General features: G+C 61.5%; 46 protein-coding genes, 2 tRNA genes, 1 pseudogene and 1 riboswitch (1 of these 50 running past the window's edge). Of the genes and pseudogenes, 21 read left to right on the top strand and 28 right to left on the bottom strand.

Annotation, left to right across the window (positions count from 1 at the left end):
* Together D0550_RS29030 and D0550_RS29025 are read right to left on the bottom strand one after the other, a co-directional pair.
* Positions 1-1,033, bottom strand: partial view of a serine/threonine-protein kinase gene (locus tag D0550_RS29030; RefSeq protein WP_116812689.1) — the 5' end (the start) only. The gene continues 1,466 nt to the left of window position 1, outside the view; 1,033 of the gene's 2,499 nt are visible here — the first part of the coding sequence; the start codon lies at positions 1,031-1,033; its stop codon lies beyond the left edge, outside the window.
* Between the two features lie 188 nt (positions 1,034-1,221).
* Positions 1,222-1,704 (bottom strand): EF-hand domain-containing protein, encoded by a 483-nt coding sequence (locus D0550_RS29025; protein WP_116812688.1) that lies wholly within the window; start codon positions 1,702-1,704, stop codon positions 1,222-1,224.
* A gap of 149 nt (positions 1,705-1,853) precedes the next feature.
* On the opposite strand from D0550_RS29025, the gene D0550_RS29020 reads away from it, so the two are divergent.
* The 6 genes and pseudogenes from D0550_RS29020 to D0550_RS28995 all read left to right on the top strand — a co-directional run bounded on the left by D0550_RS29020 (position 1,854) and on the right by D0550_RS28995 (position 9,394).
* A complete protein-coding gene (locus D0550_RS29020) occupies positions 1,854-2,294 on the top strand; it encodes a CopL family metal-binding regulatory protein (protein ID WP_116812687.1) in 441 nt (146 codons plus the stop codon).
* 86 nt (positions 2,295-2,380) lie between these two features.
* Positions 2,381-4,215: pseudogene (locus D0550_RS29015) on the top strand (copper resistance system multicopper oxidase).
* Positions 4,212-5,048 (top strand): copper resistance protein B, encoded by an 837-nt coding sequence (locus tag D0550_RS29010; RefSeq protein ID WP_116812686.1) that lies wholly within the window; start codon positions 4,212-4,214, stop codon positions 5,046-5,048. The pseudogene D0550_RS29015 and the gene D0550_RS29010 overlap by 4 nt, the downstream one beginning before the upstream one ends.
* Before the next feature lie 187 nt (positions 5,049-5,235).
* Entirely contained in the window at positions 5,236-6,180 is a 945-nt protein-coding gene (locus tag D0550_RS29005) for an EF-hand domain-containing protein (RefSeq protein ID WP_116812685.1), read from the top strand.
* Between the two features lie 84 nt (positions 6,181-6,264).
* Complete coding sequence (locus tag D0550_RS29000) at positions 6,265-8,586, top strand: TonB-dependent hemoglobin/transferrin/lactoferrin family receptor (protein WP_116812684.1); 2,322 nt, start codon at positions 6,265-6,267, stop codon at positions 8,584-8,586.
* A gap of 25 nt (positions 8,587-8,611) precedes the next feature.
* Complete coding sequence (locus tag D0550_RS28995; protein WP_116812702.1) at positions 8,612-9,394, top strand: DUF4198 domain-containing protein; 783 nt, start codon at positions 8,612-8,614, stop codon at positions 9,392-9,394.
* 60 nt (positions 9,395-9,454) lie between these two features.
* On the opposite strand, the gene hisIE is transcribed toward D0550_RS28995, so the two are convergent.
* The 9 genes from hisIE to D0550_RS28950 all read right to left on the bottom strand — a co-directional run bounded on the left by hisIE (position 9,455) and on the right by D0550_RS28950 (position 16,977).
* Positions 9,455-10,084, bottom strand: a complete 630-nt coding sequence (gene hisIE, locus D0550_RS28990; RefSeq protein ID WP_116812683.1) for a bifunctional phosphoribosyl-AMP cyclohydrolase/phosphoribosyl-ATP diphosphatase HisIE — start codon at positions 10,082-10,084, stop codon at positions 9,455-9,457.
* A complete protein-coding gene (gene hisF / locus D0550_RS28985) occupies positions 10,081-10,848 on the bottom strand; it encodes an imidazole glycerol phosphate synthase subunit HisF (protein ID WP_116812682.1) in 768 nt (255 codons plus the stop codon). Before hisF ends, hisIE begins: the two co-directional genes overlap by 4 nt.
* Positions 10,812-11,570: a 1-(5-phosphoribosyl)-5-[(5-phosphoribosylamino)methylideneamino]imidazole-4-carboxamide isomerase gene (gene hisA / locus D0550_RS28980; RefSeq protein WP_116812681.1), complete on the bottom strand. Its 759-nt coding sequence runs from the start codon at positions 11,568-11,570 to the stop codon at positions 10,812-10,814. Before hisA ends, hisF begins: the two co-directional genes overlap by 37 nt.
* 7 nt (positions 11,571-11,577) lie before the next feature.
* Positions 11,578-12,183: an imidazole glycerol phosphate synthase subunit HisH gene (hisH, locus tag D0550_RS28975; RefSeq protein WP_116812680.1), complete on the bottom strand. Its 606-nt coding sequence runs from the start codon at positions 12,181-12,183 to the stop codon at positions 11,578-11,580.
* Positions 12,183-13,259 (bottom strand): bifunctional histidinol-phosphatase/imidazoleglycerol-phosphate dehydratase HisB, encoded by a 1,077-nt coding sequence (gene hisB / locus D0550_RS28970; protein ID WP_116812679.1) that lies wholly within the window; start codon positions 13,257-13,259, stop codon positions 12,183-12,185. The genes hisH and hisB overlap by 1 nt, the downstream gene beginning before the upstream one ends.
* Complete coding sequence (gene hisC / locus D0550_RS28965; protein WP_116812678.1) at positions 13,256-14,332, bottom strand: histidinol-phosphate transaminase; 1,077 nt, start codon at positions 14,330-14,332, stop codon at positions 13,256-13,258. The genes hisB and hisC overlap by 4 nt, the downstream gene beginning before the upstream one ends.
* Positions 14,329-15,636 (bottom strand): histidinol dehydrogenase, encoded by a 1,308-nt coding sequence (gene hisD, locus D0550_RS28960; RefSeq protein ID WP_116812701.1) that lies wholly within the window; start codon positions 15,634-15,636, stop codon positions 14,329-14,331. The genes hisC and hisD overlap by 4 nt, the downstream gene beginning before the upstream one ends.
* 94 nt (positions 15,637-15,730) lie before the next feature.
* Positions 15,731-16,630, bottom strand: coding sequence for an ATP phosphoribosyltransferase (hisG, locus tag D0550_RS28955; protein ID WP_116812677.1), 900 nt, complete (start codon positions 16,628-16,630; stop codon positions 15,731-15,733).
* Positions 16,630-16,977 (bottom strand): YerC/YecD family TrpR-related protein, encoded by a 348-nt coding sequence (locus D0550_RS28950; RefSeq protein WP_116812676.1) that lies wholly within the window; start codon positions 16,975-16,977, stop codon positions 16,630-16,632. The genes hisG and D0550_RS28950 overlap by 1 nt, the downstream gene beginning before the upstream one ends.
* Positions 16,978-17,182: 205 nt before the next feature.
* A riboswitch (SAM riboswitch) is annotated at positions 17,183-17,307 on the top strand.
* Positions 17,308-17,453: 146 nt separating this feature from the next.
* Here D0550_RS28950 and metX point away from each other — a divergent pair.
* The 3 genes from metX to D0550_RS28935 all read left to right on the top strand — a co-directional run bounded on the left by metX (position 17,454) and on the right by D0550_RS28935 (position 20,665).
* Positions 17,454-18,470, top strand: a complete 1,017-nt coding sequence (gene metX, locus D0550_RS28945) for a homoserine O-succinyltransferase MetX (RefSeq protein WP_116812675.1) — start codon at positions 17,454-17,456, stop codon at positions 18,468-18,470.
* Positions 18,467-19,633, top strand: a complete 1,167-nt coding sequence (gene metB, locus D0550_RS28940) for a cystathionine gamma-synthase (RefSeq protein WP_116812674.1) — start codon at positions 18,467-18,469, stop codon at positions 19,631-19,633. The genes metX and metB overlap by 4 nt, the downstream gene beginning before the upstream one ends.
* 63 nt (positions 19,634-19,696) lie before the next feature.
* Entirely contained in the window at positions 19,697-20,665 is a 969-nt protein-coding gene (locus D0550_RS28935) for an NAD(P)H-dependent flavin oxidoreductase (RefSeq protein WP_116812673.1), read from the top strand.
* Between the two features lie 495 nt (positions 20,666-21,160).
* Here D0550_RS28935 and leuB read toward each other — a convergent pair whose 3' ends face one another.
* The 5 genes from leuB to ilvC form a co-directional block, all read right to left on the bottom strand.
* The gene (gene leuB, locus D0550_RS28930) at positions 21,161-22,225 is read right to left on the bottom strand and encodes a 3-isopropylmalate dehydrogenase (RefSeq protein WP_116812672.1); all 1,065 of its coding nucleotides are present in this window, start codon (positions 22,223-22,225) and stop codon (positions 21,161-21,163) included.
* A gap of 19 nt (positions 22,226-22,244) precedes the next feature.
* On the bottom strand, positions 22,245-22,823 hold the full coding sequence (gene leuD / locus D0550_RS28925) for a 3-isopropylmalate dehydratase small subunit (protein WP_116812671.1): 579 nt from the start codon (positions 22,821-22,823) through the stop codon (positions 22,245-22,247).
* Between the two features lie 10 nt (positions 22,824-22,833).
* Positions 22,834-24,240 carry a 3-isopropylmalate dehydratase large subunit gene (gene leuC, locus D0550_RS28920; RefSeq protein WP_116812670.1) on the bottom strand — a complete coding sequence of 469 codons (1,407 nt, stop codon included), beginning with the start codon at positions 24,238-24,240 and terminating at the stop codon, positions 22,834-22,836.
* A 136-nt stretch (positions 24,241-24,376) separates the two neighbouring features.
* Complete coding sequence (locus D0550_RS28915) at positions 24,377-25,339, bottom strand: branched-chain amino acid transaminase (protein ID WP_414717352.1); 963 nt, start codon at positions 25,337-25,339, stop codon at positions 24,377-24,379.
* Between the two features lie 72 nt (positions 25,340-25,411).
* Positions 25,412-26,410: a ketol-acid reductoisomerase gene (gene ilvC, locus D0550_RS28910; protein WP_116812668.1), complete on the bottom strand. Its 999-nt coding sequence runs from the start codon at positions 26,408-26,410 to the stop codon at positions 25,412-25,414.
* A 433-nt stretch (positions 26,411-26,843) separates the two neighbouring features.
* Between ilvC and D0550_RS28905 the strand changes: the two genes are divergently transcribed.
* The gene (locus tag D0550_RS28905) at positions 26,844-28,217 is read left to right on the top strand and encodes a leucyl aminopeptidase family protein (protein ID WP_116812667.1); all 1,374 of its coding nucleotides are present in this window, start codon (positions 26,844-26,846) and stop codon (positions 28,215-28,217) included.
* A 3-nt stretch (positions 28,218-28,220) separates the two neighbouring features.
* The gene (locus D0550_RS28900; protein WP_116812666.1) at positions 28,221-29,132 is read left to right on the top strand and encodes a DMT family transporter; all 912 of its coding nucleotides are present in this window, start codon (positions 28,221-28,223) and stop codon (positions 29,130-29,132) included.
* Between the two features lie 5 nt (positions 29,133-29,137).
* Here D0550_RS28900 and D0550_RS28895 read toward each other — a convergent pair whose 3' ends face one another.
* Entirely contained in the window at positions 29,138-29,752 is a 615-nt protein-coding gene (locus D0550_RS28895) for a pseudouridine synthase (RefSeq protein ID WP_116812665.1), read from the bottom strand.
* Positions 29,753-29,772: 20 nt separating this feature from the next.
* Entirely contained in the window at positions 29,773-30,687 is a 915-nt protein-coding gene (locus D0550_RS28890) for a LysR family transcriptional regulator (RefSeq protein ID WP_116812664.1), read from the bottom strand.
* A gap of 100 nt (positions 30,688-30,787) precedes the next feature.
* Here D0550_RS28890 and aceB point away from each other — a divergent pair, with 100 nt between their 5' ends.
* The 8 genes from aceB (at position 30,788) to D0550_RS28850 (ending at position 38,322) form a co-directional block, all read left to right on the top strand.
* Positions 30,788-32,395, top strand: a complete 1,608-nt coding sequence (gene aceB / locus D0550_RS28885) for a malate synthase A (RefSeq protein ID WP_116812663.1) — start codon at positions 30,788-30,790, stop codon at positions 32,393-32,395.
* Positions 32,396-32,419: 24 nt separating this feature from the next.
* Positions 32,420-33,706, top strand: a complete 1,287-nt coding sequence (gene aceA / locus D0550_RS28880) for an isocitrate lyase (protein ID WP_116812662.1) — start codon at positions 32,420-32,422, stop codon at positions 33,704-33,706.
* Positions 33,707-33,899: 193 nt separating this feature from the next.
* On the top strand, positions 33,900-34,655 hold the full coding sequence (locus D0550_RS28875; RefSeq protein WP_116812661.1) for a PEP-CTERM sorting domain-containing protein: 756 nt from the start codon (positions 33,900-33,902) through the stop codon (positions 34,653-34,655).
* A 186-nt stretch (positions 34,656-34,841) separates the two neighbouring features.
* On the top strand, positions 34,842-35,504 hold the full coding sequence (locus D0550_RS28870) for a uracil-DNA glycosylase (RefSeq protein WP_414717351.1): 663 nt from the start codon (positions 34,842-34,844) through the stop codon (positions 35,502-35,504).
* A 36-nt stretch (positions 35,505-35,540) separates the two neighbouring features.
* A complete protein-coding gene (gene uvrC / locus D0550_RS28865) occupies positions 35,541-37,373 on the top strand; it encodes an excinuclease ABC subunit UvrC (RefSeq protein ID WP_116812659.1) in 1,833 nt (610 codons plus the stop codon).
* Positions 37,374-37,395: 22 nt separating this feature from the next.
* Positions 37,396-37,992, top strand: coding sequence for a CDP-diacylglycerol--glycerol-3-phosphate 3-phosphatidyltransferase (gene pgsA / locus D0550_RS28860; RefSeq protein WP_275129297.1), 597 nt, complete (start codon positions 37,396-37,398; stop codon positions 37,990-37,992).
* A gap of 89 nt (positions 37,993-38,081) precedes the next feature.
* Positions 38,082-38,157, top strand: a tRNA-Gly gene (locus tag D0550_RS28855).
* A 91-nt stretch (positions 38,158-38,248) separates the two neighbouring features.
* Positions 38,249-38,322 (top strand) — tRNA-Cys (locus D0550_RS28850).
* A 33-nt stretch (positions 38,323-38,355) separates the two neighbouring features.
* Here the strand turns inward: D0550_RS28850 and D0550_RS35055 are convergent.
* The 8 genes from D0550_RS35055 to D0550_RS28815 form a co-directional block, all read right to left on the bottom strand.
* On the bottom strand, positions 38,356-38,511 hold the full coding sequence (locus D0550_RS35055) for a hypothetical protein (RefSeq protein ID WP_161966118.1): 156 nt from the start codon (positions 38,509-38,511) through the stop codon (positions 38,356-38,358).
* Between the two features lie 13 nt (positions 38,512-38,524).
* Positions 38,525-39,571, bottom strand: coding sequence for an acyltransferase family protein (locus D0550_RS28845; RefSeq protein WP_116812657.1), 1,047 nt, complete (start codon positions 39,569-39,571; stop codon positions 38,525-38,527).
* 182 nt (positions 39,572-39,753) lie between these two features.
* Complete coding sequence (locus D0550_RS28840; RefSeq protein ID WP_116812656.1) at positions 39,754-43,122, bottom strand: CHAT domain-containing protein; 3,369 nt, start codon at positions 43,120-43,122, stop codon at positions 39,754-39,756.
* Between the two features lie 258 nt (positions 43,123-43,380).
* Positions 43,381-44,919, bottom strand: a complete 1,539-nt coding sequence (locus tag D0550_RS28835; RefSeq protein WP_116812655.1) for an MFS transporter — start codon at positions 44,917-44,919, stop codon at positions 43,381-43,383.
* Between the two features lie 5 nt (positions 44,920-44,924).
* Positions 44,925-46,031, bottom strand: coding sequence for a beta-galactosidase BglB (gene bglB / locus D0550_RS28830; protein WP_116812654.1), 1,107 nt, complete (start codon positions 46,029-46,031; stop codon positions 44,925-44,927).
* Positions 46,032-46,041: 10 nt separating this feature from the next.
* Positions 46,042-46,335, bottom strand: a complete 294-nt coding sequence (locus tag D0550_RS28825; protein ID WP_116812700.1) for an L-rhamnose mutarotase — start codon at positions 46,333-46,335, stop codon at positions 46,042-46,044.
* A 33-nt stretch (positions 46,336-46,368) separates the two neighbouring features.
* Positions 46,369-47,919, bottom strand: a complete 1,551-nt coding sequence (locus tag D0550_RS28820; RefSeq protein WP_116812653.1) for an alpha-N-arabinofuranosidase — start codon at positions 47,917-47,919, stop codon at positions 46,369-46,371.
* 95 nt (positions 47,920-48,014) lie between these two features.
* Positions 48,015-50,897, bottom strand: a complete 2,883-nt coding sequence (locus D0550_RS28815) for a TonB-dependent receptor (protein ID WP_161966117.1) — start codon at positions 50,895-50,897, stop codon at positions 48,015-48,017.
* A 162-nt stretch (positions 50,898-51,059) separates the two neighbouring features.
* On the opposite strand from D0550_RS28815, the gene D0550_RS28810 reads away from it, so the two are divergent.
* A complete protein-coding gene (locus tag D0550_RS28810) occupies positions 51,060-53,807 on the top strand; it encodes an exo-rhamnogalacturonan lyase family protein (protein WP_116812651.1) in 2,748 nt (915 codons plus the stop codon).
* 57 nt (positions 53,808-53,864) lie between these two features.
* Here D0550_RS28810 and D0550_RS28805 read toward each other — a convergent pair whose 3' ends face one another.
* Positions 53,865-55,145 carry a PQQ-dependent sugar dehydrogenase gene (locus tag D0550_RS28805; RefSeq protein WP_116812650.1) on the bottom strand — a complete coding sequence of 427 codons (1,281 nt, stop codon included), beginning with the start codon at positions 55,143-55,145 and terminating at the stop codon, positions 53,865-53,867.
* Between the two features lie 74 nt (positions 55,146-55,219).
* Between D0550_RS28805 and D0550_RS28800 the strand changes: the two genes are divergently transcribed.
* Positions 55,220-57,340, top strand: coding sequence for a spermidine synthase (locus D0550_RS28800; protein WP_153067406.1), 2,121 nt, complete (start codon positions 55,220-55,222; stop codon positions 57,338-57,340).
* Here D0550_RS28800 and D0550_RS28795 read toward each other — a convergent pair.
* Positions 57,333-57,659, bottom strand: coding sequence for an ATP-grasp domain-containing protein (locus tag D0550_RS28795; RefSeq protein WP_422664265.1), 327 nt, complete (start codon positions 57,657-57,659; stop codon positions 57,333-57,335). The genes D0550_RS28800 and D0550_RS28795 overlap by 8 nt on opposite strands.
* Between the last annotated feature and the right edge of the window lie 12 nt (positions 57,660-57,671).

Here is a 57,671-nt window from a genome sequence, read left to right as displayed (position 1 = left end):
GCTCTTTCGCGAGCGCCTTTATGATGATGGCATCGAGATCGCCGCGCAGCTGTCGGGCGGTGCGCCGATAGGATGCAACCTTTCCTTCCGCGGCAGCGACGCTGGGCAGGCGCGGAGGGCGATCGCCGAGCGCCGCGGCTGCTTCCCAACCGAACAACTCGGCAGGCACTTCAAACGGTAAGGCGCCTGCGAGCAACTTGTAGACCAGCACGCCAAGCGAGTAGACATCGCTCGCCGTGGTGATCGATTCACCCCGTATTTGTTCAGGACTGGCGTACGCCGGCGTCAGCGCCACGACCTGATTGATCATGCTTTGCGAGGCGTCGCTGGCGGTGTTGAGCAGTTTGGCGATACCGAAATCCAGCAGCTTCACCACGCCATCGTTGGTCACAAGGATGTTGCCGCCCTTGAGATCGCCATGAACCATCAGGTGCTGGTGTACGTAGTGAACCGCGCCACACAAGGACCGCACCAGGTTGATGCGGGCGTCGATGCTCAACTCGCGCTGTTCGCAATACACATCGATGGGCTCGCCTTCGATGTACTCCATGACCAGATAGGGCGCACCGGTCTCGGTGACGCCGCCATCGAGCAATTGCGCGATGTTCGGGTGACTCAGCTCGGCGAGGATCTGGCGCTCGTCGCGCAATCGTTGCAACAAACTGTGCGTATCCAGGCCGGGACGCAGCAGCTTGATCGCCACCTCTTTGTAGTATTGATCGTCGTCGCGGACCGCCTTGTAGACGTGGCTCATGCCACCGCGGCCGAGCTCGCTGACGATGCGATAGTTGCCCAGACGGCGGCCATGCCAATCGAACGGCTCGAACGCTTGCGCCAGGCCAGCGCGCTCCGCGGCCGGGCGCTCGATGAAACCCAGACTGCTTTCGTGGGCATCCAGCAGCGAACGGACCTGGGCTATCAGCTCGATATCCGCGCCGCAGACCTGATCCAGAAATGCCGAGCGATCGGCGGCAGTGCGTTCCAGTGCCGCGGAAAAGAGGTCCTTGATCTGGTGCCAGCGTTCGAGTTGCAAGGGCGCGCCCGCAGACGGGTCCGTGTGATTCAGGGCAGGGGGAGGCGGGGACAACCGATTGGTGTTGGTCCTGCATTGTAACCACCCTGGCACGAGCGAATGTGGGAAAGGCTCACAGACTGGCGGAGCGAGCCTGCCCAAGGGCCAACTGAATGCGGCCCCGGCGCCCAGTATTTTCCTACAGCGAGCTATTCGTCGCTCGCCATCATGGCGCGCTCGCCCGCACGCAGTTCCTGCGCCGTCAATGTGCCGTCACCGTCAGTGTCCATCTGGGCGAAGCGCTGCTTGGCGGCGGCGGCCCACTCGGTGGCGTTCACCTTGCCGTCGTCGTCGGTGTCCATCTTCCTGATCTGTTCGACCGAGGACATCGCCTGCGGCTTGGACTTGCCCGTGCCACTGTGACCATGGGCGCTCATCCGCGACTGATGGTAGGCCTCCAATTCCTGCACGGTGATGTAACCGTCCTCGTTGGTGTCGATCTTGTCGAACAGCTCCTTCTCGGCCTGCATGTACTCAGCCGCGGTAATTTTGCCGTCGCCGTGCTTGTCCAGCATTTGTTCCATCGTTTGCAGCTGGTCGTCCATGGGCACGCCGTCTTTGCCGGCCAGCGCGACCCCACACAGGATGCTCGCGACGGCGACGGGAATGAGTCTGGAAGAGAAGGAATTCATGAGACGCTCCGTAGCCTCGAGTGCCAGTTCAACGTGGTGAGGTAGGCCAAGTTCCAGCGCCGTTACGATCGATGGCGGCCGCGACAGTAGCGACTTTCAGCGAGTTCCGACGTGCTGTCAGAGCAGCCTTCGCTCATGACTCGGACTCAATGCCCCACCTCGTTGCACGCCGCGACGCCGGCCTGTACTCTCGCGCAGTGCGTAATTCCTGCTGGCAACGCTGGACCCTGATTTTCTTGCTGATGGCTCGCCTGGTCGTCGGCGAGCTGGGACATGCGATGCCGGTTGCAGCGATGAGCCCGCTTCAGGAAGCGACGCATGAGATGGCTGGCGAGCCGTCTTGTCCTGAGCATGAAGCGAGCGCGCAGATGCCTGGCGCACATCCCTCCGACGACGCGGCCGATCACTCTGCCAACGAGCACGATTGCTGCAAATCTGGCGACTGCGAGTGCCCATGCTTGCACGTGCCTTGTGTGACGCTCGATGCCGCCGTCATGAATCCTGTCGCGCTCACTGTGTTGCGCATTCCTTACGGCGCGGACACCGTCCCGGCGCAGCGCCCGTCGCGATTATTCAGACCTCCCGCCTGATTCTCTTGATCGATGCTTGCTTGAGCGCCTGCTGATGGCTCCCGCCGTCGGTGCGCGTACGTCGACGCTTTGTTCAAGAGAGTTTCATGTCATCGATGATGCATTCACCGCGAGCGCGCATGCCGCAGCTCTCGCGCAGGAGTTTCTTACAGGCGGCAGGTGCAGGGCTGTTCGTACTCGGAACGAACCGTGGCAACGATGCCTGGGCTCAGCGACAGACCCAGACGGTGCTGAGCGGCAGCCACTTCGATCTGCAGATCGGCGAGGCGCCCTTCAACTTCACCGGCAAGCAACGCGTCGGCACCGTCGTGAACGGCCAGATTCCCGGGCCGCTATTGCGCTGGCGCGAGGGCGACACGGTCACGTTGCGCGTGTCGAATCGGCTCGCCGCACGTAGCTCCATTCATTGGCACGGCATGATCGTGCCGGCCGACATGGATGGCGTGCCCGGCCTGAGCTTTGCCGGTATCCCGAGCGGCGGCGAATATTTGTACCGCTTCAAGGTGAATCAGTCCGGCACGTATTGGTATCACGCCCAATTTCGCGCTTTCAGGAACAAACCGGACTGTACGGGCCCATCGTGATCGAGCGCCGTGGCGGCGAGCGGTTTCCCACCGAGCGGGACTATGTGGTGATGCTGTCCGACTGGACCGACCTCGATCCGGAGCGCATTTTCTCGGTGCTCAAGAAGCACAGCGATTACTACAACTTCGGCCGCCGCACGGCCGGCAGGTTCTTCGCGGACGTGCGCAAGAACGGGTTGAGCCAGACGCTCGCCGATCGTCGCATGTGGGGCGAGATGCGCATGAATCCCACCGATATCCTCGATGTCTCCGGCTACGCGTACACGTATCTGATGAACGGCGTGGCGCCGACCGGCAACTGGACCGGTCTGTTCTCGCGCGGTGAAAAAGTGCGGTTGCGCTTTATCAATGGCTCATCGATGTCGTTCTTCGATGTGCGCATTCCGGGACTGAAGCTCACGGTCGTTGCGACCGATGGCGTGGATGTCGAGCCGGTCTCGGTGGATGAATTCCGCATCGGCGCGGCGGAAACCTACGATGTGATTGTCGAGCCGAAGGACGATCGTGCTTACACGATCTTCGCTCAGGCCATGGATCGGTCGGGTTATGCGCGCGGCACGTTGGCGCCGAGTCTGGGTATGGAGGCGGAGATCCCGCCGCTCGATCCGCGGCCCTTGCTGACGATGAGTGACATGGGTCATGGCGGCCACGGCTCCAGCGCTGCGGGGCAGATGGATCACAGCCAGATGGACCATAGTCAGATGGATCACAGCCAGATGAATCATGCGCCGGTGGATCCGCACGCTGGACATGGGTCGTCCGGGCCGTCGTCGACGGTCGTTCATCCGCCGACTGAACGCAGCCCGCTGGTCGACATGCGGGCCGATCAGCCGAACGTTGGCCTCGACGATCCCGGTGTTGGCTTGAGGAACAACGGGCGTCGAGTGCTGACCTACGCGGATTTGCGCACGATCGGTGGTCCCATCGATCGCCGTCAGCCGGGGCGTGAGATCCAGCTGCATCTCACCGGTCACATGGAAAGGTTTGTCTGGTCGTTCAACGGCCAGAAGTTCTCCGAAGCACAGCCCCTGAAGTTCCAGTTCGGCGAACGGCTGCGGATCACGCTGGTGAACGATTCCATGATGACTCACCCCATCCATCTGCACGGGATGTGGAGCGAGCTCGAAGATGCATCGGGCAACTTCCAGGTGCGCAAGCACACCGTGAATGTGCACCCTGCGCAGAAGCTGAGTTATGCAGTCACGGCGGATGCGCTCGGTCGTTGGGCTTACCACTGCCATCTGCTGTATCACATGGAAGCCGGCATGTTTCGGGAGGTGCATGTCGAGCAGGGCGAGGGCGGGGCGCAGTACGGAGATCATGGAGATCACTCATGAGCGCGCTGATCAAACTCCATGTCGCGCTCGCGCTGGTTGCGGCGGTCGTCTCGACTGCTGCCGCTCAGGACGCGCATCAGCACCATGCGCATCATTCCGATGAGCGAACGGAGAGTGAACGTGCACACGTTCCGCCGGATCCGCCGCAACATGAAATGGGCGACATGTCCGAAGCGCAGATGGCGGAGATGATGAACATGGACGACACCGCGCTGTTCGGCATGGTGGCGTTCGACCAGCTCGAATGGCGTGACACCAGCAAGGGCAACGCGCTCGCATGGGATGGTCGTGCCTGGTTCGGTAACGACTATGACAAGGCGTGGTTCAAGACTGAAGGCGAGCGTTTCGACGGCGACTACGAGGGATCGGCCGAGTTGCTCTGGGATCGCGTGTTCTCGCGTTGGTGGAGTCTGCAGGGCGGTGTGGCACACGATTTTGGCGAAGGTCCGTCGCGAACCTGGGCGACCTTCGGAGTGCAGGGACTCGCGCCGTACTGGTTCGAGGTCGAAGCGTTGGCCTATGTGGGCGAGCAGGGCCGAACTTCGGCGCGCGTCTCTGCGGAATATGAAATGTTTCTAACGCAGCGGCTGATCTTGCAACCCAAGCTGGAATTCAAGCTTTACGGCAAGGACGATCCAGCCAACGGCATCGGTGCAGGACTCAGCGATGCCGAGCTGGGGCTGCGCCTGCGATATGAGATTCGCCGCGAGTTCGCGCCGTATGTGGGAGTCGTGTGGTCCAAGAAGTTTGGCGAGACCGCGGACCTCGCACGCGAGCACGGCGATGAGGCTAGAGAAACACAGTGGGTGGCAGGAGTGCGCGCCTGGTTCTAGCGAACCCCTTGCCAATTAATTGAGAATCGTTATCATCTGTGGCGCTCGCTGGGTTCTCCAGCGAGCCGCCAGCTCTCGGGCCAGCAAATAACAGTCCATACCGGACGAGAGCCCTCGAGTGATCTGGCACTAGCTCCTGAGACGTTGTGGACCGGATTCGTGCGTCGATAACGAGGGAGTTTCAATCATGTCCGTTTCTTCTCGCGCATCAGCATCGCTGATGGCTCGTCATGCCTTGCGTGTTTGCAGCCTGGGCGCAGTGCTGTCGTTTGGTGTGGCTCATGGTGCCGAGACGGCGGAAGTTGGCAAAGCGATGCCCATTGGCGGCCACACGGGCAACGCATTCATCGGTACTTGGGATGACGATGGCGATGGCAAGGTCACGCGGGCCGAATACGAAGCGGTCCGCAAAGCCCGTTTCGCGACGACTGACAGCGACGGCAACGGTTCGCTGTCTATCGAGGAGTACGTGAACGAGTATGCGGCCCGCCTGGATCGTGATATCGCCGATGAGCGCAACGCGTCTCTGAAACAAACCGACACTCGGTTCAAAGCACTCGACAAGGACGATGACAAGTTCATCAGCCGTGCGGAATACGATAACTCCGGCGACCGCGCGTTCGTGCACCTCGACCGGAACAAGGACGGTCGCATCACAAAGGAAGATGCCGAGACAGTCGCGAAGGAAGCCACACCGCGCCGACGTTCGATTATCGGCATGCCGACTTCTCACACCCTCGCCGGCATGCTCGAAATCTATGATGACGATGGCGATGACGTGCTGACTCGCGAACAGTACGACGCGCAGCGGGCGAAGGTGTTTGCCGCCACCGATACCGACAAAGACGGCAAGCTCGACCACGAAGAGTATGTGAACGAGTTCAATGCACGCCTGCAGCAGCAGATCGACGATCGTCGTCAGGCGCAGCTCAAGCAGGCTCGCGTGCGCTTCAAAGCGATCGATACCGATGAAAACGGCGCCATCAGCCGGGACGAGTACTTCGCGATGAGCGCGCGCATGTTCGATCGTGCGGACACCAACAAGGACGGCGTCATCACGCACGATGATCCGCCGCCGGTGCGCGAGCGGCGCCGCGATGATGCCGCCGTCAGCCAAGTTCAAACGCCCTGATACATCAAATCAAACAAATAACGCCCAGTCAGCGCCGGACGCCAACCAGGCATCGCTCTCAACGCATCCTGTCTGGAGTTTTCCATGCGTACCTCGAGTACCGTCCTGTCTTTGGCTGTCGCCGCGACGTTGCTGTCGGCGTTTCGTCCCAGTATTGCTGCTGAGGAAGGCCCGGCGCGGCAGCTGAACAAGATCAAAGTCACCGCCGACGAAGAGGGCCGCTCGGCGGTCGGCAATGACACCGTGGTTGGCGTCACCGAGCTCGAGCAGGAGCAGGCGCAGAACTTCGAGGATGCGATTCGCTACATTCCTGGCGTGAGCATCGTCGATATGGGGCGCTTCGGCGACAACGGCTTCAATATTCGCGGTCTGGAAGGGGATCGCGTGGCGGTGACGGTCGATGGCCTGTCGTTCGCGGAAAGCGTCGAGACGACGCCCGCCTACGAATTCTTTCGTGCCGGCCGCGGCAGCATCGACGTCGACTCGCTCAAAGCCATCGAAATCGTCAAGGGCGCGGACTCCATCACGGCCGGCAGCGGCGCGCTGGGCGGTGCGGTCTTGTTCACGACCAAGGATCCCTTCGACTATTTGAGCCCGACAGGCAACGACAGTTACTTGCGCGTCAAAACGGGCTACACGAGCAGCACCGATGAGCTGATGACGACGGCGACGCTCGCCAATCGCACCGGTCCGGTGGAATCGATGGTGTTGTACACGCGACGCCGCGGTCACGAGGCAGAGTCGTGGTACGACTCATCGCCCATCGAGACCGGCTCTGGCCGCCGCACGCCGGACCCCATCGATCGTGAGAGCGACAATGTACTCGCCAAGGTGGACTTCCTGATTGGTGACGCGCAGCGCCTGGGTCTGGTCGGCGAATACAGTCGGGCGACCAACGAGATCAACAATCTCTCGCGCGTCGGCGGTCTTGGATATCTGACTCGTCGCGCCAATGACGACAACGATCGTGATCGCTATGGCGTTCGCTATTCCTGGGACGCGGAGATCGCGCTCTTCGACAGCCTCGAATGGACGGCCGATCGGGTCGAGACCAAGAGCCGAGGATTGACGACGATTCTCGCCGGCACAGGCTGTGTGCCGCAGAACGTCGTGCCGTGTGTGCGTAGCGAGGATCGCGCTACTGAACAGGTGCTCGATCGCACGGCGTTGGATTTCACCAAGGCGTGGCGCGCCGGAAACGTTGGGCACGATCTGGTCTACGGCTTGGCCTGGCAACAGCGCGACGTCGACTTCGTTGCGGTGGATACTCGTTACATCGGCACGACGAGCGGCACGAGCTCCGTCACTGTCGATCCGGATCAGGTGCCCAACACCGATGTGACCAGCTACTGCGCCTATCTACGGGACCGTCTGTATCTGCTGAACGATCGACTCTCGCTGCATGCGGGCTTGCGTTACGACCGCACCGAGTATTCACCGAAGCTGGATGCGCAGTTCGTCGATCCGACGGGCTCCGTTCGTGACGTGGAGTTCTCTGCGCCGACGTGGCAGGCGGGGGCGAACTTTAAATTAACCGCCGAGCATTCGGTGTGGGCGCAGGTGGGGCGCGGCTTCCGTGCGCCGACGGTGGGTGAGTTGTATGCGCCGACGCAGTCGTCCATCGTGACCGAAGTGGCCACGGGTCGACAGGTTTCGTTGTGGGATTCGGCGTCCAATCCCAATCTCGAAGCGGAAAAGAGCCTGAACACGGAGTTGGGCTATCGGTGGCAGAGCGATGGTTTCCAGGTGGGCGTGTCTGCGTATCGGGACAAGTACACCAACTTCATCCAGATCGACCAGTTCATCCAGAATCCGGATACACAGTATCGCTCCTGCACGGGCAGCAACTGTGTCGTCACGCTCGGCAAGCAGTATTTGATGGCCGCGAACGTGGGCGAGGTGACGGTCAAAGGCGTCGAGGTCGAAGGGCGCTGGCTGATTTCTCAGCAGTGGTCGGCCCGGCTCGCATGGGCTTATAGCGAAGGCGAGAAGGACAACGGCGATCCGCTGCCGAGCATCTTGCCGGCCGCGGGTGTGCTCGGGCTGCGCTATCAGTCGCCGACGCAGCGTTGGTCGGTGACGGGCAATGTCACACACGCGGAGGCGAAAAAGCTGAAAGATGCGACGCTGTCGGAGAGCACGGATTTCTTCACTTCGCTGGTGCCCGACTACTTGAGCAATGCGTACACGGTGATGGACCTGTTCGGCGATATCAACATCACCAAAGGTCTGCGGCTCAACGCGGGTATCTACAACGTCTTCGATGAGAAGTACTACCTCTGGCCTCGCGTGCGCTTCGTCAACGAAGGCACGACGACTCTGTACGGCTACGTGACGGGCGATGGCATCGGGCGTTACAGCGAGCCGGGGCGCAATTTCCGCGTGTCGCTGTCGTGGCAGTTTTGATCGTTGAGTGATGGAGATGGAGAGCATGAGCAAGTCTCGCGTTGTATGGGCACTGAGCACGGCGTTGTTGGCGGTCGGCTCGGCGCACGCGCATTCACCTTATCTGTTGCCGAACTTGTTCGATCTGGGCAAGCGCGACCACGTCACGGCGCAAGGGAGCTTCACTGAGGAGTTCTTTTCACCGGAGGTGGTGATGAAGTCCGACGACTATCACGTCGTCACACCCGCGGGCGCGAAAGTGCCGCTGACGCCGGTGTACACGCGCGATCTGGCCATCGTTGAAGCCGATACGAAGGAGGCGGGAACGTACCGAATCTCCACCGGTCGACGCGGCGGTCGGACAGCGAAGGCAGCTTGGGTCAATGGAGATTGGAAGTTCCTCGGACCCAAGGAAGAGGCTCCGGCTGGGGCCAAGACCTATGATGTCACCAGCATCACGATGGCGGAAGTGTATGTGACGCAGGGCAAGCCGACCGAGCAGGCGCTGGCGCCGCGTAACACCGGGCTCGAATATCGGGCTCTGTCACATCCGAACTCGGTGTTCGTGGGCTCGGAGGTGAAGTTCGAAGTGTTGTTCGATGGCAAGCCGCTCGCGCGTCATGCCGTATCGGTGTACGGTGGTAAGGCGGTGTCTGCGGATCAGAAGCCGTTTGCTGAAGTCACCACCGATCAGCAAGGTCGGTTCAGTTTCAAGCCGAGCGAGCCGGGTGTTTACCTGGCGATGTCGCGGCATCGCCCGACGCCTGCGAAGGATGGGCAGCAGGGCGTGAGTTACACCTATTCGGTGGTTCTGGAGGCTACGGAGTAGGTTGGAGCAGCGGTGCTGGCGAGGTATTGCGCCTCGCCAGCACGAAGCAGCTATCGATGTTTACTTCTTGGCCGCGTGGCGCCGTTCCAATTCGGCAACGACGTGGCCTAAGGACAGCTGGCGGCTCTTCAACAGCAGGGTCAGATGAAACAGCAGGTCGGCAGCTTCGCCGACGAGCTTGTCGTCAGTCTGGGTCACCGCCGCGAGCGCGACCTCGACGCCTTCTTCGCCCACCTTCTGTGCCATGCGAGTCGGGCCATCGGCCCACAGGCGTGCGGTATAGCTGCCCTCTGGCCGCTCGCTCACCCGTTTTTCGATCACTGATTCGAGGCGCGAAAGAAATGCGAGTCGAGTCGCGGTCGTGCCGATTTCATCGCCGAAGCAACTGGCCGTGCCGTTGTGACACGTCGGCCCATCCGGGTGCGCCAGAATCAACAGCGTATCGTTGTCGCAGTCGATCGCGGCGTCGACCAGATGCAGGAAGTTGCTGGAGGTTTCACCCTTGGTCCAGAGTCGCTGCTTGCTTCTGCTATAGAACGTTACCCGTCTCTCGCCGAGCGTCTTGCGCAACGCTTCGCGATTCATATAGCCGAGCATCAGCACTTTACCGGTGGTCGCGTCCTGCACGACTGCAGGCAGCAGGCCATCGCCTTTGCTCCAATCGAAGGACTCGATCTGGTCGAGCTTCATGGCCGGACCTCAATCGCGGTGTCGCGCAAATAGTTCTTCAGATCCGGGATCGGCAGCACGCCCGTGTGAAAGACGCTCGCTGCGAGCGCGCCATCGACGCGCGCTTCATTAAACACGCTGGCGAAATGTTCCTTCGCGCCCGCGCCACCCGACGCAATGAGCGGCACGCGGCACTGTGCTCGCACCGCACTGAGCTGTGCAATGTCATAGCCTTTGCGCACACCATCGCTGGCCATGCAGTTGAGCACGATTTCACCCGCACCGCGTTCCTGTACTTCACGCACCCAATCCAAAGTCTTGCGTGCGGTGTTACGCGTGCGTTCCGGGTCGCCGGTGAATTGATACACCTGATAGGCGCCGTCGACGGTCTGGCTATCGATGCCCACGACGACGCACTGTGCACCAAAGCGTGAGCTGAGCCGGCTGATCAATTCGGGATCGGCGAGGGCAGGAGAGTTGATCGACACTTTCTCCGCGCCTTCTCCGAGCACCTCTTCAGCATCGCCGACGCTGCGAATGCCGCCTGCCACACAGAAAGGAATATCCAGAATGCGCGCGATGCGGCGGATCCAGCTGCGATCCACCGTGCGACCGTCAGGGCTTGCGGTGATGTCATAGAACACCAGCTCGTCGGCGCCTTCGTCACGATAGCGCTGCGCCAGCTCGAGGATGTCGCCCACGACCACGTGGTCGCGGAACCGCACGCCTTTGACGACCTGTCCGTCTCTTACATCGAGACAGGGGATGATGCGTTTGGCAAGAATGGCCGCAGCTCCTCAGATGAAATCTTGTTTTCCAGCAGCGCTTTGCCGCTGATGACGGCAGCAACGCCGCATTCGCGCAGGGCGTGCAGGTCGTGCGCGGTGGCGACACCGCCGGACGCTTGCCACTGCAGCTCGGGGAATCTTCGCACCGCGTCGGCATACAGCTCGAAGTTCGGGCCGGTGAGCGCGCCATCTCGGGCGACGTCGGTGCACAGCACGTGCGCGATGCCGGATCGCACGAAGCGTTCGACCAGGCTCCACAGATTGACGCTGCTCGTCTGCTGCCAGCCGTGCGTCGTGAGCATGGGCAGGCCGGAGTCGTCCAATCGCACGTCCAGTGCCAGCACGATACGCGCCGGGTCGACTTCCGATAGCCAGGAAATCACCACATCGGGCGAATTGATGGCGACGCTGCCGATGACGGCGCGTTCCACGCCAGCATCCAATAATGCTTTGACGCGCTCCAGCGAGCGCAGGCCGCCGCCGACTTGCAGCTTCAGAGAGCAGTCGCCGGCGAACTTCACGATGACATCGCGGTTCGCTTGCGTGCCGTCTTTCGCGCCGTCGAGATCGACGACGTGGATGCGTCGCGCCCCGAAGGCGCGATAACGGGCCAGAATTTCGGCCGGATCGTTCGAATACACCGTCTCGGCGGCGAAGTCGCCCTTGAACAGGCGGACACAACGGCCGTCTTTGAGATCGATGGCGGGAATCAGCTCCATGGGATTTTCAGTGAGTCTGTTGCAATTGCAGGAAGTTACGCAGCAGCAGCGAGCCGATGCGCGCCGAGCGTTCCGGATGGAACTGCGCGCCGAACACGTTGCCGCTTTGGACCAATGCGGAGAACTGCTCGCCGTACGAGGCCGTCGCGAGCGTCAGCGGCCCAACGGGCGCCGAATAGCTGTGCACGAAATAAACATGATCGCCCGGCTGGATGTCCTTGAGCAGCGGCGAGCCCGGCTCGAACTCCAGTTGATTCCAGCCCATGTGGGGGACCGGCAGATCGTCGCGGTCGGCGAAGCGGCGCACGCGTCCCGGCAGCAGACCGAGGCAGGGCACTTCGCCCTCTTCGGACGATTCGAACAACAGTTGCATGCCGACGCAGATGCCGAGCATGGGCTGTCGCAGCTTGCGAATGGTTTCGACCAGGCCAGGAATTTTCTGCAGGCGACCCATGCAGTCCGCCGCAGCGCCGACGCCGGGCAGAATCACGTGCGAGGCGGCTCGAACCTTCTCAGGATCGGTCGTGAGCTCCGAAGCCACGCCGAGTCGATCGATGGCGTAGCGGAGGGAGGCGATGTTGGCACCGCCACTGTCGATGATCGCGAGCTGCATTACAACGTGCCCTTGGTGCTCGGCAATTCCGTGTCCGTGATACGAATCGCCTGGCGCAGTGTGCGACCGACGCCTTTGAAACAGGCTTCGATCATGTGATGAGTGTTCTCGCCCTGAACCTTCAGATTGATCGATGCGCCCAACGTCTCCGCCAGCGAGCGAAAGAAGTGCGGCACCAGCTCGGTGGGCAACTGGCCAACCGTGTCGCGACCGAACTGGCCTTCGAACACGAAGTAGGGGCGGCCCGACAGATCGATGGCCACTTGCGCGAGCGCTTCGTCCATGGGTAACAGGAATCCATAGCGATGAATGCCACGCTTGTCGCCGAGCGCTTGTTTCAGCGCCTGGCCCAGAGCGAGCGCGCAATCCTCGACGGTGTGATGTTCGTCGATGTGCAGATCGCCCTTGCAGGTCAGCTGCAGGGAGAAGCCGCCGTGTTTCGCGATCTGCTCCAGCATGTGATCGAAGAAGCCGAGGCCGGTCTCGATGTGGATGGGCGACTCGCGATCCAGATTCACGTCGACTTTGATGTCGGTTTCCTTGGTCTTGCGAGCGACGCTCGCGACGCGTGCTCGCGTCGTCAGGCGTGCCACAATCTCGGGCCACGTGTCGCCGGGTGTTTCTTCCGTGCGCACGCGAATCCCTTGAATGCCCAGATTGCGTGCCAGCTCGAGATCGGTTTCCCGATCGCCGATCACATAGCTGTGCTCGGGATCGATGGGATGATCGCGTAAATAGTCATCGAGCAGCCCGGTCTTCGGCTTGCGGCACTGGCAGTTGTCCGCCGGCTTGTGGGGGCAGATGAATTCTTCGGCGAACGTGATGCCTTGCGACTGCAGCAACTCGCGCAGGAACTCGTGCGGTTCGCGGAACGTCGGTTCAGGAAAGCTGTCGGTGCCCAGACCGTCTTGATTGCTCACCATCACGAGCGTGTAGCCCGCATCGCGCAGCCGCTGTAACCCCGCGATCACGTCGGGCACGAGCCGGAACTTCTGCAAGCTGTCGATCTGCTTGTCGGCGGGCTCGGTAATGATCGTGCCGTCACGATCGATGAACAGGACGCGCTGGCTACTCATGCCTGAACTCCCGAAGCCTGAGCGACGCCGCGAATGAGCCGATCATTCTGCTCGGGCGTACCGATGGAAATACGCAGGCTGCTGCTAAGCGCAGGCTGCGAGCGTGGGTCGCGAATGATCAGGCCTGCCGACGAGGCGGCGCGCAGCACGGCGTCCGCATCGCTGCAATCGACCAGAATGAAATTCGAATCGCTGGGCCACACCTTGCGAATCAGCGGCAGCGAGGCAAGTTGCTCGGACACGCGTGCGCGCTCGCTCAAGATCACTTCGATGCGCTTCTTGGACTCGGCGACATGCGCCTCGTCCGTCATGTGCAGCACGGAGTCGATGGTGTGGGTGGGCAGCGCGTACGGCGTGATGACGCGTGCGAGCAGACTGATGATGTCCGCGTGTGCGAGCAACGCTCCACAACGAGCGCCGGCTAGCGCGTAGGCCTTCGACAAGGTGCGCAGGATCACGAGATTCGGGAAACGCTCGAGGTCCTGCACCATGCTCGGAACGTTGGCGAACTCGATGTAGGCCTCGTCGACGACGACCAGTGCTTTGTTGCTCAGCTGCGCGCACAGGTCTTCGATCGAGGCGCGGTCGAGCAGGTTGCCCGTGGGGTTGTTTGGCGTGCAAATGAAGACGAGCTTCACGTTCTCGCGCCACGCGGCGAGCACCGCTTGCACATCCAACTCGAAGCCGCGTTCCTTGACGAGCGGAACTTCGATGACACCGGCGCCTTGAATGCGCGCCGAAACCTTGTACATGCCGAAGGTGGGCGGGCAGATCAACACGCTGTCTTCGCCCGCGCGACAGAATGCGCGAACCAGCAGATCGATGCCTTCATCGCTGCCACGGCCGGCGATCACATTCTTCGGCGATGTGCCGTAGAGCTGGGCGAGATGTTCGATGAGCTCGTCGGGCTGCGGCTCGGGATAACGATTGAGGCCGGCCTGCGAAGCATCGCCTTGCGCGCGCCAGGGCATTTCATTGGCGTGCATGCGCTCCAACGTCGGCTCCCAGGCCGCGTGCTGATAGGGCTGCAGCGAAAGAATGTCGGGCCGGGCCAAATTCAGGATCGGATTCATGAGGGGTTCGCGAGTTGGCGTAAGCGCACTTGCACGGCGTTGGCGTGTGCGTCCAGGCCTTCGAGGCCGGCGATTGTGAGGGCAGTGGGGCCGAGGTCGCGCAGTCCGTCGGCACTCACCTCCTGCACCGTCATGCGCTTCTGGAAATCGACCAACGACAGGCCGCTGTAAGCGCGAGCGAAGCCATACGTCGGCAGCACGTGATTCGTGCCGCTGCAGTAGTCGCCCATCGTTTCAGGGGTCCACGCGCCGAGGAATACCGAGCCGGCGTTGCGAATGCTGGGCAACCAGTCGCGGGGCTTTGCGACCTGCACGATCAAATGTTCCGGCGCGTACGCGTTGCTCAGGTCGAAGGCAGACTGCAACGAGTCGACGAGAAACAAACGTGCGTGATTGATGGACTCACGCAGCGTGCTCTCCCGGCCGAGTCGGCGCATCTGTGCTTCGAGCTGCTCGACGGTTGCTTCGGCGAGTGCACGTGACGTTGTAACGAGGATGGACTGTGCATCGGCGCTGTGCTCGGCCTGTGCGAGCAGATCTGCCGCGACGAACTCGGGGTTGGCCGCGTCGTCTGCAATGACCAGCACTTCAGACGGACCGGCCGGCAGATCGAGAGCTGCGCCGTCGGGATCGTTGGCTGCAATGATCTTTGCCGCCGTGACCCAGGAATTGCCAGGGCCGAATACTTTGTCGACCTTCGGAATCGACGCGGTGCCATAGGCCATCGCCGCGACCGCCTGGGCGCCGCCGATCTTGAACACGCGTTCGACGCCGCACAGTTTCGCAGCGACCAACACAGCGGGATCCGCGGTGCCGTCTTTGCGAGGTGGCGTGCAGATGATGCGCGTCTGACAGCCCGCGATGCTTGCAGGTATGGCGAGCATGATGGCCGCAGAGGGCAGGGGAGCGACGCCGGCGGGCACATACAAACCCACAGCATCGATTGCACGGAAGTGACGTTCGCAGATCACGCCGGGCGATGTTTCGATCCGAAGCGGCGTGCCGAGCTGAGCCACGTGGAAACGACGCACGTTGCCGATGGCACGTTCGAGCGCAGCGCGCTGTTCAGCAGTGAGAGCATTCTCGGCAGCGGCAAATTCGGCGGCGTCGACTTCCAGAGACTTCAGCTTCACGCCGTCGAAGCGCTCGGTGAAGTCGAGGAGTGCTTGATCGCCGCGAGTGCGGACTTCGTCGATGATTTCACGGACGCGTCGATGCAAGCCGTCGGCATCCGCCTGCGCCGGACGCCGCAAGGCGGCCCGCCGTTCATCCGCGGAAAGACTCGACCACTCCAGCAACGACAAGCTCACGATCAACCTCTCTCGTTGGGGTTATCGGGACTGTGGCCCGATAACCGAACATTGAATGGGTCGGGCTTCAGCCCAACCCCCGCTGGCGTCAGGCCAGCATCTTCTCAACCGGCAACACCAGGATCGCGCTCGCGCCTGCACCTTTGAGGCTTTCCAGCGTTTCCCAGAACACGTTCTCGCGACACACCGCGTGCACGGCGACTTTGTCGCCATTGCCGTCGAGCGGCACGATGGTCGGCGACTCGCTACCCGGCAGCAGCTTGCGAATATCGGCAAGTGCGGAGCGCGGCGCGTGGAGCATGATGTATTTGCTTTCCTTCACCTGCTGCACGCCATCGATGCGCATGGTCAGGCGGTGGATCCAGTCCTGCTTTTCAGCCGACACCGGCACGGGTGTGGTGATGATCGCAGCCTGGCTTTCCAGAATCGTCTCTGCTTCCCACAAGTGATTGGCCAGCAGCGTCGAGCCCGTCGACACCAGGTCACAGATGAAGTCGGCGCGACCCAGGCGTGGCGCAATTTCCACGGCGCCCGACAACGTGACGATCTCTGCCTGTACATCGTGCTGACGCAGATAGCGGCCAAGAATGTTTGGATAAGTCGTCGCGATGCGCTTGCCGTGCAGCGAGCGCGCGTCTTTGTATTCGACGCCATCGGGCACAGCGATCGACAGGCGGCACTTGCCGTAGTCGAGCGTCATCAGCTGATCGAACAACGGCGTGACACCTTTTGCCTGAAAGGCGAGGCGCTTTTCTTCGATCACATTGAGACCGACGATGCCCAGATCGCAAACATCCTGCTGCACCAGATCGGGAATGTCGTCATCGCGCACGAACAGCAGATCGAGCGGCATGTTCTCGCCGTAACACATCAGCTGATCTTTGCCGCGGCTGTACTTCAAGCCGCAGCGGACCATCAGGTCCAGCGAGTTTTCGGTGAGGCGCCCGGATTTCTGCAGGGCCACTTTGAGACGGGTTGCTTTGTCCATCATGGTCGGACGTGCCCTGAGTCTGGTGAACGAGTATCGGAGGAATCTTTCATACGTTCCGCGGCCAGCGTGTAGCCGCCATTGCCATTGAGCAGGTAGCGCGCGACGCGACCGATGGTGGTCACGCTGACGCCGGTCTGCTTGTGAATTTCCCGGTAAGGCACTCCCTGCTGGAGCAGAGCGACGACCGCCCATCGATCCGCGAGCGCCTGCAGCTCCGCCGGCGTACACAGGTCGCGAAAGAACGCGCGGCATTCTTCAATGCTGCGTAAGGTCAGGATGGCGCCAAACAGCGCCCGTTCCGCGAGCGCCTCCTGGCGCGGCGTCAATGCCCGATGCTCTTTCATGGTGCCCCGATACTGTGGAGGCCGGTGTGAGGAGTGTCTGTACTAGTGTATTAGCACGTTAATACATTGATGCGGCTTGGGGCAAGCCTCGTCTTGGGGTCTGAGCGCTAACACGAAGAAATCGTGGCAGTTTTTCCGTGACGCAGGTTGGCGGCTGCGAACGCATTTCTTGACCGGATGCGCCCCCTGACCCTAGACTCCGGCGTACTCATCGAGACCGGCTGAGGGTCAGGCCCTTTGAAGCCGGGGCAACCGTCGAGACTAACCATCTCGATAAGGTGCCAACTCCTGCGGGAACGCTCCATTTTTGGGGTGCCCGACAGATGAGTTGCTGTTGCAGCTGCCAGGCATCGTTGCCGGCGGTGGGGCACGGCGACCCGCCTCTACGGACCTCCGTGGGGTTTCTGCGATGAGCGAAACCTGTCCAGTCCCGGCCTTCGGCCGCGGCACTGGAATCGATACGGAGTGTTCGATTCATGAATGCCGTGCCCGAGCGCCCCCCCGTGGCTGTTCACGAGGGCGTGCTGGAGCTTCAACAGCCTTTGTCGCTGCACTTTGGCGGCGAGCTGCGAGACGTCCGGGTCGCCTGGCGACTGGTGGGCAATCCGGCCGCACCTGTCATTGCTGCTTTGGGCGGCATCTCCGCCGGCCGAGCTGTCGTCGACACCGAGAAAGACCAGGGCTGGTGGGGCGGCATCATCGGACCGGACCGGGCACTCGATAGCAGCAACTATCGCATCCTTGGCATCGATTTCCTCGGCGGCAGCGGCGGCAGCACTGGCCCGCGTGCCGGTCAGAACGACTTCCCCTCGATTGCCTCCCAAGATCAGGCGGAGATCCTGCGTCGAGTCATTGAGCATCTGCAGATCGAGCGCTTGGAAGCGATCGTCGGCGCGTCCTACGGCGGCATGGTGGCTCTCGCGTTCGCCGAGCGTTGGCCCGACCTGGTGACGCGCATCGTTGTTATCAGCGCGGCCCATCGGCCTCATCCTATGGCGACTGCATGGCGCAGCGTGCAGCGGGCAGTCGTTCGATTTGCCGCTCAGAGCGAGCAGGGCGCCGAAGGTCTTCGGTTGGCGCGTGCGCTTGCGATGGCGACTTACCGCAGCCCTGCCGAATTCGAGCAGCGCTTCGCCGGTCCGGCGACGCGGGTCGATGGGCGTTTCCAATTTCCAGTCGAGTCCTATTTGCTGGCGCGAGGCGACGCCTACGCAGCCGCTTATATTCCCGAAGCTTTTGTGTGCCTGTCTGAGTCCATCGATCTGCATCAGGTCGATCCGGCAAAGATTCGTGTGCCCACCTGGCTGGTGGCGGTGGTCGAGGATCAACTCGTGCCGCTGTCGGACATGCGAATGCTCAGGCAATCCGTGAGCGGCCCCGTGCAGCTCGCCGAGCTCTCCTCGTTGTATGGCCACGATGCTTTCCTGAAAGAGACACAGGCATTGCGTGAGGTATTCGCCCGCGCGTTATCGCCTGGCGGAGATGTGAAATGACCTGGCGCCCTTCGGCAGCGACTCGCGCAGTTCGCGCCGCTCTCGATTCCGATTCACAGCACGGTGCGGTGGTGCCGCCGCTGCATCTCACATCCACGTTCTCGTTCAAGTGTTTTGGCGAAAGGCGCACTTATGACTATTCGCGCTCGGGCAATCCGACGCGCGATGCGTTGGGCGAAGCCATTGCATCGCTGGAGGGCGGTGCCGGCGCGGTCATTACAGCGTCGGGCATGGCGGCGGTTCATCTTGCGTGTCAGCTGCTGTCGCATGATGACCTGTTGATTGCTCCGCATGATTGTTACGGCGGCACGCATCGCTTGTTCAACAATCTAGCGCGTCGCGGACTGTTGCGCGTGGAGTTTATCGATCAAACCGACGAAGCGGCGGTGACCGCTGCGTTGGCCCGTAAACCCAAGCTCGTATGGGTGGAGACGCCGAGCAATCCCTTGCTGCGTGTCGTCGACATTCGCAAGATGGCGGACAAAGCGCATGCGGTTGGTGCGTGGCTGCTCGCGGACAACACGTTCCTGTCGCCGGTATGGCAACAGCCGCTGTCGCTGGGCGCGGATTTCGTGTTGCATTCGACGACCAAATATTTGAACGGCCACAGCGACGTGGTCGGCGGCGCAATTGTTTCTTCCACGTCCGAGTTGCACGAGCGCATCGTGTGGTGGGCGAATTGCATCGGCGTCACCGGCGCGCCGTTCGATAGCTTCATGACATTGCGCGGCATTCGCACCTTGCATGCTCGTTTGAAAGTGCATGGAGACAACGCACTGCAGATCGCGAATGTCTTGAACGATCATCCGGCCGTGAAGAACGTTTATTACCCTGGCTTGCCGTCGCATCCTCAGCACGAGCTGGCCAAGCGACAGCAGAGCGGATTCGGCGCCATGGTGAGCTTTGAACTGCGTGGCGGTACGGCGAATGTTTGCGCCTTCCTCGAAGGGTTGCAGACGTTCTCGCTCGCGGAATCGCTGGGTGGCGTCGAGAGCTTGGTCGCACATCCGTCGTCAATGACCCACGCGGCAATGGACGCGGACGCTCAGCGCGCGGCCGGCATCGGCGAAACGCTGCTGCGACTCTCGGTGGGCATCGAAGCCGTTGAGGATCTACTGCAAGATCTGCGTGCCGGATTGGATCGCGCAGCCGCCGTCAAATAGCCAGACATCCACGGCACAACCTCGGTACTCTTGGTCCTCTCGCCAGACAGGGCCAATTTTCGCATGAGAACCAGAGTCACCGAGCTGCTCGGCACGCGCTACCCCATCATTCAGGGCGGCATGCAGTGGGTCGGCACCGCAGAGCTGGCATCGGCGGTTTCCAATGCCGGCGCGCTCGGTATTCTCACGGCGCTCACGCAGCCGACGCCCGAAGATCTGCGTAAGGAAATCGAACGCTGCCGGACCCTGACCGATCGGCCGTTCGGCGTGAATCTGACCATTCTGCCGGCGATCACGCCGCCGCCGTACGCAGAATATTTGCAGGTGATCATGGACAGCGGCGTGAAGATCGTCGAGACCGCCGGCAACAATCCCAAAGACTTCATCGGCAAGCTCAAGGAGCGCGACATCAAGGTCGTGCACAAATGCACGTCGGTGCGACATGCGTTGTCTGCGGAGCGGGCGGGCGTCGATGCGGTCAGCATCGATGGTTTCGAATGCGCCGGTCATCCCGGTGAAGACGATGTTCCCAATTTGATTCTGATTCCCGCCGCCGTGCGGGCGTTGCAGATTCCAGTGATTGCATCCGGTGGCATTGGTGACGGACGCGGCATGGCGGCGGCCTTTGCACTGGGTGCTCACGGCATCAACATGGGCACGCGCTTCATGATCACGAAGGAAGCGCCGATTCACGACAACATCAAAGAAGCACTGGCGAAAGCGGGCGAGCGCGATACCAACCTGATCTTCCGAACCATGCACAACACCGCGCGCGTGTTCAAGAACGCGATCTCGAATGAAGTGGTGGCGATGGAAAAGAAAGGTGCGAAGTTCGAAGAGGTCCGGCCGCTGGTCGCCGGCGCGCGTGGCAAGCAGGCGCTCAAGGAAGGAAACATCGATGGCGGCGTCATCAGCGCCGGCATGGTGATTGGCCTGATCGAGGATGTTCCGACCTGTGCCGAGCTGGTCGAACGGATGGTCGCCGACTGTCGCGAACATCTGCGTTCAGCCGCGGCGCTGGTCGCTGCCTGAGGCTGGCTTTGGCTGTCGGGCCGGGATTGGCGGGTTCTGGACTGAGTCTGATCCGCAACTGTTCCGTGTCGCTCTGTAGGTTTTACACGGGTATCGGGCGAGCGCGGCAGGGGGGCGGGACGCCGCTTTATATCCTTCCTTATATAAGGAGTGAACCGACGGCGGCCGGGGATCAGGGGCAGAGGCGGGCTGTGGATAAAAACAGGCCGGCGCTAGGCCGGCCTGGGATGTGGCAACTTAAGACTTGCTGTCGTGGCGGCATCGGCTGAGCCGATACCGACCTTGGGGACTAACCCGACACGAGTCCCGTTTCCACCAAAGACACCTCGACCGTAGTGGCCGAGACATGGAGATTTGCCCGAAGGCGGAAGCGACGGAAGAGATCGAATCCGTCGCCTGGGACAGATCATAACCGGTTCAACCGGATTGTGGTCAAGATTATTCTGCGGCCGGCCAAAATCTTTTCGATTCTATAAAAATCAAAGACTTACGATTTTACTTCTGCAGTTTGGCCAGCACTGCGTCGCCTGCTTGGGCGGTGCTCACAGCCGCCCCTGGAGCGGCAATATCGGCGGTCCGGACGCCCTCCGAAACGACCTCTGCGACGGCCGTTTCGACCGCCGCTGCCTCCTTCGGCAAGTCGAGCGAATGACGCAGCAACATTGCGACGCTGAGGATGGTGCCGTATGGATTTGCGATGCCCTTGCCCGCGATGTCTGGCGCCGAACCATGAATCGGTTCGTACAACCCGAGCTTGCCGGCACCGAGTGACGCGGACGGCAACAAGCCGAGGGAGCCCGCGAGCATCGAGGCCTCGTCAGTGAGGATGTCGCCAAACATATTTTCGGTGAGCACCACGTCGAAGTGGGCGGGCTTGCGGATCAGCAGCATCGCCGCCGAGTCGACCAGCTGATGCTCGTACTTCACGTCCGGAAATTCTTCGCTCAGCACTTTCTCGACGGTGCTGCGCCACAGGCGCGATGTTTCCAACACGTTGGCCTTGTCGACCGACGTGATGAATTTGCGGCGGCCACGCGCGAGATTGCCGGCAACGCGAGTGACGCGAGTGATCTCTTCCACGGAGTAAGTGCATAGATCGCTTGCCGAAGTTTCGGTGCGTGTCTTCTCGCCGAAGTAGATGCCACCGGTGAGCTCGCGCACGACCATGATGTCGGTGCCCTTGAGCACTTCAGGCTTGAGCGGTGACGCATCGAGCAATTCGGCGTGCAGCGAGACCGGGCGCAGGTTTGCGAACAAGCCCAGCGCCTTACGCAGCGCCAGCAGTCCTTGCTCGGGACGAATCTTCGCGTTCGGGTCGGACCACTTCGGGCCACCCACTGCGCCAAGCAGCACGGCGTCAGCGGTGCCGCACGCGGACGTTGTTTGCGAGGGCAGCGCACTCTGCGTCGCGTCGATCGCCGCGCCGCCAATCAAATGGTGCTCGAACTTGAAATCGTGTCCGTAACGGCTGGCAATCGCTTCCAGCACGCGCACGCCCTGTTGAGTGACTTCGGGGCCGATGCCATCGCCCCCCAGAACCACGATGCTTGCTTGAGTCATGGCAATGTCTTGAATGAGGTCAGAGGGTGCGGGCCGCTTCGTAACGCTCGATCGCCGGCGCTTGTTGCAGCAGGAAGCCGAGCTCGTCGACGCCATTCAGCAAGCACACGCGCGCGAAGCCTTCGATGGGGAATTTTGCGGTGGCGCCAGTGGGCAGGGTGAGTGTGGTCGTTTCCAGGTCGATCGTTACGTTGGCGCCCGGATTGTTCATCAGCCACTGATGTGTCTGCTCGTCGACGACGATGGGCAGCAGGCCGTTCTTCAGCGAGTTGTTACGGAAGATGTCGGCGATCTCGGTGCTGATGACCGCGCGGAAGCCGTAGTCGAGCAACGCCCAGGGCGCGTGCTCACGCGATGAGCCGCAACCGAAATTGCGGCCTGCGACCAGAATGGCGCAGCCGGCGACTTCGGGCTTGTTCAGGACGAAGTCGGCTTTCACAGCGCCGTTGGCGTCGTAACGCCAGTCGGAGAAGGCTTGTTTGCCCAGACCTTCGCGCGTCGTCGTGGTCAGAAAACGAGCCGGAATGATCTGGTCGGTGTCGATGTTCGTCACCGGAATGACGACAGTGCGAGACTCGATCGTGCGGATGGGTTGCATGGTCGGGCACTCAGTGAGGAAGGTAGGCGCGCGGGTCTGCGATCTTGCCGGCGATCGCGGCAGCCGCCGCAGTTGCCGGGCTTGCGAGCAGCGTGCGTGCGCCTGCGCCCTGGCGTCCTTCGAAATTACGATTGCTGGTGCTGACTGCATACTGCCCACGACCGGCGGTGTCGCCGTTCATGCCGATGCACATCGAGCAGCCGGATTCGCGCCACTCTGCACCAGCTTCGGTGAAGATCTTGTCGAGCCCCAAACGTTCGGCTTCGCGCTTCACTTGCTGCGAGCCGGGCACCACGAGCATACGAACGCCGCCTGCAACCTTGTGACCCTTCAGCACGCCCGCGGCCAGCTCGAGATCGGACAGGCGTCCATTCGTGCAGCTGCCGATGAACACGACCTGGATGGGCTTGCCCACCATGGTCTCGCCGCCGTGCAGGCCCATGTAGTTCAGCGCCTTCGCGTGTACCGGATCGTTGACGATGTCGGGCACCTTGCCGCTGATAGGGACGACCATGCCCGGATGAGTGCCGTAGCTGATCATGGGCTCGAGCTTGCTTGCGTCGATGCTGACGACGCGATCGAACTGCGCGCCCGGGTCGGTTTTCAATTCATGCCAGCGCGCGACGGCTTCGTCCCACGCTTTGCCTTGGGGTGCGAAGCGACGGCCTTTGAGATACGCGAACGTCGTTTCATCCGGTGCGATCATGCCGGCGCGTGCGCCGGCTTCGATGGACATGTTGCAAACGGTCATGCGCTCTTCCATCGATAGCGCTTCGATGGCCGAGCCGCGATATTCGATGACGTAACCGGTGCCGCCGGACACGCCGATCTCACCGATGATGGCGAGGATCAGATCTTTTGCGGTTACGCCGGGGCGCAGCTTGCCCGTGACTTCGATGGCGAGCGTCTTCGGACGGCGCTGTAACAAACATTGCGTCGCGAGCACGTGGCCCACTTCGGTGGTGCCGATGCCGAAGGCGAGGGCGCCGAATGCGCCATGCGTTGCGGTGTGGCTGTCGCCGCACACGATCGTCTTGCCCGGCTGAGTGGCGCCCAGTTCGGGACCGATGACGTGCACGATGCCGCGAGTGTCGCTGCCCAGTCCGTGCACCTCGATGCCGAACTCACGACAGTTCTTTTCGAACTCTTTCACCTGGCGTGCCGCCGATTCGACTTTGATCGGCACGCGGCCAAAGACCTCATCGGGATCGGTGGGCGTGGAGTGATCCATGGTCGCCAGCACGCGCTCGGGCCGACGCACTTTCAGGTTTTCGGCGCGCAGCACCGAGAACGCTTGCGGCGAGGTGACTTCGTGCACGAGGTGCAGGTCGATGTACAGCACCGCTGGCGTGTCGGCGCTCTCGGGCACGACCTGGTGCTGTTCCCAGACTTTTTCGAACAGGGTCTTGGCAGTCATGAGCTAGACCATTGAACAATGGCGAAGCTGCAAGGATGCCAGGGTAAGGCGGGCGCGGGGTTGACGATTGCCGAGGGGGGCATCGTCATCGGCGATGGAGCGCCGCCATTGCGGCGGCGCCCGTTGAATCAAACGCTTAGGTGCCTACGGCCTGCCTTTCGCCGTCCTCACACCGCTCCAGCCAGCCCCATTTATCCGCGGTTTTGCCCGTGAACAAGCCAAAGAATGCCGTCTGGATCGCCTCGGTGATCGGGCCGCGCTTGCCGGCGCCGACGGTGATCTTGTCCACCGAGCGTACCGGCGTGATTTCGGCCGCGGTGCCGGTCATGAAGATCTCGTCTGCGACGTACAGGAACTCACGTGGCAGCGGTTGTTCGCGTACTTCGAAACCATGCGCACGTGCCAGCGTGATGACCGTGTCGCGCGTGATGCCTTGGAGAATCGAGTTTGCCAGGCCCGGCGTATAGATCACGCCGTCACGAATCACGAAAAGATTCTCGCCAGCACCTTCGCTTACCGTGCCGTCGGTGCCCAGGCCGATGCCTTCGGCAAAGCCGAGCCGCTTCGCCTCCATGCTGATCAGCTGACTCGACAGGTAATTGCCGGCCGCCTTGCCGAGTGCGGGAATCGTGTTCGGCGCGAGGCGTTGCCACGACGACACCATCACATCGACGCCATTCTCCAGACCTTCGGAACCGAGGTACGAGCCCCATTCGAAGGCCGCGACCACAGTATCGATCGGCGGCGCAATCTTCGGCGCGACCCCGATTTCGCCGTAGCTGCGAAAGGCGAACGGCCGCAGGTAGGCACCCTTGGTGAGGCCGTTGACGTTGATGATCTCCTTGCACGCGGCGCTGATCTGATCCGGCGTGTAGGGAATCTCGATGGAATAAATCTTGGCCGAGTCGAACAGCCGGCGAGTGTGATCCTTCAGGCGAAAAATCACCGGGCCGTGCGGGGTCGGATAAGCGCGCTCGCCTTCGAATACCGTCGAGCCGTAATGCAGCGCGTGGGCCAGTACGTGTACCGTGGCTTTTTCCCAGGGCACGAGCTTGCCGTTGTACCAGATGTGCTTCGCTGCATTGATGGGCATGGTCAGGTTCTCCTGTGGCGAGGTCCGTAGCCGAAAGCGGCGCCTTCAGGCGCCGCTTTCGTCACAGACGTTTGAAAATTACGCTTTCTCTTCCTGCAACCAAGGCATGCGCTCGCGCAGCTTGGCGCCAACCTTCTCGATCTTGTGCGTGTAGTCCGCCTTCATGAGCTTGTTGTACTTCTTGCGGCCGCTCTTGTTCTCGGCGATCCACTGACGGGCGAATTTGCCGTCCTGGATCTCCTTGAGAATCTTCTTCATTTCCTTCTTGGTGGTCTTGTTGACCACGCGCGGGCCGCGGGTCAGATCGCCGTACTTGGCGGTTTCGGAGATGAACTGATGCATCTTGGTCAGGCCGCCTTCGTGCAGCAGGTCGACGATCAGCTTCAGCTCGTGCAAGCACTCGTAGTAGGCGACTTCAGGCTGATAGCCGGCTTCCACCAGCGTTTCGAAGCCTTTCACGACCAGCTCGGTCGCGCCGCCGCACAGCACCGCCTGCTCACCGAACAGATCGGTCTCGGTCTCTTCAGCAAACGTCGTGGTCAGCACGCCGCCGCGAGTACCGCCGATGCCGTCGGCGTAGGCGAGGGCGATCGCCTTGGCCTGCTTGTTCACGTCCTGATACACGGCCAGCAGCGACGGCACGCCGCGACCCTGCTGATACTGACGACGCACCAGGCCGCCCGGGCCCTTCGGCGCGATCAGCACCACGTTCAGGTCCTTGCGCGGCTTGATCTGCTTGAAATGGATGTTGAAACCATGGGCGAACAGGATGGTGGCGCCCTGTTTGATGTTGCCGATCACGTCCTTGTACAGATCTTTCTGGGTCAGGTCGGGGGTGAGGAACGCGATCAGATCGGCATTCTTCACGGCCTCGGTGGGCTCGGCGACTTCCAGGCCATCCTTCTTCGCCTTGGCGAAGCTTTCGCCGGACTTGCGCACGCCGACCACGACGTCATAGCCGCTGTCCTTCAGGTTGAGCGCATGCGCGCGGCCCTGGCTGCCATAGCCAAGAATGGCGATACGGGCCTTGGCCAAGGCCTTCTTGTTGACGTCCTTCTGCGAGTAGATCTGCGGCATTTTTGCTCTCTCCGAATAAAACAAGCTAACAAGCGTGTGTGTGTTGAAAGAAATCTGTATCTCAAAAACGAGCGAACCCCGCCTCGGGCTGGCCGGTGCGGGGTTCGTGTGGCGAATCTTATCCTGTGGTGATCAGACGCCGGTCCCGCACTCGGCCCGCTGCAGCAGGCCGGAGACGACTACACGCTCTACTACAATGATCGCGGCGATCATTGTGAGGCCGACGATCTCGGCGGGGGCGTGTGTGACGGCGGGCATGGCCTAACTTGTAACGACGGGTTGGCGGTTGGTACGTCTGAAGTGATGCGATAAAGCCTGCAAATGGCACCATACGGCTGCGTAACTTGTCAAGCTGCGCTACTCTTGTGAGCGCTGCGTCACGTTGTGACCAGCATCTGAACAAAGCAGTTACAGCTATCGACCCGGCGCCGTCGTGACCACACCATCCATTCCTTTGCACCTGCTCCACGAAGATGAGTTCGAGCAGTGGCGGACGGCTCAAGAGGAGCCGGTGCGCAACTGGGCCGCCACTCACGGCTTCAAAGCCGAACGAAACAAAGTACTGTTGCTACCGGGCCCGCAAGGGCGCCCGATCGCCGTAATTGTCGGCGCGGGCAAGCGCGATCCACGCGAAGAGCTGAGCTATTGGCTCGGTGCGGGTCTCGCCGACCGGCTGCCGGATGGTCAGTACCATCTGGCGGGCTCATTGCCCGCTCGTGCGGCGACTCAGTTCGCGGCTGGGTGGGCGTACGGGCAGTATCGTTTCGAGCGTTACAAGCGCAGCGGTCCGCAACGTTCGGTGCAGTTGCGGCTGCCCGAGGGTGCGGACGCCTCGGAGGTGGAAAGATTGAAAGCCGCGAGCTCGCTGGCGCGCGATCTCATCAATACCCCCGCCAACGACATGTCGCCGGAGGTGCTGGCGCAAGCGGCGCTGGACATTGCCCGTCGTTACGGGGCGCGTCATCGCGTCATCATCGGTGACGACTTGTTGAAAGAACGCTTGCCCACCGTGCACGCGGTCGGCCGGGCCGCCGCCGTCGCGCCGAGGCTCGTCGACATCGAATGGGGCGATGCCTCCAAGCCGAAAGTCACGTTGGTGGGCAAGGGCGTTTGTTTCGATACCGGCGGCCTCGATATCAAACCCGGCGCATCGATGTTGCTCATGAAAAAAGACATGGGCGGGGCCGCGGTGGCGTTGGCGCTCGCCCAGACCATCATGGATGCGAAGCTGCCGGTGCGCTTGCGCCTGATCCTGCCGATGGTCGAGAACTCGATCGCAGGTAACGCCTTTCGTCCCGGCGACGTACTGGGCACGCGTAAGGGCCTGACGGTGGAAGTCGGCAATACCGATGCCGAAGGACGTTTGATTCTGTGCGACGCCCTGGCGCTGGCCGACGAAGAGCAGCCGGACCTGCTGATCGACACGGCAACGTTGACGGGCGCAGCGCGGGTCGCGCTCGGTCCGGAGTTGCCTGCTTTGTTCAGCAACGATGACGGCGCGGCTGAGGAATTGTTACGCGCCGGCGCTGCCGAGTCCGATCCGCTGTGGCGCATGCCCTTGTGGACGGGTTACGACGATGAGTTATCGAGCAAAATTGCCGACGTGAACAACGTATCCAATTCGGGCTTCTCCGGCTCCATCATCGCAGGTCTGTTCCTGCGTCGCTTTGTGAGCAACGCCCGCACCTGGCTGCATCTGGATTTGTATGCATGGAATGGCAAGGAGCGCCCGGGCCGACCGGTGGGCGCGGAACCGCAGACGGTTCGCGCGTTATATGCATTCCTCAAACAGCGATATGTGCGTTGATTGATGGTTGCAAGTTCCACCCCCGACGTGGCTGACGCCGCGTCGATCGCGCCCCGACATCTGGTCCTGCTGGTTCTGATGAACCTGGTGTGGGGCTTGAATCTCATCGCCTCCAAGATTGGCGTTGCGCAGTTCCCGCCCATCCTGTTCACGGCGCTGCGCTTCGGATCCCTGGCCATCTTTCTGTTGCCATTGTTGAAAATCCATCGCGGCCAGATGGGCAATTTGTTCCTGGCTGCGATGTTGACCGGGCCGGCGGCGTTCTCGTTGCTGTTCCTGGGCGTGTATTACGCCGAAGATGCGGCGACCGTGGCGATCGCCAGTCAGATGGGCGTGCCGATTTCCACACTGCTGTCGATCTGGCTGCTCGGCGAGACCATTCGATGGCGTCGTACGCTGGGCATTACGCTCGCCTTCGGCGGCATGGTGATCATCAGCTTCGATCCACGTGTGTTTGCCTATTGGGAAGGCCTGGCGCTGGTGGTGGCATCGACGTTCTTCGCTTCGCTGGGTTTGATTTTCGTCAAGCGCCTGCACAACATCAAAGCGCTGGAATTGCAGTCGTGGATCGCGGTTGCGGGCGGTTCGACGCTGATGCTGTTGAGCCTGTTGTTCGAGCAAGGACAGTGGCAGGCGATTCAGGCGGCGGACTGGAAGGCATGGAGCGCACTGGCGTTTACGACCTTGATGTCCAGCTTGCTGGCGCACACGGCGTGGTACTACCTGGTCGGTAAATATCCGGTGACCAGCCTGTCGCCGATTACGTTGCTGTCGCCGCTGTTCGGTATTTTCTTCGGCGTAACGCTGCTGGACGATCAATTGACGAGCCGCATGTTGCTCGGGGGCGCCGTGACGTTGATCGGCGTGTTCATCGTCGTGCTGCGTGAGAAGAGGCTGGTCGATACGGGTACTTGAGCCGGCTATCGTCGGCGTCTGGGGTGCGTGTTCGTTCGACCGCTGGCAGGCTTCATAAAGGTCGCGATCTCGATTGCATCGACTGCTCGAGACTCGCCCGGGGCGAGTCCCTGCAATGTCCATGGGCCGACCGACCATCGGATCAAGCGCAGTGTCGGCAAGTTCACCGCCGCCGTCATGCGTCGCACCTGACGATTGCGGCCTTCGCGAATCGTCAGTTTCAGCCAGTTCGTTGGAATAGCCTTGCGAAATCGAATCGGCGGGTCGCGCGGCCAGAGCGACTCGGGTTCATCCATGCGCTCGGCTGCCGCCGGCAAAGTCATTCCATCATTCAGCTGCACGCCTCGACGCAGGCGGGCGAGGGCGTCATCGGTGATCTCGCCTTCGACCTGTACCAGGTAGGTCTTCTCCTGTTTCCAGCGCGGGTCGGCGAGCTTTGTTTGTAGCGGCCCGGAGTTGGTCAGCAACACCAGGCCTTCGCTGTCGTAATCGAGTCGCCCGGCGGGGCGCATTCCCGGCGCGTGTACGAAATCACGCAACGTGGCTTTGCCGTCCTCGCTCGTGAACTGAGTGAGCACGCGGAACGGTTTGTTGAGCAGCAGCAGGGCAGGCGAATCCATCGGACCCAATTCAATTCACATCAAATGTTCTGAGCGGTCGCAAGCACCAGATCCAGGAAGCGTTGCACGGCCGCGGCGTTTTCACCACGACGACAAGCGAGAATCAGCGGCGCCGTCAGTTGCGGCATGTCTTCGAGCTTGCGATAAACGATGCCATCCATCTGCAATCGCTGCAGCGATGCGGGCACGATCGACACGCCGATGCCCGAGGCCACCAGATTCAGCGTCGAAATGATTCGCGGCGCCTCTTGTCCGACGCGCGGGCTGAAGCCGGCGCTTTTGCACGCTGCGATGATGGTGTCATACAGGCCGGGGCCGCCGGGGCGCTTGTACAGCACGAATGTTTCTTTTGCGAGTTCGGACAGTGGCAGCAACACGCTGCGACTGAAGCTGCTGCGGCGCGCGAAGATGTGACCGGTCGGCAAGGCCACCAGCATTTTTTCTTCCAGCAACGGTTGCACGGTGAGCCCGACCACATCGGCGACCGGCGAGCGAATGAACGCTGCATCGATTTCTTCGTTGTGCAGTCCCTGCACCAACTCGCTGCTGCCGCTCTCCTCGAGCACCAACGACACCAGTGGTGCCGCTTCACGAAACGCTCGTAACACTCGGGGCACGAAGGGGTGGAAGGGGGCAGAGCTGGTGAAGCCCACGACCACTCGGCCTTCCTCGCCGCGGGCGGTTCGGCGGGTGGTGGCGACTGCTCGGTCGACCTGATCCAGGATGATCCGGGCTCGATCCAGGAAGGCCTGGCCGGCATCGGTCAATTCGACGCCGCGCGGCTGGCGGCGGAACAGCTGGGCGTCGAGCTCCTGTTCCAGGGCTCGGATCTGCATGGAGAGCGGCGGCTGCTGAATACCCAATCGTTCGGCCGCTCGGGTCATGTGCTTTTCTTCAGCTACAGCAATGAAGTAGCGCAAATGTCTCAGTTCCATGGTGAGATATGTACCAGATATCGGTTTCTAACTCACCATATATTTTACCCACAGACGGGAACTCGCTAAGGTGCATCCACTTTCGCAATGGGGAGCGGCAATGGCGACCAATCCAGCGGTGGATCCGAGCACCACGGGCATCGAAATCCGCGGGGCAATGCGCCCCGGGTATGAGTCCATTTTGACCCCCGCCGCCCTGGAGTTCGTCGCCGATCTGACCCGGCGCTTTGGCGATCGGGTGACGTCGTTGCTCGATGCCCGGGCTGCACGTCAGCGTGAGATCGATGCCGGTGCGTTGCCGGACTTCCTGCCCGAGACGCGCAGTGTTCGCGAGGGCAACTGGCGCGTGACGTCGATCCCGGCCGATCTGCAGGATCGCCGCGTCGAGATCACTGGCCCGACCGATCGGAAGATGATCATCAATGCGCTCAACTCGGGCGCCAAAGTGTTCATGGCCGATTGCGAAGACTCGATGACGCCGACCTGGGACAACGTCGTGCAAGGTCAGCTCAATCTGCGCGATGCCGTGAACCGCTCGATCTCGTTCACCAACCCGGACGGCAAGCAGTACCGCCTCAATCCGCAGATCGCGACGCTCATCGTGCGCCCGCGCGGCTGGCACCTGTTCGAGAAGCATATATATGTGGACGGTCGTCCTGCTCCCGGGGCCTGCGTCGATTTCGGTCTGTACTTGTTCCATAACCATGCGGCGTTGCGGGCGCACGGCACCGGCCCGTACTTCTATTTGCCCAAGCTCGAAAGTCATCTCGAAGCGCGTCTGTGGGCGGACGTGTTGCGCTACTCCGAAGACAAGCTTGGCCTGGCGTCGCAGACCATCAAGGTCACGGTGCTGATCGAAACCATTCTCGCGGCGTTCGAGATGGACGAGATCCTGTTCGAGCTGAAGGACTTCATCGTCGCGCTCAACTGCGGTCGCTGGGACTACATCTTCAGCTTCATCAAGAAGTTCGCGCGCCGGCCCGATTTCGTGCTGCCGGATCGTCAGCAGGTGACGATGACCACGCACTTCCTGCGCTCGTATTCGAAGCTCGTCATCCGCACCTGTCATCGTCGCGGTGCATTCGCGATGGGCGGGATGGCAGCGCAAATCCCGATCAAGAGCGATCCGCAGGCCAATGCAGAGGCACTCGCCAAAGTCCGCGCCGACAAAGAGCGCGAAGCTGGCGATGGCCACGACGGCACCTGGGTCGCGCATCCCGGTTTGGTGCCGGTGGCGATGGACGTGTTCGATCGCCTGATGCCGACGCCGAATCAGTTGCACAAGATTCCTGAGATCGACGTGACCGCGACGGATTTGTTGCAGATTCCGCAGGGCACGATCACCGAAGCCGGGTTACGCGGCAACGTGAGCGTGTCGATTCAATATCTCGCTGCATGGCTCGGGGGGTTGGGGTGTGTCCCCATCAATAACTTGATGGAAGACGCAGCGACTGCGGAAATTTCTCGTGCGCAGATCTGGCAATGGATCAAGCATCCGGGCGGCGTGCTCGAAGATGGCCGTAAGGTGACCGTCGAGCTGTGCCGTGCGATCACGCAAGAAGAGTTGGGGAAGTTGCGCGCAGCAGTAGGCGAAAAAGCGTTCGCGAGCGGCAACTTCGAGCGCGCTGCTGCGTTGATCGACCAGATCACGACCGCGCCCGAGTTCGAAACGTTCATCACTCTGCCGGCTTATGGGGTCATTCACTGATCGATTACTAATTTCGAGGTTCCTATGACACTCCCTTCCGCTGAAGAACTTCGTAAAGACTGGGAAACCAACCCGCGCTGGCAGGGCGTGGAACGGACATATCGGGCCGAGGATGTGGTGCGTCTGCGTGGCTCCGTGCACATCGAGCACTCGCTGGCTCGACTGGGCGCGGAAAAGCTGTGGAAGTACGTGAACGAAAAGCCGTTCGTCAACGCGCTCGGCGCGCTGACCGGCAATCAGGCCATGCAGCAGGTGAAGGCTGGCCTGGATGCGATCTATCTGTCGGGCTGGCAGGTCGCCGGCGATGCGAACCTCGCGGGCGAGATGTATCCCGACCAGTCGCTATATCCCGCCAACTCGGTGCCGCAGGTCGTCAAGCGCATCAACAACACGCTGGTGCGTGCCGACCAGATCACCACCGCCGAAGGCGACAGGTCCGTCGACTGGCTGAAGCCCATCGTCGCTGACGCCGAAGCCGGTTTCGGCGGCGTGCTCAATGCGTTCGAGCTGATGAAGGCCATGATCGAAGCGGGCGCCGCCGGCGTGCACTTCGAAGATCAGCTGTCGTCGGCGAAGAAGTGCGGCCACATGGGCGGCAAGGTGCTGGTGCCGACGTCCGAGGCGATCAGCAAATTGGTCTCGGCGCGTCTGGCTGCTGACACCGCTGGCGTGCCGACCGTGCTCGTCGCTCGTACCGATGCCGAGTCGGCGAACCTGCTGACGGCCGATGTGGATGAGCGCGATCGTCCTTTCATCAAGGGCAAAGAGCGCACCAGCGAAGGCTTCTTCTACGTGAACGCCGGTCTGGACCAGGCGATCGCTCGCGGCCTCGCGTATGCGCCTTACTGCGACATGATCTGGTGCGAGACCGGCAAGCCGGACCTGCACGATGCCAGGCTGTTCGCCGAAGCCATCCACAAGAAATTCCCGGGCAAGCTGCTGGCGTATAACTGCTCGCCGTCGTTCAACTGGAAGAAGAAGCTGGACGACGCCACGATCGCGAAGTTTCAGCGCGAGCTGGGCGCGATGGGCTACAAGTTCCAGTTCATCACGCTGGCCGGCTTCCATGCGCTGAACTACTCGATGTTCCAGCTCGCCAAGGGCTACAAGGCGACGCAGATGGCGGCGTACGTGCAGCTGCAGGAGCAGGAATTCGCCTCGGAGAAGGATGGCTACACTGCCACCAAGCACCAGCGCGAAGTCGGCGCCGGCTACTTCGACGATGTGACGCAGACGGTCACCGCCGGTCAGTCGTCAGTGACGGCGATGAAGGGCTCGACGGAAGAAGAGCAGTTCCACAAGGCGTCTTGATGATCCGATCCACTGCGGCTTCCCTCCCGCTCACGTGCCACAGCGAGGAGCAGGAAGTGGAGGGAAGCCTGCAGACCTTGTGAGTGTCGGATCGATTTACAAACAATCGATCCGATGTCGCATTTTGTAGTTGATCGTTCGATATATCAGTACACTCGCTCCTGCCTCGAACCTACGGATCAGGAGCGTTTGGATGAAGCGTACCAAAGCAGTTCTTGCCCGCGCGGCGCTGGCCGCCACTGTCGGCTTTGTCACTGGCGCGGCGAACGCGGTGCCGATCGTTTTCGATTTCACCGGCACGGTAACTGAGTCCTTCTTCACCGATTTCGGCAGCATCCAGAACTACGATCCGTCGATGCCTGGTCGAAGCGTGACCGGACGCATCACGGTGGAAACCGACCAGCTGCAGTTACAAGCCCATGTCTATCCGGGGCAGCGGTGGACAACGCTCAGCGAAACGGGTGGTGCCATCACCAGCGATCTGGTCATTGGCGGCGTGAGCTACGACGCCGGGGCATTTGCCCGCGCCACAGGCTATGTCGACGGTTTGGAATATCCCTCCGATCCGTTTCTCCGGTCCGACCGGGTTGGGGTCGCGGATGCCTCGACGCAGCTGTATTCGCAACCCGGCCAATACCTGTCCCGCCAGTTCGGGCTGTACTGGTCGGATCCCAACAACTCCGAGGATCTCATTGATCTTGCGAACGGCTTCGATCTGGTGAGTCTGTTGCCAGTGCTGGCGACGCTGGCGCCCTTCGGCTACTACCAAGAACAGACCAGGCAATGTTTCAACGCCGATGCGTGCGTGACGCTCGGTACCAACTTCACGAGCTTCTCCATCGATTCGCTCGCTATCTCGACGGGCAACGTCCCTGAGCCGAGCACACTCGCGCTCTTCGGCGTTGGGTTGCTGGGCAGCGCCGTGGCTCGTCGCCGTAAGCGCCAATAGCCCAGGCGACCGCTCGCTGGGTGGGCCAAGTACAATGGGCGGATGAGCAAGTCCTCCGCCCGCAAATCTCCCGCAAAGACCGCTAAAACCTCGGCCAAACGCGCCGAGCCGATCTCCATTCCCCGTACCCACAAGAGCGCGCCGCTCAAGCAGCTCGCGCTGACCGACGACAAGCCGAGCAATGGCCTGTGGCCTTCAGACGGCGTGGTTTTCGACCGCACTTGCACCGATTGTCCGCGCCTCGCCGCGTTTCTGGAGGAGGGGCGCAAGCAGTATCCCGATTACTACTGCGCACCCGTCGCGCCCTTCGGCGATCGCAAGGCGCACCTGATCATCATCGGCCTCGCGCCTGGCTTTCACGGTGCAAATGCGACTGGGCGGCCGTTCACGGGTGACTATGCGGGGGTGTTGCTGTACCAAACGCTGTACAAGTTCGGCTTCGCCAACAAGCCGGAATCCATTCATCGCAACGATGGTCTGAAGCTCATCAACGCGCGCATCAGCAACGCCGTGAAGTGCGTGCCGCCGGACAACAAGCCGCTGCCGGTCGAGATCACCACCTGCAATCACTACCTGCAAGCTGAGCTTGCAGTGGCACCGAAGAACGTCGTCCTGTTGGCGCTAGGCTCGATCGGACACAACGCGGTCCTGCGCACGCTCGGGTTGAAGGCCGGGAGCTATAAGTTTGGCCATGGCGCCGAGTTCAAGCTGCCGGGAGGGCAGTGGCTGATCGATTCGTATCACTGCAGCCGCTACAACACGAACACGCGGCGGCTGACGGAGGAGATGTTCGAGGCGGTGTTTGCTCGGGCCAAGGCGCTCATTGAATCTGCGCCCGGAAATACCTGACCAGCGCTGGCCGGCTTCATCCTCTAAAATGACGCTATGACCGGTTCATCGAGCGCCACCTTCGATTCCAAGCTGTTCCTGGCCAACGTCAGTCAGCGCCCAGGCGTCTACCGCATGATCGGCGCCGATGGCGAGGTGCTGTACGTCGGTAAGGCGCGCAATCTCAAGAATCGACTCACGACTTACTTCGTGGGCAAGGCGCAGGCGGCGAAGACCATGGCGATGGTTTCGCAGGTTGCCAACGTCGAAGTGACGGTGACGGCGTCGGAAACCGAGGCGCTGCTGCTCGAGTACAACCTGATCAAGCGGCATCGGCCGCGCTTCAACGTCACTCTGCGCGACGACAAGAGCTTTCCGTACCTCTACGTCACGACCGAGCAAGAGTATCCGCGCATCAGCTTCTATCGCGGCACTCGCAAGCTGCCGGGCCGCTTTTTCGGTCCCTATCCAAATGCCAGGGCGACGCGCGAGACCATCCTGCTCCTGCAGAAGTTGTTCCTGCTGCGTCCCTGCAGCGACTCGTTCTTCGCCAACCGCTCGCGGCCGTGCCTGCAGCACCAGATCAAGCGCTGCTCGGGGCCGTGTGTGCGCTTGATCTCGCCGGAGCAGTACGGCCAAGACGTGAACGACGCCATCAAGGTACTGGAAGGCAAGGGCGCCGAGCTGGTCGACGATCTGGCGCAGCGCATGGAAGAGGCCTCGCAGGCGCTGGAGTTCGAGAAGGCCGCGCGGCTGCGCGACCAGATCAATGGCATCAAGGCCATCCATTCGACTCAGTCGGTCACACGCAATGCCACTGAGGACATCGATGCCGTCGCGCTCGTGTCTCACGGCAGCGATCACTGCGTGTCCATCGTATTCGTGCGCGGCGGGCGCAATCTCGGCAGCAGCAACTTTTTCCCGAAGCCAGGCATTGCTGAAGCGGGCGAGCTGCTGTCGGGCTTTCTGGCGCAGTACTACCTGGGGCGCGAGGCGCCAGGCGAGATCCTGATCAACGAACAGATCGAAGACGCAGACACGCTCGAGCAGGCGCTGAGCGAGCGCATGGAGCGGTCGGTGCGGATTCGCCCGAGCGTTCGCGGCGTGCGTGCGCGTTGGCTGGAGATGGCGCGTACCAATGCCGAGTTGGGCGTGAAGATGCGTCGAGCCACGGAGGCGACCGGGGTCGAACAGCTGCAAGCCATGCAGGAAGTCTTCAATTTGCCGAATCCTCCAGCGCGTATAGAGTGCTTCGACATCAGTCACACGATGGGTGAGCGCACGGTGGCGTCTTGCGTCGTGTTCGGTCCTGAAGGTCCGATCAAGAGCGACTATCGGCGCTTCAACATCGAAGGCATTGCGCCCGGCGACGATTACGGCGCCATGCGCCAGGCGTTGTCGCGGCGCTATGCGCGCGTCAAGAAGGGCGAAGCGCCGACCCCGGATGTGCTGCTGATCGACGGCGGGCCCGGGCAACTTGCCCAGGCTACGGAAGTGTTGACGGAGCTGGAGATCAATAATGTGTTGATCGCAGGTGTCGCGAAAGGCGCGGACCGCCGGCCGGGGCAGGAGCGTTTGTTCCTGCCGGGGCACGAGCTGCCGACCGTGCTGCCGCCGGATTCGCCGGCGCTGCACTTGATCCAGCGCGTGCGCGATGAGGCGCACCGGTTCGCAATCACTGGTCACCGGGCGCGCCGAGGCAAAGCGCGGACTCAATCCGTCCTCGAGACTGTGCCTGGGCTCGGGCCGCGCAAACGGCGGGAACTGCTGCGTCAGTTCGGCGGTCTGCAAGGGGTAACCCGGGCAGGAATCGACGATCTGGCCAAAGTTCACGGGATCAGTCGTAAACTGGCGCAATCGATCTATGACACATTGCACGCGAACGGCTGAAAAGTCCTTACAATTCCCCCCAGTGACTTTTCCCATCGCGAATATTCTGACCGTAGCGCGGATCATCATGATTCCGCTGGTGGTCGTCCTCTTCTACATGGACCAACACTGGGCCAAGGCGGCCACGGGTTGGATCTTCATTCTTGCTGCGGTCACGGACTCGCTCGACGGCTATCTCGCGCGCAAGCTCGGTCAGACGTCCGCGCTGGGCGCGTTCCTCGATCCGGTGGCGGACAAGTTGATGGTCGCAGTCGCGCTGATTCTGCTGGTCAGCTACGACCCGCCGATGCTGAACTTCATCAAGTTCGACCCGCACACCCTCATCACGCTGACTGCAACGGTGATCGTCGGGCGCGAAATCACCATTTCCGCGCTTCGTGAATGGATGGCCGAGATGGGCGCGCGGGGCAAGGTGGCGGTGTCGTCGATCGGCAAGATCAAGACCATCTTCCAGATGACCGGCCTGTCGATGATGCTGTTTCGCGAGAACGTGTGGATTATCCCCGCGTTCGAATTGGGGGTTTACTGTCTGGTGGCGGCGGCTGCACTGACATTGTGGTCCATGGTGGTTTACCTACGGGCGGCCTGGCCGGACCTGATGCGCTCTGGCGCAAGATAAAGTTGTTCGAAATGCACAACTTGCCTTGACACTTTCAATCTCGACCCTAGAATAGCGGCCTCTCCGGAAGCACTGCTTCCGGGCGCGACGCGGGAATAGCTCAGTTGGTAGAGCGTAACCTTGCCAAGGTTAAGGTCGCGAGTTCGAGCCTCGTTTCCCGCTCCATTTCTTTAGTGCCGCCAGCAACTTAGAAAGTCGATAAGGTTCCGGCGGTACCGGCGGGAGTTGGGGTTTCACCACTCCTACCCACTCCTACGGCTCGGTAGCAAAGTGGTTATGCAGCGGCCTGCAAAGCCGTCTACGCCGGTTCGATTCCGGCCCGAGCCTCCATGCCGGCCGACTCTCGGTCACTTACGATCTAGCTCACTCTTTGCCGCGCCGTGCTCGTTCGTCGGCTTCCATGTCGGCCCAGTATTCGTCTGGCGTCGGCGGTGGATCGTCAGATGCTCGCGTCGGCCAGACCAGCCAGATCGCTACAGCGATCAAGGCGACACCGAGAGCAATGCCGATGGCGAGCATCGCTTGTCCTGAATCAATTCATTGCGGGCTGCAGTACTGCAGGCCGCCGGGTCGCCAGTCTCGCTCCCAGCTTGATCGCCGGACTCTCGATCAGATGGAACCCCGCGCCAGTCAGCACACACAGCGTCACCGCGGCAATCGTCCATTGCAGCCAGGCGGACGCCTCGGACAGCACGACGCAACCCAGCCAGATGGCGGGGATGTGGAACAGATAGATGCCGTAGGAGTACTTGGCGACGAAGGCTGAGGCAGTGTTCAGTGCTTGCGACGTTGAATCGCTGAACGATGGAATGATGGCGCCCACGAGCAGGCACGTCAGCCACTGTACCGGCGGGAAATGGATGTTCTGCATACGGCTTTGGAGCAGCACATAGGCGGCGCCGATCAGCAGCAGGGCAGGTAGCCACGTCCATCCCGGCAGCTTGAACTGCGAGCGCTGCGCCAGCGAGAACGCGAGTACGCCGCCAAGGAAGCAGGGCGCGAATGCGATCACGTTGAATCGACCCAGGTAGGTCGGCTGCAGCCACGCCAATGGCAAAGACAGGAGCCACAGCGCCAGTACCCACAGCGGCCGCCCGCGTACGGCCAGATAAATGAGCGGCAGGGCAAGATACATCTGCATTTCGATCGGCAGCGACCACATGGGGACTTGGACCGGCGCCGTGTAGAGCAGATTGCCGGTGAGGGTCAGGCTGGTCAGGATCGATGCGAAGTCAACCTGGTATTCGCGCCAGGGCATGGCGGGTACCTGAAGCGCAACCACGAGCACGACGGTTGCGATAGCCAACGGATAGATGCGAAAGATGCGACGGATATAGAACGATCGAATGTCGTTCCAGCCCGACAGCCTGGTGCGCTCCATTGAGCAATTGAGCACCAGCGCCGTGTGTACAAAGAACAGCAGCACGCCCAGTCGGCCGAGAATCAGATCGTACGGATGAAAAGAGAGGCCGGGGTTCTGGATCGCCACCATCTCGGCGACGTGATCGGCCAGAACCATCAAAACAGCCAAAGCCCGCAGGATGTCCAGATTGGGTTCTGCGTTACTCCCCGTGTGCATCGGTTTTCATCCAGCGCGCTTGGTACCAGGTTCGATCAGTGACTCCCTGATCAGCTGCGGATAGTACACGCTGCGCCCTGTTTTCCTAGAGGCACGCCAGCTCCGCGATCTGGAAACGGAGAGTGGATCACTGTTTTTTGAGGCGCCGTCGGTTTTGCTTACAGATAGCTGCTGAACCGATGCTACCTTTTCCTCTTAGGGCTTTGCTTCTTGCCCCGGCGTGACCGCCTCTTTGCGGAGGTGCCCGCCGGCTTGTCTGGCTGCGCCGAAAACGTGCTCCCATCAAAGAAGCGGAAGTACGGGTTGCCGTAGTGTTGGTACGCGCCCCAGGTCTTGACGCCGTAGTCTCTCTCGGCGATCTGGCGACGTGCATCGCGCATCGCTTCGTGGAGATACATCGCGTCGGTTGCGGTGAATTTGCGCGGATTGTTCGAGTCCACGCTCAAGCCCAGCAGGCACGAATAGAGTGTCAGCGCGAACTCGCCCGCGGCGATGTCGTCGATGCGCCAGGCGGTGCAAACGAAGTTCGCCACGCCTTTTGCGAAGAATGCTTCTGCAAAGCTCGGGGCGAGCGCTGCGGATCGTGCCGGCCGTCGCGTGATGCGGCCATCGGTGATGCCCGACTCGCACGCGTTCGAGAACACAAAATTTGGAACGCGATCGATCCGGTTCAGCTCATTGGCGGCCAGGCGCTCTTCTTTTGAGAAGATCCAGCCCGAGTCGCGCGGCTTGTTGGCATCGAACGCGCAGTGTCCCGCGAAATGCAGCACGTCATATGGCCGCAGCACCAGCTCCTGTAGCACGTTGAAGCGCGTCGCTTCAGTCGGGCCCAACAATGTTTTTACTTCGATGCGGCTTTCCGTGCGTGAGCCATGCACGGTGTTGAAGCTGCGGAATAGATCGGCGAGCGTCGCACCCTCTTGCTGCGCGCCGGGAAGCGGTGCGTCCGCTGCGGGATCGGCTACGATGAGAACGCGCAGTATGCGGCGTGCCGGCGGTGGCGGCTCAGGCGGGGGCGCAAACGTCGAGCGGAGTTGGCGTGTGAAGCCGCGGGTCGTTCCTAGAAATTCATCGACCATCCCGTTGGCACCGTTGCCCTGTGTGGCGCGCGAGTGTTCTTTGTGCGCGATCATTTCCCAATGTACGCGCGCGGTTGCGCTGTCCATGGTCATCACAACCGGTGCGTCTCCACTCAAGTGGGACTTGAGATCTGCCGGAAACAACAAGCGGCCGAGCAGATCGCCTGCCTCACGCTGTCTTTCCCAGCTGGTGCTCGCAGCGAGCTGATCGTTGGCCTGTCTCAGCAGCGTATCGTCGAGCACAGTCGTCCGCTCCGGCACGGAGGCGATCTCGGAGACGGCCCCGAACCTGTACCCATCTCGATCGCGTTCCACGGTCATGCGAGTGGGCACTTCGCTGCTCTGTCGTTGACCCTGCGCCTTTATTTTCCATTCTTGCCACTCGGTGCGAGCGCGCTCTTTCAGTTTGATCTCGACCGACCGCAACAAGCGGGTGATGGCAGCCTGGCTGAGCTTGCCGTACTTCACATTGAGGTATGGCGCGGGCGATTTCTCCAGGTGCGCAAGCGTGGCATTGATCTCGATCAACCGCCTGGGATCGATCTCGACGAAGGTCACTCGCCGAAGCGTCTGCTGGTGGGGCTGGTCCATGCCGGAGAACGCCGCGGCAATGCCTCGCAACCATGCGCGCACCGCATCGGCCACCGAAATGTTGCCCGTGCCGCTGCCAATGAGAACGGTCGCAAGATGCCTCTTGCCCATCCGGGCAAGCGACCAGCACAGCTCCCGGACCAGGACAGCCAACTCGGGAGTGCCGAAGCGACCAGGTAAACCCATCCCGGCAAGAACGACGACGCGCTGGCCTCGGGCGCGCGGATCGTCGATGAAGAACGGCTGGCCGAGCTCACCGCGCAGCACGCCACGATCGGTGTATTCGGAGATCAGGCCATCTTTACGCTGACCGTTGCCGCGGGAGTTGCCGAGTGCGCTTGAAATTGCCGCGTCCAGCGCGCGTTCCGCATTCTGGGGCCGTACCCCGATGTAGTGCCCCACGGAGATTGCATCGACAGGCAGGCCGGCCGCCGGGAATGTGTTGTCAGCGATACTGCCTTCCACGAGTGCAATCTCGATCGTCGGCGGCGCAAACGTCAATGTTTCGAAGTCGGAACGTTGCGGCTGCGTGGGGAGGAACGCACGGGTGAGATTTTCTTCGAGCTCACGTTCGCCCGGATCGACCTCGCTGGTGGCTGCCGCAGTCGAAGCGCGCGAACGCGTGGTTTCCGCCAAGGCGCGAAACTGTTCGATATCTTTCTTCTGATTGCTCCAGATTTCCTGTGCGAGCTCGCTTTGCGAGCGCTGCGCGCGAGTGATTGGCTTCTGCTCCGGAAGCAGCTGCGTCTCACCGGACAGCAGGAGCTCGGCGGTGGCGGCGATGACCTTGTCATTGCCGGGCAGATCGCCATGGCCTTCCTTGATGTAGTAAGTCGTGACACCGCGAAGCTCTCCCAATTGATGGGGCACGCGGCCATCGCCATCCATCGTTACCAGGTAAGCATCCTCGGCGGCAGGCTGCTTTTTCTTCAAGCCACAGAAGGTCAATTGATCGCAACCCGCGATGTAGATCATGCGCTGCGTGTCGACGATCTTCGCGAGCGACTCATGATGTTTCAAAGCGGTATCCAGATGTGCTTGCGGAACCGCGAGCGGCGCGTAAGCGGCCGACTTGTAGAGCCACTGGATCTCCGACATGACGAGCGGCGAGGGGAGCATCTGATACGAGCCGACGAACGAGTTGAACACGGGCAGCAACTCGTCCAGCCGGTGCTTCAGATCGAGCAGCGCCAGCTTCCTCACCATTCCTTCCAGGCCCGTGATGACTTGCGGAATCGCGAATGAGCCGTGGTTCGGTGTGCCCAGCATGATCAGGCGACCCATCTTCTGCCAGCGCTTTGGGTAGTCACGAATGAAAGTGCGTGCGACCAATCCGCCCATCGAATGCGCGACGATATGAACTGGTGTATCGGCGCCGAACCAGGAGCGAATCCTGGCATCGAGATCCGCCGCCGCGAGCGTGAGATCCTTGCGCCAGTCGTACCAGAACGCACGCACGTTCCATTGATCCGCCAGCTCGAGCAGTAGCTCGCCATACGAGCGCTTCAGGATCCCGGAGGCTTGCACCTGATACTGCGGATCGGCATCCGATCGGCCGTCTTCGCTCAAGCGCAGGCGCGTCGCTTTGCCGCCCATGAGTGCGATGACCTTGGCCCAGATGTGATCGGTGTCGCCGCCTTTGTGCGACGTGAGCTCACCGCCCATGATTCCATGGATCACCACTACATTGCCTTTCGGGCTGCGTGTGCCGCGGCGCGCAGTTTGGCGAAGCGCGGTGGCATGCAGGCGGCCATATCGCTCATCGCCCAAGTGTGCGCGCAGCGCGCGTTCCTCTTCGAGGTTGGGGCGCGCCAGAATTCGTGCGAACTCTTCAACGTCTGCGCTTTCGACTTTGGATATAAACGCGCGTTCGTCGATCATGATTCGTCCTCACGCCAGGCGTTGATAGAAAAACGAGACAGGTCGAAGGTGCGCACGCGAGCTGGTGCGTGGAGCACAGGGGAGATGAGATAGTTGTAAGTCAGCATCCCTGAGGTGCTGCCGTGCAGCGCGATCTGAGGATCGCAGTTTGTTCCCGCTGCCGGAGAGTTTAGATTGACGGGCGGCGCGCTGTCACTGTGCACCGCCCGTCGGGATGGCGGGTTAGATCCGCTCGTTTCCTATGAAGGATGCGGACGCTCAAGTGCTGGTTGTGGGGTCGGGACCTGCGGATGGGGTGGGTTGGGCCAACTTGCCAGGCACGCGTTGCTTGCCCCACAGCTCCTCGTACTGCCATCCCGTCAAATCCTCAACGATCCGCCGATGCTCCGGATCGGGCGTTGGATCGGGCTGTTCCTTGAAGCGCTGAATCTCCCGCATCAACACCGCATGCGTGTCGCGATCGAGGTGGAAACGCAGCGAGACGATCCAGCCGAACGCGAGCAGGGTCAGGGTGCCCAGTGCCAGCACCAGCACGATCGTTTGCACGGCTGAGGCGGATTGGCTGGTGTTTCCGGAAATAAAGCCGCCGGCCTGCAACAGGAAGCCGACGCCCATGACTGCGGCGGCCTGAGACGTCTTGCGAATGAACGTCATGACGCCCGCGAACGCGCCTTCACGGCGCCGGCCGGTGACGATCTCATCGACGTCCGCCATATAGTTATATGTGTTCCACGGAATGTAGTTGAGTCCGCCGCGGCCCAAGCCCGCCAGCAGCACGGGTGCGTAGACCCACCAGGCGGGCACCGGGTGCATTTGATAGAGCGCGACGAATCCCAGCACGGCAGTGGCGTACAAGGTCACGGCAATCCGATAGGAGGGTGCCGGATGCAGGCGCAGGCACATCGGAATGAAGATGGCGACGGCGAGCAGCTGCGCGAAGGCCATCGTGCCCATCAGATTCGACGCAGTGACGACACTGCTGCCGAGCGCGAACACGACGAAGTAGGTGAACACGGCGTTGAAGATGTCCTGGCTGATGTAACCGCCCAGGTACATGCCGAGGTGCAGCCTGAATGCTCGAATTCGCAATGTCGCAATCAAGTCGGAGTACAGCTGAGTCAAACGCCGTAACGGCGATCGATCGGCTTGGTGGACGGCGATGCTCTCGATCTCTTCGCGCGGCCGCTCCCAGGTGAACGTGAAGACGGCCAGGGCGACCAGCATGAAGATCACCGAGAAGATCACGCCCAGATAAAAGAACGTTTCGGCCGAGCTTTTGCCGAACGCTTCGATGATGCGGCCGGGCAGCACGCCCGCCAGGATGGCGGCTACCTGACCGCACAGAATGCGGGCGCCGGCAAACTTCGCCTTGACCTTGTAGTCCGGCGACATCTCCGCGGCCAGTGTTTCGTATGGAATCAGCTCCATCGCGTACACGACCTCGAAGAACACGTACGTGATGAGGTAGTACCAGAAGTTCATGCCGTCGATCCACATGAGCGCAAAGCTCGGCAGCAGCGGCACGGCCAACAGAATGAAGAACCGCCGACGGCCGAAGCGACGGCCGAGGGCGGTGCGATGGAAATGATCGGAGATGTAGCCGATCAGCGGACTGGCCACAGCGTCGAACAGCCGCGCGATCGCGAAGATCGCGGCGGCTTGCACGGCGGTGAGACCACAGAAGGTCGTATAGAAGAACAGGATCCAGCCACTGATGACCGACATCGCCCCGGCGCCGAGGAAGTCATTGCTTCCGTACGCGAGGTAGTGGCCGAATCGGACCGTGCGAGTGGCCATGACGGTCAGATGCGGGTGCGCAGGAATTCACCCAGGCACAGCATGGCCATGGCCTGGCCGTACGGCATGGGCGTCAGCGGGATGTTGCGATAGAAGTCCAGGTCCGAGCCCATGGCAGTGCCGAAAGACACATTGCGCAGCTCGCCCGTGTCGCTGATGTTCTCGAGCACACCTCGAACCGCACGCAGAGCGATATCCAGATATTTCTCCGGCAGATAGCGGCGGCGAACGGCTTTGAGAATACCGTAGGCGAAGCCGGCCGTTGCGGAGGCTTCCAGGTACGATGACGGGTCGTCGATCAGCGTATGCCACAGGCCGCTGGCGTCCTGATGGTTCTGCAGCGTCCAGACTTGCGCTTTCAGCGTGTCGATCAGGAATTCACGCAGTGCATCGCCCGGCTGCAGGTTCAGCATCTCGATGAACTCGGGAATCGCGATGGTCACCCAGCAATTGCCGCGCGCCCACAGCGCCTCGGCGAAGTTGTGCCGACCGTCGAACGTCCAGCCGTGAAACCACAGGCCGGTGCGGCGGTCGTGCAGGTATTTGACATGGAGCAGGAACTGCCGGCGCGCCTCTTCGAGATACTGCGGCCGTCCCAAGACCTGTCCGATGCGCGCCAGCGGCAGTACGCACATCATCAGCGTGTCATCCCACAGCTGCTGCGGATTCTCTGAATTGAAGACGATGTGTTGCAGTCCGTCCTCTTCCGTGCGAGGCATGTCGTGCATGACCCACTCGGCCCAGGTATCCAGATAGGGCACGTAGGTCGGATCGCGATACTGCTCGTAAAGGTTCGCCAGCGTGAGGAACGGCGCCATGGTGTTGACGTTCTTGGTCGGCGTGCCCGCGGCGAAGCGATCGCGGAACCAGTCCTTGATGATTTGCAGACACCGCGGCTCGCCGGTGAGCTGGAAATACTGCTGAATGCCGTACAGCCCGATGCCGTGGGTCCACTCCCAATCGTTCCAGCCCTTGGTGTCGATGACGCGGCCGTCATCGAGCCGCAGCAGGAACTCGCCGGAGGAATCTTTCAGATCGACCAGATTGGAAATCAGCAGCTGGACGGTGCGATGGATGCGTGCCGTGTCGTAATCGCGAAGCTGTACGGGCATGAAACTTCCTTCACTCCAGATGAAACATGGGCACCAGCGGCCATTCGCGCGGTCGCAGATCGGGCTCGGTCTCCATCAGCTCCGCCATGTACAGCCACCAGCGCTTCATGACCGGATGGTCGGGCAGCTCATCACGGCGATGGCCGGGGCGCAACTTGAGCACGGCGAACAGTTGCAACGTCGCGGGGTCGAGAAAGATGGAATAGTCGTAGATCCCCGCTTCGTGCAGCGTCTGGACCAGCTCCGGCCACAGCTCGTCGTGGCGGCGCCGGTATTCATCCACTCTGCCAGGCTTCAGCTGCATACGAAAGGCAATCGTATTGGAAGTGCTCACGGCCTACCTCTGGCTCAATACGAGCAGTGACTTCGCAGGGACCTCGATCTGCAAGCGCTCGCCCCGAGCCTTGGGCACTGTGAACGCGGCGGGGCGTACGGTGTCGGGCGCATTGAATGTATTGATCGCATCGGTTTTCGATGCAGTCAGGATCTGCCCTTGTAGCGCCTTGAAAACCTGGTTCGGCATGCGCAGCTCGACCGAAGCGGCGCGCTGTGGATCCAGATTCGCGAGCGCGATATGCAGGGCACCGGTTTTGTCTCGCGCGGCTGTGGCATGCACAGCCGGAACGCTCTCAGAGCCGAGCTGGTAGTCGGCCGTCGATATTTCCACCGGAACATGCGTGGCACCTCGGAAGGGCTTGTACATGGCGAACGCGTGATACGTCGGCGTCTTCACCATCTTCGGTCCGTCGGTGAGGATCATGGCTTGCAGCACGTTCACCATCTGCGCGATGTTCGTCATGCGCACCCGGTCGGCGTGACGATGAAAGATATTGAAGTTGACCGCCGCGACCAGGGCATCGCGCAGGCTGTTCTGCTGATACAGAAAGCCCTCGTTGGTGCCTGGCTCGACGTCATACCAGGTGCCCCATTCATCGACCAGCAGCGAGACGCGCTTTTCCGGATCGTAGCGATCCATGATCTTGCCGTGATTGGTCAGGATCTCATCCATTCGCAAGGTGCGCTTGAACGTCGAGATCCATTCGGCTTCGGGGAAGCCCGTGGCCGCGCCTTTCTCCTTCCATGCGCCACGGGGCAGGGTGTAGTAGTGCACGCTGATGGCATCCATGTTTTTGCCCGCTTCACGCATCAGCACCTCGGTCCATTCCGTGTTGCTGCCATTTGCGCCGCTGGCGATGTGCTGAGGTCGGTTGTCGCGCGGCGTTTTGATGAACGTCGCGTACTGGCGGTACAGATCTGCGTAGAACTCTGGCCGCATGTTGCCGCCGCAGCCCCATGTCTCGTTGCCGACCGCGAAGTAATGCAATCGCCAGGGCTTGTCGCGACCGTTGGCACGCCTCAGCTGCGCCAGCGTGGAATTGTTATCGGCGGTCATGTACTCGACCCATTCGGCCATTTCTCGCGCCGAGCCGGTGCCGACGTTGCCATTCACATAGACCTCGGCGCCGATCAGCTCGGCGAAGTCCATGAACTCGTGAGTGCCGAACGCGTTGTCGTCGACGACGCCGCCCCAGGTCGTATTGATGCGCGTCGGTCGCTGGTCGCGCGGGCCGATGCCGTCGCGCCAGTGATATTCATCGGCGAAGCACCCGCCGGGCCAGCGTAGGACCGGGACGCCCAGCTCTTTGAGTGCCGCGACGACATCGTTTCGCAGGCCGCGAGTGTTGGCAATGGGCGAGTTCTCGCCCACCCAGATTCCCTCGTAGATGCCGCTGCCAAGGTGCTCCGCGAACTGACCGTAGATGCCCGGATCGATCACGCTGCCGGGCTGGTCGGTGCGCACCGTCACACTGGCTCGAAGCGGCTCCGCCGACGCGGCGGTCCAGGAAACGAACGACAGCAGCAGCAAGGCCAACGAGCGTTTAGTCATGTTTGTTCTTCAATATGAATTCTCGGGATGGGGTTGCAAGGCGGCGTGCAGCGATGAAAGGGGGCTGTCATGCCACACGCCGCCTCGACCCGCACTCACAATCGCGCACGCACTCCGAGGAAGTAGCGCGATCCGTAAGTCTCGTTCGCGATTCGACGCAATGGCGTGTTGTGCTCGATGCGCTGCTCATCGAGCAGATTGATCGCCTCCAGGAACACGGTAAATCCGGGCAGAATGTTGTAGCTCACGGACGCGTCCAGAGAGCCGAAGCTCTCGTTGAACTCCGGCAGGGCGCCGCGACCCGAGGGAGTGATCAGCCACTTCTCACGCCAGTTGTACGACGCACGCGCACTGAAGCGCTCGTTTTCAAAGTACAGAGAGTAGTTGTAACTGAGCCGGGACAGGCCCGGGAAGGGCAGCGCTTCGCCAGTGATGAGACTCTTGCCTTTGAAGCCTTCGTCCTTCTGATAGGTCACGTTGGCGAGCGCGCCGAAGCCGTTGAAGGGCTGCGGCAGGAAGTCGAACGCATATTGAGCGCCGGCTTCGATGCCATTGATGGTCACTGCATCGTCGCCGTTGATCGGGACGGCCACCGTATATAGGTTGCCGCTGCCGTCGTCGCCTACCTCCATCACCGACGTGTTGATGACGAACTCGGAGATCTCCTTGCGAAACGCGGTCGCGGATACGAACCCGTCCTGCGAGAAGTACCACTCCAGGCCGAGGTCATATTGAAGCGCTTCATACGGCTTCAGCGCTGGATTGCCGCGAGAGCCGGTGAGACCGACGTTGTCCAGCGAGCGGCGAAATGCCAGCTGGCTCGGGTTGGGGCGGGCGAGCACCTTGCCTGCCGTCATGCGCCCGACGAGGTCATCTCGCAGATCGAAGCGCAGATTCAGCGAGGGCAGCCATTTGCTGTAGCCACCGTTGCGCTCGGCACGAGGGAATTGGACATTGCCGGGGCCGAGTCTGATGCGGTTGTATCCTGAAGACATCGTCTCGGTATCCACATAGCGCACCCCCAGCGTGCCGCTGATGGGGATGGCGAGCTCGGCAAACTTGAACGAGCCTTGCACGTAGCCGGCGTTGGTCTTTTCCTCGACTTGCCAGGTATCCAGGAAATTCTGGAAGCTGTTGTTGGTCTCGATGTTCGGATTGAACGCATACGGGGCGATGTCGCCGAGGCCGCTGGCCGCGATGGTTGCGTTGTAGGTGGCGTCGTTGTTGTCGTTCCAATAGCGCACACCGCCAAAGCCCAGGTCACCGGTAGCGAAGAAGCGGACGTCGTTGACACCGGAGTTGGAGTTGACGATGTTCTGGATCACCGACTGCGCAACTGGCACGGTGAGAGTCGAGCCACTGCTGGCGATACCGGAGCGGCTGGTCAGCTGAATCGTGCGCTGGAACAGAATGCTGTCCATCGTCAGCTCGCGCACCTCCACGCCGGTCTTGATCGAAGTCAGCCAGTTGCTCTGCGGCTGATATTCGACGTTGAACTGCGCGCTGCGCTCTTCCTGCGTGTTGGTTCTGGGATTGAACACCGCCGACAGATTGTTCACGCCATCGGCGGTGGTCGTGTCGATGCCGGGGAAGGTGAAATTCGGCGCGCGTGCGCTGTTGTTGTAATCGACGATCGCGCGGGGCACACCGAAGATGGTGGCGGTCGAGTTCTTCTCATCGTTCTGCACTTCGGCCGAGGCGTAAGTCACGCGGCCATCGAGCTTGAACGACCCCACGTTCCATTCACCGCCGAAGGCCGTAGTGTACTGCTCGCGCTCCAGGGAGCCGTTGATGTTGCGATAGGCCAGCTCGATGGGGAATTGCGCCGACGAAGTCACCTCCAGGTGCCTCACTGTGTTGTCCGGGCCGACGACGCTGTTGGCGTAGTCGATCAATCCGGTGGCGGCGCTGAGCTGCATGTACATGCTGCTGACTTGCTCTTTCGCCTTGGAATAAGTGCCCTCGGCGAAGATCTTCATGGTGTCCGAAGGCGCCCATTCGACGATGCCGAGGAAGGCGGGCCGGCGGGTCTCGCGACGGTCCAGTCCGTAGCGCGGAATCTCCGGAATCCAATCGAGCGTGCCGTCGCCATTCACGTCGGTGCCGCGTCCGGGCGTCGCGCCAGCACCGGAAGCCGCTGGCGCTCGACGCAGCCAGCCGGTGGTGCGAGCGTTGTGACTATCGAGATGGCGCTCTTCATAAGTCGCCGCGCCCAACAGGCCGAGCGTGTTGTTGAAGAAGGTGCGACTGCCGATGATGGCGAGCTTGGGGTCGTACTCCTCGGCCAGGTTGCTGTAGACCATTTGTGTCGAGCCGGCGAGGTAGGGCTCCGGGCTGTCCAGCGGTCGGCGCGTAACGACGCGTACGGTGCCGCCGATGCCGCCTTCGGTCATCTCCGGCGTGGACGATTTGAACACTTCCAATCGCGAAACGAACTCGACCGGCAGATCGCGAAAGTCGACGTCGCGGCCGCCGCCAACGGTCATGGAGAGGGCAGTGACGCCGTTGATCTCGACGCGGTTCAGGCCGGGCTCGGCGCCGCGGATACTGACGCCTCGACCTTCGCCGTCCTGGCGGCTGATTTGCACGCCGGTGATGCGCTGGAGCGCTTCGCCCAGATTTTTATCCGGGAAATCGCCGATGTCTTCGGCAGAAATTGCATCGACGACCGTGAGCGACTCGCGCTTGACCTCGAGCGAGGAGCGCAAGCCGGCGCGAATGCCGGTAACGATGACTTCTTCGAGCTCGCTGGTCTCGGCGCTGATTGCTGGTGTGGACCATCCGTGTAAGAACAACACAGAGGTCGCCAATGCCCACGGCCCGCGCGTTGCACTGCGCTGGCCGCGATATCGATCGATATTCGCCATGAAATCCCCCGATCCGTCCACGTTCTGAGTCGGGCACGCGCTTGCGAGCGCGCCCGGCCGTTCTTTAGTCATCAGGCGGGCAGTGACACCGGTGACAATTCGGCACGACACTGGCCAGTCCGTTGCTAATATTTGCTCTAGTTTGATCGAATTTGCAATCATTTGTCAGAGAAATCGTCTTTGCGACGCAAAATATCGGTCATAGCGATCAATTTCAATCGCGACTGAGCGTGGCAAGACTTCAAGATCGCGCATGACACTGACGGGGGACGAATGAAGCAGGGGATTTCCAGACGGCATTTCATCGCGGGGAGCGCGCTGGCATCGGCAGCGTTCGGCGGTGCTTCCAATTCACAAACAACGACGCGCGGGTCGACCGCCGCTGCGGCGAAACAAACATTTGCGAAGGGTGTGTGGTGTCACTGGCTCGATGATCGCGTGCCGGACGTCGCGACGGGTGTCACTTGGGGCATGCCCTGGCCGCGCAGCAAACATTCGCCACGAACCGCATTCTCCTTACGTGATCGCGACGGCAATCGCGTGCCATTGCAGACTTGGCCGCTGGCGTATTGGCCGGACGGCTCGCTGAAGTGGACGGCACATGCCATGGCGGCGGATGTGACTTCGACGAGCACTGCCTTTGCAGTCGAACCAGGTCAGAAAGGTCCCGCGCCTGCGACCACTCTCAAGGTCAGGCAGGACGCCGGAGCGATCGAGATCGACACAGGTGTAATGACTTGCCGCGTGCTTCGTCACGGCGCGATCTGCATCGATTCGATTCGACGCGGCGCCAAGGAGTTGCTCAAAGCAGGCCGCTTGATCGCGCTTCGACAAGACATGCCGCTCGAGGAGGCCGACCCCGCCGTCAACTTGCAAACGTTCGAGTCGATGATCGAGTCGGCTGAGATCGAGCATGAGGGGCCGTTGCGCGCCGTGATCAAGATCACCGGCCTACATTCACGCCCGCAGAGTCGTCGTTGGTTGCCATTCACGCTGCGGCTGTATTTCTACGCGGGCGCGGACGATGTGCGCGTGATTCACACCTTCGTGTTCGATGGTACTGAAACGAGGGATTTCATCCGAGGCATCGGCATGCGGTTCGCGGTTCCTCTCGTGGACGAGCTGCACAATCGACATATTCGTTTTGTTGGCGAGAACGACGGTGTCTTCGGTGAAGCAGTGCGAGGACTGACCGGTCTGCGCCGCGATCCCGGCGCCGAGGCACGCGAGGCGCAGATCGCCGGACGGGAAGTCACTTCGATCGCCCCCAGGGTCGCTGGCGGGCTCGAATTGATTCCAGCGTTCGGCGACTGGACGTTGCTGCAAGCGACGGCCGATTCGTTCCAGATCCGCAAGCGAACCGGCGTCCGGCATGCATGGCTGGATTCCAGTCGCGGACGTCGCGCGTCCGGACTGGGTTATCTCGGTGGCCCGAGCGGCGGCGTCGCCTTCGGCATTCGCAACTTTTGGGAAAGCCATCCGGCGCAGCTGGATATCCGTAACGCGCGCACCGAGCAGGCTGAAGTCACGATGTGGCTGTGGGCACCGGACGCGTCGCCCATGGACCTGCGCTTCTATCACGACGGTATGGGGCAGGACACGCACGAGAAACAGCTCCAGGGTCTCGATATCACTTACGAGGACTACGAGCCCGGTTTCGGCACTCCGGTGGGTGTCGCTCGGACCAGCGAGATGCGCTTGTGGGTGCTGGAGGCCACGCCAACCCGCGATCGATTCGTTCAGCTTGCGGCGGCAGTGCGCACGCCCGCGGTGATGGTCGCCGTGCCGCAGACTCTGCATCGGGCCGGTGTGTTTGGCGGCACTTTCTCGCTGCCGGATCGATCCGTAGCAAAGCAAGCGCGCATCGAAGAGAAATTGGACTGGTTGTTTGATTTCTACGAACAGCAGCGCGAGCAGCACAGCTGGTACGGTTTCTGGAACTACGGCGATGTCATGCATACCTATGACGCAGATCGTCACACCTGGCGCTACGACGTGGGTGGCTATGCGTGGGACAACTCGGAGCTGTCCACTGATATCTGGCTTTGGCTGTATTTTCTACGGAGCGGGCGCGCCGATGTGTATCGATTCGCGGAGGCGATGACGCGTCACACGGGCGAGGTCGATGTGCATCACTTGGGCAAGTTTGCGCCACTGGGCTCGCGGCACAATGTCATGCACTGGGGCTGCAGTGCCAAGCAGCTACGCATCAGCACGGCCTTGAATCGCCGTTACTACTACTTCCTGACCGCCGATGAGCGCGTTGGCGATCTGCTGCGTGAACAGTTAGAGGCGGCTCGCGCGCTGCGAGCTGTCGTTCCTGAGCGCAAGTTGCCAGAGGCGCAGGATCGGCGGCAAGAGTCCGCCGATGGCGACTATGCGCGACTCGGCTTTGGAACGGACTGGGGCTCGATTGCGGGCGCCTGGCTGACGGAGTGGGAGAGAACGGGCTCACGCCAGATGCGCGATCGGCTCGTCGCGAGCATGCGAACGATCGGTTCGCAGCCGAAAGGGTTCTTCACCGGTGGCGGACGCATGAACTTGCACACGGGTGCGTTCGATATCTCCAAAGACACGGCGTTGAATGTTTCGCACCTCAGTGCCGCCTTCGGGTTGCCGGAAGTGTGTGCGGAACTGATCGGGCTGCTGAAGATCCCAGAGTTCGAGCGAGCGTGGGTGCAGTATTGCACGTTATACAACGCGCCGCCGGAACAGCAGAAGGCGGAGCTGGGCGAGAGTTATGGTGAGCTCAACCTGGGGCAGGGGCATTCGCGATTGACGGCGTATGCGGCGAGCATCAAACGAGATCCGCAGCTGGCTCGTCGCGCGTGGCAAGAGTTCCATGCGGGCCGTGCAGGGTTCAAGCCGGAACAGCGCTTCGAAACAAAACGAATCAGCGGGCCGGCTGTAATGAATGCGGTGGATGAGGCAGCGTGGGTATCGACCAACGAAGCGGCGCAATGGGGCTTGGCCGCGATCCAGTGCCTGGCGTTTGCCGCTGAGGGACTTGCTGACAGCTGACGCGCCTGCATGAGCGATCGCGTGCCTCTAGCCAAGGCACGCGATCCTCACTGACGATCAGTTCTTACGCGCAATCCTCAGCAACTCACCATCAGCTGCTTCAGTCACAACGTAAACCGCTCCATCCGGGCCTTGCTTCACGTCGCGGATGCGACGGCCGCGATCCTGTAGCAGCCATTCCTCGCCGACCACCTTGCCGTCCTGCATCTGCAGGCGGACGAGCTTGGTGCTGGCCATGCCGCCGACGAAGATGTTGCCTTGCCACTCGGGGAACATGCTGCCGTCGTACACCATCATGCCGGACGGAGCGATGACCGGATCCCAGTAGTACACCGGCTGTTCCATGCCTTCCTTCGCGGTGAGGCCTGCACCGATTTTCGGGCCGGCATATTCGATGCCGTAGGTGATGACCGGCCAGCCATAGTTCAGGCCCGCCTGCGGTTGATTCAACTCATCGCCGCCGCGGGGGCCGTGCTCGATGGTCCACAGCTTGCCTTGTGAGTCGAGGGTCGCAGCCTGGATGTTGCGATGACCGTACGACCAGATCTCCGGCTTGGCATCGCTGCGGCCGACGAACGGATTGTCGCTGGGCACGCTGCCGTCCGGGTTGATGCGCACGACCTTGCCGAAGTGGCTGTTGAGATCCTGCGACTGCACGCGCGTCTCGGGCAACGAGCGCTCACCGAGTGCCAGGAACAGCTTGCCATCGGGCGCGAATACGATGCGTGAGCCGAAGTGCAGTTTCGATTCCCACGTCGGCATCTGGCGGAAGATCACTTGGACCTTCTCGATGGCAGTTTCATCTGCCGACAGCACGCCTTTGGCGAGCGTGGTGCCGTTGCCGCCTTTGCGCGGCTCGGCATAGCTCCAGTAGATCGTGCGGTTGGTCGCGAACTGCGGATCGAGGGCCACGTCGAGCAGGCCGCCCTGGCCTTCGAAATAAACCTTCGGCAATCCTTTCAAAGGGGCGGAGACCTTGCCGTCCTTGCCGACGATGCGCAGGTTGCCCTGGCGCTCAGTAACCAGGATGCGCTCATCCGGCAGGAACTCGAACGCCCAGGCGCCGTTCAGGTCTTTCGCGACCACCGAAATATCCAGGGGAAATTCGCTCTTGAGGCCGGGCGCGCGCGTCTGGCCACTGAATGCGGGTTTGAAGTCCTCGCTATTCGGCGCCCGTGTTTCGAGCGGCGCGTCCGGGGTCGCACTGGCTGCGGATGCCGCCGGAGTGCTCGCATCGGCTGCGGGCGGCGTGGCTTCGCGCGAACAGGCGGCGCACAGCGCCAACAGTGACAGAGTGGCCGCCTTCAGCAGCGACGAGTGCTGGTACGTCGGGTGCATACGATGTCTCGCGATGTCTCGTTGTAGGGGAGGATGAGTCATGCTGCGGAGTATATGCGTTATCCTCAGGAGTTATGAGCGCCCAGTCATCCGCAGCATCGATGCCCGAGGCCCGGGCACGCTGGACACCGCTATACGCCGTTACTGTGATCGTCGGCGCGTGCCTGTTGTTCCTGGTGCAACCGCTGATCGCGAAGATAATTCTGCCTTGGTTCGGCGGCACCTCCGCCGTATGGAGCGCAGCTCTGGTGTTTTTCCAGGCGTGCGTGCTCGGCGGTTATAGCTACGCCCATTGGCTGACTCACATTTCGCCGCGCCGGCAAAGTCTGATTCATGGCGCGTTGCTGATCATTGCCTGTTTGATGATGCCCATCCTGCCGTCGGAAGCCTTGCGGCCCGACGGTACCGGCGATCCCGCACTCCAGATCTTGTTGCTGCTGACCGTGACCGTCGGCCTGCCGGCGGTGATGCTGAGCTCGACCAGTCCGTTACTGCAGGTCTGGTATATGCGTCGCACGGGAAGCGAGCCGCCGTATTGGCTGTTCGCATGGTCGAATGCGGGATCGTTGCTGGCGCTGCTGAGCTTTCCGCTATTGCTCGAGCCAGCGTTCACCTCCCGCACGCTGGCGCTCGGATGGAGCACGCTGTTCGTCGTGTTCGCGGTGCTTTGCATGAGCCTCGCATACTTGAACAGCAAACAATCAGTTTCCGAAGCGGTGGAGGTCGACGAATCCGCCCGGACGCAAGCGCCTGCGCCGGCTGTGTCGCGAATGGCATTGTGGCTGTTGTTGTCGGGCTGTGCGTCGGCGTTGCTCGTTACGATCTCCGCGAATCTCAGCACCAACGTCGCTCCGATTCCGTTGTTGTGGGTGGTGCCGCTGGGGGTGTATTTGCTCACCTTCATCCTGGCGTTCAGCCATCATCGCATTTACAACCCCACCTGGTACTTCCCGCTGGTGGTGCTGTCGCTCGGCGCCCTGGCGCTGCTTTACACCCAGCGCATCGAAAACTGGCCGATGGAATACGTGGTGCCGGCCTATCTCGCGAGCCTGTTCGTCATCTGCATGGCCTGTCATGGCGAGCTGGTGATGCGGCGGCCGGCGGGGCCATACCTCACGCGCTTCTATTTGCTGATATCCCTGGGCGGCGTGTTGGGTGGCGCGTTCGTGGGCTTGATTGCGCCCGTGGTATTCGACACGTACGTCGAGTTGCCGCTGCTGCTGGTGCTGATCGCCGAGTTGTACGTCGTGTTGCAATGGTATCGGCGCGGCTCGCGACGCAGGCTGATGCTGGTTCGCGTCGTGATGGTTTTGGGCGTGCTCACGCTGATGGGCCAACTGTTCAGGTCCGAGATGGAGGATCGCCGGCAGAGCGTGCTGGTGCAGAGAAGCTTCTACGGCGTGTTGAGCGTGCAGGACGATCCGCTCGAGTTCGAGCTGGCGCGTCGCTATTTGATTCACGGCACGATCAGTCATGGTTATCAGTATCTGCACGAAGAGTGGCGTCGCGTACCATCCTCGTACTTCTCGAAGCATTCGGGCGTCGGACTCGCCTTGAGCGCCTTGCAGGAGGCAGGGCCCGTGAGAATGGGCGTGGTCGGTCTGGGGGTCGGCGTGATGTCGGGTTATGTGCGCAAGGGCGACTACGCGCGGTTGTATGAAATCAATCCGGACGTGGTCGACATCGCCGACTCGTACTTTACGTTTCTACCCGCCGCGCGGCAGGCCGGCGATGTGGAGGTGCTGCTCGGCGATGCTCGCTTGACGCTGGAGCGTCAGCCCCCGCAACAATTCGATTTGCTGGCCATCGATGCATTCTCCAGCGACGCCATCCCGACGCACCTGCTGACGCGCGAAGCGTTCGAGCTGTATTTCAAGCATCTGAAGCCGAATGGCGTGCTGGCCGTGCACATCTCGAATCGATTCATCGACCTGGTCCCGGTATGCGCCAGATCGGCCGAATATGTGCACCGATCGGCGCGCGTGGTGCGCAGTATCAGCGATGGCACCTACGACACGAGCATCTGGGTCGTGGTCACAACCAATCAGGAGCTGCTGGCGCGCCCTGAATTTCAGGGCTCCAATACGTACGATGCGACCGCGGCCGAGTCATTCCCCGGCTGGAGCGATCAATACAGCAGCGTCTGGCCGCTGCTGCGTGTAAGGGCTGCAGAGGCTGCTACAGAGGCTAACTAGGCTCGCGCACTGCGCTACTAGGGGTGGGGCGACTGTCCATACGCACGGCGTTGCGTAGCGAGTCCAGCAAACGTTGCCAGGAACTGCGACGACGGACGCTCGTAGGCAAGCCGAGTCGATCGCGCATGGCGCTGAAGATCGCGTCGGGCACGCTGATGTGGCAGGCCTTCTCCAACCCCTGGAAGCCAGGCGAGGAGTTGGCCTCGCAGATGCGATAACCGTTCGAATCGAGCAGGATATCGACACCGGCGACATCGAGCCCAAGCACATTCGCGACGCGCACCGCCAGCTCGGCCATGTCCNNGNGCNGCTTATACACATCTGACGCTGC

The sequence above is a fragment of the Steroidobacter cummioxidans genome, assembly GCF_003104955.1.
This window is presented reverse-complemented; position numbering and strand designations above follow the sequence as displayed.

Excerpts from the sequence above, each read along its gene's own strand:
- D0550_RS29005 (WP_116812685.1), top strand. The coding sequence starts at position 5,236 with ATGTCCGTTTCTTCTCGCGCATCAGCATCGCTGATGGCTCGTCATGCC.
- D0550_RS28895 (WP_116812665.1), bottom strand. The coding sequence starts at position 29,752 with ATGGATTCGCCTGCCCTGCTGCTGCTCAACAAACCGTTCCGCGTGCTC.
- D0550_RS28835 (WP_116812655.1), bottom strand. The coding sequence starts at position 44,919 with ATGGCCACTCGCACGGTCCGATTCGGCCACTACCTCGCGTACGGAAGC.
- aceB (WP_116812663.1), top strand. The coding sequence starts at position 30,788 with ATGGCGACCAATCCAGCGGTGGATCCGAGCACCACGGGCATCGAAATC.
- ilvC (WP_116812668.1), bottom strand. The coding sequence starts at position 26,410 with ATGCCGCAGATCTACTCGCAGAAGGACGTCAACAAGAAGGCCTTGGCC.
- D0550_RS28800 (WP_153067406.1), top strand. The coding sequence starts at position 55,220 with ATGAGCGCCCAGTCATCCGCAGCATCGATGCCCGAGGCCCGGGCACGC.
- D0550_RS28875 (WP_116812661.1), top strand. The coding sequence starts at position 33,900 with ATGAAGCGTACCAAAGCAGTTCTTGCCCGCGCGGCGCTGGCCGCCACT.
- D0550_RS28805 (WP_116812650.1), bottom strand. The coding sequence starts at position 55,145 with ATGCACCCGACGTACCAGCACTCGTCGCTGCTGAAGGCGGCCACTCTG.
- hisIE (WP_116812683.1), bottom strand. The coding sequence starts at position 10,084 with ATGAAGCTCGACCAGATCGAGTCCTTCGATTGGAGCAAAGGCGATGGC.
- D0550_RS28995 (WP_116812702.1), top strand. The coding sequence starts at position 8,612 with ATGAGCAAGTCTCGCGTTGTATGGGCACTGAGCACGGCGTTGTTGGCG.
- D0550_RS28820 (WP_116812653.1), bottom strand. The coding sequence starts at position 47,919 with ATGACTAAACGCTCGTTGGCCTTGCTGCTGCTGTCGTTCGTTTCCTGG.
- D0550_RS35055 (WP_161966118.1), bottom strand. The coding sequence starts at position 38,511 with ATGCTCGCCATCGGCATTGCTCTCGGTGTCGCCTTGATCGCTGTAGCG.
- leuD (WP_116812671.1), bottom strand. The coding sequence starts at position 22,823 with ATGCAACCCATCCGCACGATCGAGTCTCGCACTGTCGTCATTCCGGTG.
- D0550_RS28810 (WP_116812651.1), top strand. The coding sequence starts at position 51,060 with ATGAAGCAGGGGATTTCCAGACGGCATTTCATCGCGGGGAGCGCGCTG.
- D0550_RS29020 (WP_116812687.1), top strand. The coding sequence starts at position 1,854 with ATGCCCCACCTCGTTGCACGCCGCGACGCCGGCCTGTACTCTCGCGCA.
- hisC (WP_116812678.1), bottom strand. The coding sequence starts at position 14,332 with ATGAATCCGATCCTGAATTTGGCCCGGCCCGACATTCTTTCGCTGCAG.
- D0550_RS28950 (WP_116812676.1), bottom strand. The coding sequence starts at position 16,977 with ATGAAAGAGCATCGGGCATTGACGCCGCGCCAGGAGGCGCTCGCGGAA.
- D0550_RS28840 (WP_116812656.1), bottom strand. The coding sequence starts at position 43,122 with ATGATCGACGAACGCGCGTTTATATCCAAAGTCGAAAGCGCAGACGTT.
- hisH (WP_116812680.1), bottom strand. The coding sequence starts at position 12,183 with ATGCAGCTCGCGATCATCGACAGTGGCGGTGCCAACATCGCCTCCCTC.
- D0550_RS29000 (WP_116812684.1), top strand. The coding sequence starts at position 6,265 with ATGCGTACCTCGAGTACCGTCCTGTCTTTGGCTGTCGCCGCGACGTTG.
- leuB (WP_116812672.1), bottom strand. The coding sequence starts at position 22,225 with ATGACTCAAGCAAGCATCGTGGTTCTGGGGGGCGATGGCATCGGCCCC.
- aceA (WP_116812662.1), top strand. The coding sequence starts at position 32,420 with ATGACACTCCCTTCCGCTGAAGAACTTCGTAAAGACTGGGAAACCAAC.
- bglB (WP_116812654.1), bottom strand. The coding sequence starts at position 46,031 with ATGCCCGTACAGCTTCGCGATTACGACACGGCACGCATCCATCGCACC.
- hisG (WP_116812677.1), bottom strand. The coding sequence starts at position 16,630 with ATGGACAAAGCAACCCGTCTCAAAGTGGCCCTGCAGAAATCCGGGCGC.
- uvrC (WP_116812659.1), top strand. The coding sequence starts at position 35,541 with ATGACCGGTTCATCGAGCGCCACCTTCGATTCCAAGCTGTTCCTGGCC.
- D0550_RS28825 (WP_116812700.1), bottom strand. The coding sequence starts at position 46,335 with ATGCAGCTGAAGCCTGGCAGAGTGGATGAATACCGGCGCCGCCACGAC.
- D0550_RS28935 (WP_116812673.1), top strand. The coding sequence starts at position 19,697 with ATGAGAACCAGAGTCACCGAGCTGCTCGGCACGCGCTACCCCATCATT.
- hisA (WP_116812681.1), bottom strand. The coding sequence starts at position 11,570 with ATGGAGCTGATTCCCGCCATCGATCTCAAAGACGGCCGTTGTGTCCGC.
- metX (WP_116812675.1), top strand. The coding sequence starts at position 17,454 with ATGAATGCCGTGCCCGAGCGCCCCCCCGTGGCTGTTCACGAGGGCGTG.
- metB (WP_116812674.1), top strand. The coding sequence starts at position 18,467 with ATGACCTGGCGCCCTTCGGCAGCGACTCGCGCAGTTCGCGCCGCTCTC.
- D0550_RS28900 (WP_116812666.1), top strand. The coding sequence starts at position 28,221 with ATGGTTGCAAGTTCCACCCCCGACGTGGCTGACGCCGCGTCGATCGCG.
- D0550_RS29025 (WP_116812688.1), bottom strand. The coding sequence starts at position 1,704 with ATGAATTCCTTCTCTTCCAGACTCATTCCCGTCGCCGTCGCGAGCATC.
- leuC (WP_116812670.1), bottom strand. The coding sequence starts at position 24,240 with ATGACTGCCAAGACCCTGTTCGAAAAAGTCTGGGAACAGCACCAGGTC.
- D0550_RS28845 (WP_116812657.1), bottom strand. The coding sequence starts at position 39,571 with ATGCACACGGGGAGTAACGCAGAACCCAATCTGGACATCCTGCGGGCT.
- D0550_RS28890 (WP_116812664.1), bottom strand. The coding sequence starts at position 30,687 with ATGGAACTGAGACATTTGCGCTACTTCATTGCTGTAGCTGAAGAAAAG.
- D0550_RS29010 (WP_116812686.1), top strand. The coding sequence starts at position 4,212 with ATGAGCGCGCTGATCAAACTCCATGTCGCGCTCGCGCTGGTTGCGGCG.
- hisB (WP_116812679.1), bottom strand. The coding sequence starts at position 13,259 with ATGAGTAGCCAGCGCGTCCTGTTCATCGATCGTGACGGCACGATCATT.